The organism is Xanthomonas sp. F10 (assembly GCF_014206815.1).
Taxonomy (GTDB): domain Bacteria; phylum Pseudomonadota; class Gammaproteobacteria; order Xanthomonadales; family Xanthomonadaceae; genus Xanthomonas_A; species Xanthomonas_A indica.
On the sequence record NZ_JACHNP010000001.1, the window covers coordinates 505,225 to 562,895 of the forward strand.

The following is a 57,671-nucleotide window of genomic DNA, read 5'->3' on the forward strand; positions in this document are numbered from 1 at the left end:
GCCGTTGCGCTCGCGTTGCGCCACCGGTCTCACTTGAACGCTTTGGACGATCGCGACATTGAAATGGTCATCTGCGCTGGCTAGCGTCACGCCTCCCCCAACCCCTGGAACCATCATGAAGACCCCTCGTTTGCTCGGCACCTTGCTCGCCGCGGCCGCCACGCTGTTCTCGGCCGGTGGCGCCTCGGCGCAGAACGTCACCGTCAATCCGTCCGAAGTCCACCAGACCATCCAGGGCTTCGGCGGCATGAACGGCGCCGGCTGGATCGCCGACCTCACCCCGGCCCAGGTCGATCTGGCGTTCGGCAGCGACACGGGGCAGATCGGCCTGTCGATCATGCGCATGCGCATCGATCCGTCCAGCTCCGGCTGGAGCCAGCAGGTGCCCTCGGCGGTGCGGGCACGCGCGCACGGCGCAGTGCTGCTGGCCACGCCGTGGTCGGCACCGGCCTACATGAAGTCCAACAACAGCCTCAACAACGGCGGCAAGCTGTTGTCGCAGTACTACGATGCCTACGCCAAGCACCTGCTGGACTTCACCGCCTACATGGACAGCAAGGGCGCGCCGATCTACGCTCTGTCGCTGCAGAACGAGCCGGACTGGCACCCAGACTACGAGTCGGGCGACTGGAACGGCACCGACTTCCTCAACTTCATCAGCGCACAGGGCGCGAAGTTCGGCAAGTTCAAGCTGCTCGCCGCCGAGTCGCTGGGCTTCAACCCGGCATTGACCGACCCGGTGCTCAACAGCAGCGCCGCCCAATACCTGGCGATCATCGGCGGGCACCTGTATGGCGTGCAGCCCAAGGACTACCCGCTGGCGCGCAGCAAGGGCAAGCAACTGTGGATGACCGAGCACTACACCGACAACACCGACGGTAACGCCTGGCCGTCGGCGCTCGGCGTGGCCAGCGAACTGCACAACAGCATGCTCGCCAACTACAGCGGCTACATCTGGTGGTACATCCGCCGCAGCTACGGGCTGATCGCCGAGAACGGCACGGTGAGCAAGCGCGGCTATGTGATGTCGCAGTACGCGCGCTTCGTGCGTCCCGGTTCGGTGCGCATCGGCGCCACTGCCGCGCCGTACAACGATGTCGCCGTCAGCGCCTACAAGACCCCCAACGGCAAGCTGGCCCTGGTCGTGGTCAACACCGGCACCCAGCATCGGCAGATCACCGTGCGCGTTCCCGCCGGCAGCGCCTCCGCGTTCACCAAGTACAGTACCTCGTCCACCCTCAACGTCGGCTACGGCGGCAAGTACAGCGTGGCCTCGGGCCAGACCGTGGTCTATGTCGACCCGCAGAGCGTGGCGACGCTGGTCGGCGAGTGACCGGCGCGATGGCTTGAGTGGGTTCGATCGACCCGCGGCAGCTGAGCGCTGCCGCGGGTTGGGTGCTACCTGCTGCCTAGTTGCGTCGTCGCGGCGCCACGCCTTGCGCGTCGGTACCGCGATACGCGTTAGCAATCACCCCAGCTTGGCCAGGAAACCCAGCAGCGCCTGATTGAATTCCTCGGCATGGCTGGTGTTGCAGCCGTGCGGCGCATCCTTCAGCAGCACCACGTCGCTGCCGGCGATGACGCGGTGGGTACGCTGGCCCGAACCCTCGTACGGCACGGTCGCGTCGGAGTCGCCGTGCAACACCAGGGTCGGCACGTCGACCTTCTTGAGATCCTCGCGGAAATCGGTGGTACCGAACGCCTGCATGCAGCCGAGCGCCGCGGTCTGGTCGCTCTGCAGGCACAGCGCGATCGCTTCCTGGCGCTGCGCCTCGCTGACCTTCAGCGTGCCGTGCGCGCTGAAGAAGCCGCGGGTGAAGTCGTCGAAGAAGGTCTCGCGCGAGGCCTTCAGCCCCTGCTCCATCTCCTGCGCCTGCTCCTTGCTCAGCGGCCCTTCCGGGTTGTCCTCGGTCTTGAGCATGTACGGCGGCACCGCGGAAGCGAACACCACGCCGGCCAGCTTGTCGGTGCCGTGGCGCGCCACGTAGCGCGCCACTTCGCCACCGCCCATCGAGAACCCGACCAGCACCGCGTCGCGCAGTTGCTTGTCTTCGATGATGCCCGCCAGGTCGTCGGCCAGGGTGTCGTATTCGTAGCCATCGGCCGGCTTCTCGGAGCGTCCGAAGCCGCGGCGGTCGTAGGCGATGACCCGGTAGCCGCCCTGCTGCAGCGGTCCGACCTGGTCCTTCCAGGCCTCGGCCGACAGTGGCCAGCCGTGGATCAGGATCACCGGACGACCGGCACCGCCGGTATCTTCGACATGCAGACGGACGCGCGCGTTGGTTGCAGCCATGGGCAAGACCTCGTGGTGGGGAGTCGCGGCAGCTTCTCCCGCCCCACGTCCTGCCCGCGTGAGCGCCGTGTGTCGGGTCGTTTAACGCGATGCGAAAGCGCTCAACCGATCCGCGGCAGGGCGCGCGTCACCTGCGCCAGCGCGTCCCGCGCAATGCTGTGGAAGGCCGCGGACACGTGCACGTCCTCGATGACACGCTCCCAGAACTGCACCGCCATGCCCGCCGCTGCACGCCAGTCGTCGCGCTGGTCTGGGGTCGGCAACGGCACCACATAGGCGCGCTCCACCACCTCGCCGCTCGCCGCAGGCCGGAACGCCATCGGCAACATGTCGTAGATCGGTGCCAAGGCCAGCGGCAAGGCATCGTCCAGCATCAGGCCAGCGTTGCCCAGATGCATGTCGTTGTTGCCGATCAAGGCGCCGAACCAACCGCACACGCGCAGGCGCTGCGCATCTGCGTCGCTCAGCCAGCCGTCGCGCTGCAGTTGCGGTGCGAACGACCACCAGTCGATCCGCCCATGGCCGAAGTAGGCCGCATCCACCGCGGCCAGCGAGACGAAGCCGCGCCGTCCCAGCACAGGCGTGCGGTCGAACCGCGTGGACTGCAGGAACACGCGACCGTCGCTCTCGAGCAGTTCGCTCTCGGCGGCGGCGATGCCGTGCGCACGCAGGATGTCGCTGGCCAGGTGCTCACACCGCAGCAGGTCGCTCCAACGCTGCGCGGCCGGCGTGCCGGCACGCTCGCTGAACTTGACGATCACCGGCGTGTAGCCGCCTTCCGTGTGCAGTATTGCGGTGAACTTCGGTTGTTCGCCTCCTGCCGACGAGCCCACCGCCTCGCCACGCAAGACGGCGTCGGCGCGCTGCGGATAATGCTGGGATCGCTGCGCCTTCTCCAGCGCATCAGCCGGCTGCAGGGCGGCCTGTTGCGCACGCTGCAAAGCGAACTCGCCCAGGACCAGATCGCCGGGCTGATCGTCGCCATGCCGCAGCAACGACAGGACGACATCGTCAGGGCGCCAGCGCTGCAGATCCTGCGGCGCGCCGATGTCTTCAGCGACGCGCCGTGCGAAGGCACGGCCGAGGAAGCCTTGCGGACGCTGATCGTCCAGGAACCACGGCAGCCCCGGGAACACGCCATCGGCGAATTCACCATGCACCAGGACCGGTCGCGCGTTCTGCGGAACGAACAGAAATCCATCGCCGTGCATGGCGTGGAGATCGCCAAGCGTCTCGGCGCGCCCGTCAGGACGCAGACGGAACAGCGGCCAGTGCCGACCCGCCCGGCCCAGCGCACGGCTGAGCGCATAGCGCGTGGCGCGCGCCTTGCCGATCCGCAGCACCTGATCGCCGGCGGCGGTCAGCAGACGCGAGACCGTCGGCTGGCTGACGCCGAGCGCCGCTGCAATACGAGGCGCCGTCGCCGCTCCCTCATGGCGCAGAAGGGCAATCAGATCGCGTAGCCGGGCCTCGCTCATTCCCGGATTGAATAGATTTATGAATAGATAGTCAAGAGAACTAGACTTGTAAGCAGCTGTATTAATTGACCATTACCTCGACACAGGTCTGCTGGCGACTGCTTTTTTGAATAGATACCTGAAGCGATGGATGGTCGGCCTTCCGAACCTAAGACGAGCGCCCTGCAGGCGCTCGCCTGGCCGATCCGGCAGAAGTGCAAGCGACAAGGCTACGTCCAGTTGTCGTTGCCGAAGTCGCCGTCGTCCTGGAAGTCCTGGCCCATGTCCTGCTGCGGCGTGTCGTCGTAATAGTTGTTGTTGGTGATGTTCTCGACCACCGTCTCCTGCGGCGCGCCGCCGCCGAACAGGCCACCGCCGTGGTGGCCGCCCAGCAGGCTTTCCACGCCCTCGAACAGGAACATGCCGCCGGCCACGCCGGCCGCGGTGGTGGCCGCGCTGCTGAGGAAGCTGGGGCCACGCGCGGCGGCCGGGGCCGGCGTCGGCTCCGCGGCCGCGGCACTGCCACCGAACCAGCGCTCGCGCCAGCCGGGCGCGCCGGCACCCGCGACGCCTGCGGCGGCGGGCGCCGGGGGCAACGGCGGCGGCGCCGCATTGAAGCCCTGGCCCAAGAAGCTGGTCGCCGGCGGCGGCGGCGGCGTGGCCATCTGCTGCAACTGCGCGATCTGCGCCTTGGCGGCCTCCAGCGCGTGCTCCAGCAGCAAAGTGCGCTGGACCAGCAGATACATGGCATCGGGTTGATCGGCCAGGCGCGCGTGGATCAGCGCGTCGGCCTGCGGATCTTTGGCCACCCCGCCGGCGCTGCGCAGGCGCGCCAGGAAGTCTTCGAGAAGCTGCTGTTCTTGCGGAGTCATACCCGTACCTGGATGCGATGACCGGCCCAGTGCCGGCACGGCACGGTATGGGCATCGCCCGGCGCAGGCCAAGGGTGCGTCCGAGCTCCGGTGTATCGGCATTCATCAATCACGCGCGCCAGGAGAACCGGACCGGCGGCCGCGATGGCGAACTCCGACATTCTTCCGACAACGCGTGCCAGGTACGCCCCAATCCAAGCGCAGACGCCCTGATTATTCCGCGTCGATGTCCGAACTGGAGGAGGAGGTCGCATGCGGCAGCCGCGCCGCCCACATGTTGTCGATCAGGTTCGGATACGGACGGCCGTTCTCATCAGCGCGCTGTCGTGCGGCCGCCTTCTGCGAAGGCGACAACGGCTGGCTGCGCTGACCGCGCGGATTCGGCTTCTTCCACGGGGGCGTCTTGGACGGGGGCATGGGCGTCATAGTGAGCGGAGAGGCGTCATCGTGATCCCGCCATGGGTGCGTGGATGGTGAAGGCCTACCGGGACTTGCCGGCAGCTGCACGCTCTGTGCTACTCCGACTCCACCCCAGCCAACGCAAACACCCAACGCGGCACCACCGGTTCGCCGGCATAGAAGTCTTTCGGCTTGTCCTCGGCCATCGCCCAGCGGTGCAGCCAGCTGATGCCGCCGGGGCCGGTGTAGCCCTCGGCGTGGGTGTAGGCGGGATCGCGCAATGCCTCGTCCAGGCCGATGAAGGCATAGCCGCGGCGGCGCGTGGCCGCGACCAGGTCTGGGAAGGCGGCGGCGTTGAGCGCATTGGCATGCATCAGCCACACTTGCGGGATGCGGCGGCCGAACAGGGCCTGGGATTCGCGCTCGAAATAATCCAGCTTGTTGAGCATGTACGGCACGTAGCCCTTGCGCAGCCGCAACAGCATCGCGTCGCGCGCCGGGCTTGGCGGCTCGTCCAGCACATGCGCGTAGGCGAACGCCCACACCCACTCGCCACTGTCCACGGTGACTGGCGCAATACGGTATCCGTGCGCGGCCAGGAAGGCGTTGACCGCCTCGCGGTTCGCGACGCTACGCCCGGTTGCCAGATACGGATGACGGAACCACTTCAGCGACTGACCACGTTCGGCCAGCAACGGTTGCAAGGTGCGCTCGCCACGCACGATCGCATCCTCGTATGCCGGCACGCCGACCTGGTGCAGGTTGACGTGACCATAGGTGTGGTTGCCCAGCGCATAGCCAGCGTCCAGCCAGTCGCGCAGCATCGCCACCCGTTGCGGCTGCATTTGGCCGTCCTGCTCCAGCTTGTCCTCGTTGACGAAGCCGACGATGGGCACCTGCGCCTGCCGCAGCGAGGCCATCAACTGCGCATGCAGCGCCGGCAACTGCGCTGGCGGCGTCTGCTCGAGGCGCTGCCACGGCAGGTCGTCGATGGTCACCGCGATGCGACGCGTGTCGTCCTGGGCCTGGGCGAGTGCGGCGACGCACAGCAGGGCTGGCAGCAGCAGGAGGCGAAGCAGTCTCATCGGGCGCTCCTGGTCGTGGAAGCGGCAGTCTATCCGGATGGCACCATGGTCGACGTGGCCCTGTGCGCAAGTCGCCAGCGACGCGAACGCACGAGCAGCACCACACCGGCCACAAGGCACACCGGTCACGCCATTGAATACCACCGAATCGCTGTTCATTTTCGAGCCAGCCACTGTGCCGGCATCCGCGTAACCTTGCCCGCCTCACACGCTCGTTTCGTGCCAGGCGCCTTCGATGTCTCCTGCTTCGCCTTCGCATACGCCGCTGTCGCCGGCGCCTTCGCTAGCGCCCGCGCTGGACGCCGCGCACATGCCGCGACGGTTCGTGCCGATGGATCGGCGAGTGCTGCGCGTTTGCGCGTTGGCGCTGCTGGTGGGCACGCTGGTGGCAGTGGCCGCCCATGTGCTGATCGCATTGATCGCGCTCGCCACCAACCTCGCCTACTACGGACGCTGGAGTATCGAAACCGTCAGTCCCGCCGGTCACCACCTCGGCGCGTGGGCCATCGGGCTGCCGGTGGTCGGTGGCCTGATCGTTGGCGCGATGGCGCGTTGGGGCTCGCGCGCGATTCGCGGCCATGGCATTCCGGAAGCGATGGAGCAGGTGCTGCGCAACGAAAGCCGCATCCCGCCGCGGATGATCTGGCTGAAGCCAGTGTCCTCGGCGGTGGCCATCGGCACCGGCGGGCCGTTCGGCGCCGAAGGGCCGATCATCGCCACCGGTGGCGCGCTGGGCTCGATGTTCGGGCAGTTGCTGCGCGTCACTGCCGACGAACGCAAGGTCTTGCTCGCCGCAGGTGCCGCCGCCGGCACCGCGGCGGTGTTCGCCACGCCGATCTCCGCCGTGCTGCTGGCGATCGAACTGCTGCTGTTCGAGTGGCGCGCGCGCTCGCTGATTCCGGTGGCGCTGGCCGCGGCGATCGGCGCCGGCGCGCATCTGGCCCTGGAAGGCAGCGCACCGATGTTCGCAGTGCCCGCGCTGGCCGCAGCGGATGCGCTGGCGTTGGTGGCGTATGTGATGCTCGGCCTGCTCTGCGGCCTCGCCGGTGTCGGCATCACCAAGCTCACCTATGCCATCGAGGACGGTTTCGAGCGCTTGCCCATCCACTGGATGTGGTGGCCGGCGCTCGGTGGCATTGCGGTCGGGCTGATCGGCTGGTGGATGCCGCTCACCCTGGGCGTCGGCTACGCCAATATCGCCGGTGCCATCGCCGGCCACCTGGCGGTCTCGACCCTGCTGGCGCTGTGCGTGGCCAAGCTGCTGTCGTGGTCGATCGCGCTGGGCAGCGGCACCTCCGGCGGTACGCTGGCCCCGCTGTTCACCATCGGCAGCGCGCTGGGCGGTGTGCTCGGCGCGGTGCTGGCGACGCAGGCGCCCTGGCTGCACGTCGACCCGCACATGGCCGCACTGGTGTGCATGGCCGCGGTGTTTGCCGGCGCCTCGCGCGCTTTCCTGACCTCGGTGCTGTTCGCCTTCGAGACCACCCAGCAGCCGCATGCGCTGCTGCCGTTGCTCGGCGCCTGCGCCGCGGCGTATCTGGTGTCGGGCCTGAGCATGCGCCATACCATCATGACCGAGAAGATCGCGCGCCGCGGCGTGCGCGTGCCCAGCGACTACGCTGCCGATTTCCTCGACCAGATCGCCGCCGGCGACGCCTGCAGCCGCAATGTGGTGGCGCTACGCGGTGAAGACTCCCTGGGCGAGGTGCGCGCACGTATCGCCTCTGGCGACGCCGCCTTCAGGCATCAGGGCTTCCCGGTGCTGGATGCCGAGGGGTGCCCGATCGGCATGCTCACCCGCCGCGACCTGCTCGATCCGCAGCAGCACGACGAGCTGCATCTGGCCGCCTTGCTCCGCCGCCCGCTGCTTGCCGTGCGCGAGGATCATTCCTTACGTGAGGCTGCCGACCACATGGTGGAAGCCGAGGTCGGCCGACTCGTCGTGCTCGGCCGCAACGCACCGCATGGCATGGTCGGCATCCTCACCCGCGGTGATTTGTTGGCCGCACATGCGCAGCGGCTGCGCCAGGCGCGGGAATCGCCACAGCCACACCTACCATTGCGTGGTACGCCGTTCGTACAGGACGCCTGAACGCACCGCGCACAGGCCCACCTAATACTTGAGCGCCTCCGCCGTCGGCGCCAATGGTGCGAAGCGCGCGCCGCTGAAGTCGTGCAGCAACTGGAAGGCCTGCGCGCCCCGCTGCGCCACTTCGCGGAAGTCGCTCTTGCGAAGGCGATACAGCCCGCCCTCACGCGCGAACACCAGGTCGCCGCCATCCCAGTCGGCCCAGTTGCTGCCCGGCAGATCGACCAGCACGGTGCCGTCGCGGTCCAGCACCCGGTGATCCAGGCCGTACCACGCATGATTGTCCTGGCCGACCGCATGCAGCAGCGACTGCAGGCGGCGGCCATTGGCGCCGAGCTTCTCGCGCACGCGCGGGCGGCTGAAGCGGAACAGCGCGTCGCCGCGCAGCCCGCCACGTTCGCCCTCACCAGCATCGCGTAGCTGCCAGCCATCGCGCTCGCGCAACACGCCGTCGATCGGCTCGTCCTCGCCGCTCCCCGAATCCGCACCGAACGGGCGCACCTGCAGATCGTGCGGCAACTGGAAGCCGGTTGGCATCGGGAAAGGATCGTGTCCGTCGCGCGGCTGATGGTTCAACAACAAGGTTCGCTCGTCCTCGAACATCCCGCCACCGCCCCAGCTGTCGCCCTTCGGCCACAGCGCCAGCGCGGTGAAGAACGGCGGCCGCGACAGCGCGGTCCAGGTGCCGAAAGGGCCGCGTTGCGTGGAGGCGAAATACACCAGCAGCCGCCCCGACGGCGACAGATCGCAGCGCCGCTCGTAGATGCGGCCCTTGAACCACTGCCCGTGCACGAAGCTGTCCTCGCGCAGATCCCAGTGGATCAGTTGCACCTGCTTGCTCGGCCCGCGGCGGAAGATCACCCCGGTGCGGGCATCGCGCGCCAGCAGGGCGAACAGGCGGGTCGCCGGCGGGCGCTGCGACATCGAGGATTGTGCGGGTTCCATCTGCGGATCCCCTCGCAGGACAGGGCTGTCACAGTGGCAGACCCGCGGCATCGCGACAACCGCCGCCGGCGCGCCGCATTCGCGACGCGCATGCCACCACCGATGTCCGCAAACGGCGGGCCACCCGGGCCCGCCTCTACCGCGTCGCGCTACTTGGCGATCACCGACGTTCCCGACGGCACCATGTAGCAGGCCTGCGCCTTGGCACAGGCCTCGGCATTGATCTCGGCGATCTGGCTGGCCAGGTACTGCTCCGGGGTCAGGCCCATGCGGTTGCGGTAGGCGTTGTCCGCATCGGCCTTGGCCACCTGCTCCTGTTCACGCTGACGCTCGGCGGTGGTGGCTTCCACCAGGGTCTTGACCCGCTGCTGCTGCGCCGCGGTCAGGTTCATTTGCTGCAACACATCAGGATTGGGACGGGCGCGGCCGAGGGTGATGTTCTGGATCTGGATCGGCAGGCCCTGCTCCTTGACCAGGGCACGCACGTTCTCGGTGACCGAATCGTCGATCTTCCGCGCCGTGTCCGGGTCGCTCATCATCCGCGTCATGTCATAGCGCTTGACCTGGTCGCGCACGATCGCCGCGTACTGGCTGGCGACGTTGTTCTTGAACCAGTCCTGGCCGAAGCCGGACAGCAGCCGCGCCGGCGCGGTGATCCGGTATTGGATCTGCGTGGAGAAGTCCAACAGGATGTTGTCGCTGGACGAGAAGTCGTCGAAGGCCACCTGCACCGTCTGCGGCGTGGTGTCCACGTACACCGCCGACGTCGTCATCCACGTGTAGGTGCGGCCGGGATCGCGCACGTCGTCCAGACGGATGCCGCCCTTGCCGAACAGCAGCGGCTTGTCCACCAGCACCGCCTGCTGCCCCGGATCGGGCGAAACCACGGTACAGCCGCACAGCAAGGCCGCCACGGCGGCGGCCAGCATGGAATGTTTCATCGATGTCCCCCTGAAGGACGGCGCCGCGCGCCGTCGTGTGCGGGGGATGCTAGCGCATCGTCGGGGTGCAAGGCATCTGCTTGTCTGCTGGCGCCAGCCAGGCACCGCTCCTCTCGCGCCGCGTCCTGCGCCCAAGGCTGACGCCGGCGTGCTGAAGCCCAGAAGACGTCAGGCTCAGTGCTTCGAACTGGCAGGCGCCATCGCGCGGCACTGTGCGAGCAGCGCCTCACCGGCGGGGCTTTCCCTCGTCATAGGAAGATCGCCGAAGGCCTGGAGCACCTCAGTGCGCACACGCTCGGCGCTCTCGGATGAATCGACAAGATGCGGGTCGTCCGACGCCACGCCGAAGCCCGGCAGCGCCGAAGGCTCCAGATGTCCCAATGCCACCAGTTGCCCGCACAGCCCGTAGTGGTAGGCGGCGTATTCGTTCCCAGCCAGCGACACGTCGCCAGCAGCGAACATGCCCACGTGGAAGCCCTCATGTGCCACCAGATCGGCGACGTTGGCTAGCGTCGCCTCTTCGCTCTGCAGCACCGGGACGATGAGGACCAGCTTTGGCCCTCTGCCCACCCTGTAGAAGGTGGCTTGGTAGTTCACCAGGCTGGGCACTACCAGCAATGTGATGGCGATGTTCTGCACGTGCGACTGGGCGCTGACCAACGCGAGTGCCTCGGAGGCGACGCGGCAGATCCGCTCAGGCGCGCGCTCCAGTCCCTTGGCAAAGGCCACCTTGATGCGGCGATCGCTGCAGACGATGCGCTTCTGGAGGTGGATCGATTTCGCGGCGCCCTGCGTCGCCACCTGAGAGCGCGTCAGGAACAACCCCATACCCGTGGCGACGCTGTGCTTGTTCATGCCCTCGACGGAGACGCGTGGTGCGTCTGACGCCAGCACTTGCGTGCAGATGAGTGCCATCCAGAGGCATTGGAAGGCCAGCAGACGCATCCAACTGCACCGGCGCAACTTGCGCTGCAACCTCATGGCCGTGTCATCGCGTACCAAAGTCCGGCCCCTGAGTTTCCTGGTCAAGCGGCAACTGATGCCCAGCGCGCTGTCGCCTCGATGATCCAGCGGAAAGGATGAGCATAGGCAACCCGTCGATTCAGGCAGGATATCTACATAAGGTTCGAGTAATCGCCGATGTGATTGCAGATCTCAACGGGTGGCTCGGCCAACTCCACCAATCGGCGCTTGCGTGCCGCTATGTCGTTCTTCGGCGACACGATGCGATACAGCAGATACAGGCGGCCCTGCACCTGCCAAAGACCAAACGTGGAGAGCTCGGAGAACCAGTACGCCTTGCCGTCCAGCCGATGTACAGTGAAGTTGCATTCGGCGTAGCTGCCCGACCCACAACTGGCATCGAGCGACCGCAAGCCGCCCGTTCCTCGCAGGTCGAAATGATAGGTAAGCCCCACATCACTCTCTATGACCGTTGGCGCGATCTGCTGCGCAGACAACGATCCACGACGATCCCAATCGGCGGCTTGCTTACAGATTGCGTCTCCAGAGCCTGCTGCCGCGGCTTCGCTGGTAGAGACGTTGGCGCATCCGACCACGGAAAATGCGATCAATCCCAGCCAACAGCGTAGTTTCGCCATCACTCCCTCCGCGCCTCCCCGGCGCCCATCAAATGGCAGGTCTGGTTGACCTACCACCAAAACGTAGCCGAGCGCGTGGCGCACCGTCCATCTCCATCAGATTGACTGGCCTACCAAGGGCCGATTTTTTCACTCAAGGGCCGTCTGGCAAAAGCGCGCCATCGCCAGCCCCTCGGGTGCGTCTTTGGTCACCACCCCATCCCGCATGAATGGCATGAGATCTTTGGTCACAGAAATTCCCGCAGCGTTGGACGCGTTGACGCTTCCAGAAACGCCTTCGGCGTGTTTTGGAAGCGCAATGGATGGCAGATCCTTGCTCCTCACCCATCCCAATGCCTGCAGTTGCGCGCATGCGCCCATCGTGTAAGCCAGGCGTTCTTCCTCTTGCATCTCGGTCGTCGTGCGGCTGAGGCCGCGCAGCAAGTGGAATGTTTCGTGTGCCGTGGTGGAGACGATATTCGCGGCGGCCATGTCGCTTTCCTTGTCTAGCGCGAATGCATAGCGCGCGCTGGCGCCGGCCGCCGTCGCCAGCGAAGACGTGCGAGCAATGAGCTGCCGGCCGGGACTGATCAGATCAACCGTCAGCTCCAGCCCCACGTCAGGCAACGTCGACGCGTCGACGGCGTACCGCAGCGCCGCCAGCACTGCAGCGCAGGCGGGCGTAGCGTAGGTCTCCGCACCCTTTTGTTGTTGCAAGGCGACGTGCAGCTTTCCGCTGCGACACTCCTCGATGACAGTGAACTTCTCGGCCGCGCGTGAGGTGCCAGGTAGCACGCTCACCGTTCTAACCAAGAAGACCGGCCCAATCTTGGTCACAGCCGTGGCGTGTGCGCCCTCGTTGGCGAGCAAGCTAGCGGGTGGCACCCGGATGGAGGCACAGGCGGCCAGTAGGATAAGGCCCATCGCCAGAGCAATCTCACGGCCTCGCTGACAGCGGATGTGCCGCGGCATGGTACTGGCCGTCAGATTTGATGCGGCTTGGATTGAGCCTGAGAAAGCTGGTCCACGCCCTGCGCCTGGCTTAAGCGTTGCGCCTCGTTCAACGACTGCAGCTGCGCCAGCGTCTCTTCCACCGGCTTGCGCAACGCATCCTCCGTCCGCATGTGCGCACGCAGGTGTGCGGGGTCGTTCAGCGCTCCCTGGACAACGAACAGGTTCTCGCCTGCCCGCACATTGCGCGAGTCCTGGCTGAGTACCACATGGTCGATATGGGAGAGGCCGCTTTCTTTTGCAAGGTATGCGGCACTTGCCGCCAGCTTGGCACTGTTGCCGTCGTAATCCCGCCCCAAGCCTTGCTCCAGCTTCACCACCGCGGACTCCGCCTGCTGCAGCAATGGGTCGCGTGGTAACTCAGGCCCTGCACCGGCGAGCCTCACGGACACGCGCTGCTCGCCTTGCGTCCCATTCTCGGTGATGGCCTTCTGCAGGATGGTCTGCTTCGGCATCGGATTGTGATGCTCTTTGTTGAGTTCGCTTCCCGGCTTGGGCGCGGGGATGCTTTGAACGTCGTCCTTGTTGCTCAGTGGCTTGAGGTCGCCTTCGAACTTTTCATCGATGGCGCCATGGCGGTCTCGACGGTGCAGCCCGGCGTAGTTGAGCGCGCCCCAGGTGAAGTCGATGCAACTGTTCGTCGTACCGCTGTACTTCATATCGAAGCCGTGCTTTTGCGGTGCGTCGCCAAAGGCGCGCAGCCGGTCGTACTGCTCCCGGCTGATTTCCATGGTGCGGCTGTAGTAGGGATCCTTGTAATCCCGCAGATCCCTGTCGTACACCTTCCCCTGACCGCTGGAGCTTCCATGTTCGACAGGCGCAAAGCCGTAGCTATCGACCTGCTTTCCATCGGAAAGCGTGTAATACATGTGCCCCGCCGCAGACGTTCCGCCGGATAACGTCAACGGTGTGCCGGGGGCAGCCAGATAGACAGTGACCGTGTACCGTGGTGTGGGCTCGCTCATGGTGCTACGCCTCCCTATTGCGCCTTGGCGGTGAAGGCAACCAGCAGTTCCGGGTGTGTCTCTTCCAAGGCACGAACATTGCCCCCGAAGCGGACGGATACCCGGTAGCGACCAGGCGGTGTATCGCGAACAAAGGCCAGATCCATTTCACGATAAGCAGCACCTGGCGCGATCAATCCAGCGGCGCGCATCGTCGGTTCATCTGCATTCGCCTTAAGGAGACCTGGCACATACCCGTCGCGGTCCAATGCCACCGTCTGGTACTCGGTGCGCCCAACCAGTTCGCTCCGCTGCAATACCACGGGCTCCTCGCCTGCCGCCGTCAACCGAGAGAGATGGACCTGCGCGGTGACGCCGGCGTCGCGTAAGCGGTCCACTTTGGACAGCGCAACCTCGGCATTCTGGGCCGTTACCCTCACCCCAATGAAGATAGGCGGTTCCGGATCATCGGCCTGGGCGGGAACATCGAAATCCAGCGTGATGGCATCAGCCAACACGTGCGAGCTCAGTGGCCTGACCAACGGCACGGTCGTTCTCATTGCAGATTCCTCCTTGGCATGCGGCGCACGGTCCGGCGCTGGGGGCTGAGCCGAATCAGCCTGGCATCCCGTCAATTGCAGCGTCGCGGCAATAAAGAGGATGCCGATCAGGTGCTTCGCTGTCACCATGACACGCTCGCTTCGATTCTCTTGCACTAGAGAGTAGTCCGGCCGGCCAATCGGCGCGAGTATGCCGTCGCCCACGTGGACGCTCGCTGCAGCCCTGTTCGGCCCAACAGCGTCGGGCCGGCCTTGTCTTACAAAGCGCCCGCGCCAACGTAGCCAGCATCAATGTAGCCACCCGCCTCCCGCAGGCGGCGCCTCGGATTCCAGCGCATAGACTGCCCGCGCCTCGCGCACGCGGTTCGACGGTGGTCCGGGCAACGGCTGGTGTGCGATCTGTAGCAGCAGTTCACGCACGTCGTTGGCTGCGGCACAGAGCGTGCTGCCCACTTCCGGCAGCGTCTGGCCGGCACGCTCGGCTGCATCGCCGGCCGCCACTATCCGGGCATTGGCAGAGACGGCCTCGGCCAGCTGAGTGAGCCTGTCGATTTGCTGCTGCGTCACGCGGAACGTGCCGCTGCCGGCGTCCGTTGCTCCCTGGACAGTGGCATCGGGCCAAGCGCCGCGCGTCGTATCGGTCCACTGGGCGGGATAGGACAGCGCGTCCAGCACCAGGTCCAACTGGTCAGCCAACAGTTCCAGACAGAGCGCCAGTTCGCCCATGCGCACCCTGGGTTCGGCGGCGCGCTCCTCGGCCTGTGTGCGCGGCTGCGCCAGCCGGACCAGGAAGCGCACGTGATCGCGCAGCTTCGCCAGCCGGAACTGGCTGTCCTCCGGCAGGAAATAGCCGGGCATGTCGTCGTCGTCCAAACGGTCGTGCGCCATCGGTGCCTCCTCGTTCCATGAAGGGGTCCGTCCGCCACGCATGGCGGACGGGAAGTCGGGAGGTTCGAAACCGCACACAGCCGGCGGGCGTATTTCCCCGAAGGGTGTTGTATTAGCCGCCCTCCCGACGCAGGCATTGCGTCGGCTTGCGCCCGAGCATCGGGCACAAAAAACCCACCGGTTTGTCGGAGGTGGGTACCGCTGTGTGGGGAGTTTCGACGCTCCTTAGTTCGAGACATTGCTACTGTTCACAGTGTATGTCAACAGGCGCGAAGCAAAAAATTTCTTACTCCAGATCAGGCCCAGTAGCGGCGATTGTATTGCTCCTTATGTCTACCAACTACGGACGCGGCGCAGCTAATATCAGCGTGGATTTGAACAGCCCATTAGCATTCAGGGGGATGCCTTGGAGACTAATCCTCGTAAAGAAAAGCTATCTATCTACCTGCTAAGAGATGGCATCAATTCGATTGAAGCTTGCCTCAAGGAGGAGATGATAAGTAGTAGTTACGTCTTTCCGCTTGTGGATGGCGATGCCACTCTACTTTTGAAACGCGCCCCGCCAGAGAGACCTCCCATCTGGACTAGAATGTTCACTGAGCATCCCAACGCACCGGATGTGGATTTCGGATCCAGTAAGAGCGTCGGGGCAGTTTTACATATAGCTGTAGACCATAGAAAATTTTTAATTTCATTTGGGACCGGATTTCACCTTATAAGAGGTGAAGCATTAGAGAGAGACTTTGGTCTTCGCGTCACGTTAAATTCGGTTGATCCAGATAAACTTAGAAGCCTCGACAAAGCTAGCTACGACGACAATCCGCTTAGCTCGCGAACACAGAGCACACTTCAAGCGGATATTTTTGACCTGCAAGTCAATTCCGAACTAGATTTAGTCTATGCAATAACCGGCGCCTGCAAGTTCCCGCTTCTTGGAACTCATGTCACTGGCCGAGATGCGCTAACCTTGATGGTTGAAACAAAGCTGAGCGGAATAAAGCCTATCCTAGCAAAAGCGCTTGAGCTATTTGGGCAGAAGCTACCTCCGACTTATGCTTGGATCGACAACGTTGCCAGAATCAGGGATGCCGAGACTATTGAGTTACTGGACATGCTTCTCGATGATTTGATAAAGAGCGGCAGCACAGAAATATGGCTAGGAGAGCCGGAAATTATTGACTGGGAGTCAAACTCTGGTTATTCGTTTGATATGCATCCCAACACCCCCAGGCACCAGGTCCTGACAATCTGTGATCTCAACAGTCATATCCTATCAAAGGGGCTGCTCTTTAATTTAGATTCAATTAAATTAATCCACATACACATCAACGATCAAAACTATAATTCCATCAAAGAATGGCAAGCTTACAGATGCATATACGCCGAAGTTACAGATGGCGACAATAAATATGTGCTTCGAAATGGATCTTGGTTAAAGATAGAATCCAGCTTTATTAATCAGATTGATCGGCAGCTAGCCAATATCGAAGTAGAAACATGTGCACTTCCACCGTATTCATTCGCCAATGAAGGCGAATACAATAAAACCGTTTGTGCCCTCAACAAAAACCTACATTTGATGGACAAGGACAACATTAGAACTGGCGGACCTTATGACAAAATTGAGTTCTGCGATCTAATAGAGGGACAGAGCAAATTTATTCACGTGAAGTATTACAGATCATCCGCCACACTAAGCCACCTTTTTGCACAAGGCGCTGTAGCTGCTGAAACATTTTTAAAAGACGAAGAATTTCGCAAGAGACTAAATTCCAAGCTCCCGACCAATCTAGCGCTTAGTGACACTAGACTAAGACCCGATGCAGGAAAATACAAAATCACTTACGCCATAGCGACCAATAAATCCATACCATCGGAACTTCCTTTTTTTTCAAAAATCTCACTCAAGAATGCAGCTTCGCAATTAGGCGCCCTCGGATACAACGTGTCATTGACTGCAATTCCAGTCGATCCAGCACTTTTGATTACGAAAAAATTTAAGCCAAGGCCGATAAGAAATAGATAGATGCAAAGGAAACAGAGTCAGGTTTTTCATATTCACTTACAGCAGAAGTGAACCTGACCCCGTTATTAGAGTTAGGCTACAGGCGATAAAAATGTACCTTCCTATTTCTCCCTTGGCTGCTATGGCCCCACATTATGAACAAGATCTTTAGCATTTTTAGCGAAAGTAACCTTGACCATCTTATAAAACTAATTGAACGCTGGGCACTAGGAACAGGCATCATCGCAGCGGGAGGCGCCCTTGCTTATCTGCCTGTAATCGGAAAAGCAAAATTTCTGGGCACATGGCTTGTCACGCCAGTATTAGTCGTCGGACTAACCCTCTTCATTATTTCCACAGTGCAGTTTTTGCGGCCACTAGTACAAAATTCTCGTGGATTTTGGAGATGGATTGGCGCATGTATTATCGTGGCAGTTCTTGGATGTAGTGCATACGTTGCAGCCATTACCGCGGCAGAATGGGCCGACAATCAGCAACGGATATCACTTTGCAGTACCGATAAGTACAGGGCCGAACCTGTTTGTAACGCAGTCAAGGCACGGAAGTAAGAGCTAAATCAATAAACAGCAATCCAAGGCATAGCGCTATTTGCGAGCTCACTCTTGCCATGACCAAGAACGTGGTCAATACGACCATCAAGTAAGTCAACCTGACCCCGTCACTTTGTAGGAATTATCATCAACCTCATTGGCTCTGCAGTAGTCGCCGTTTTGCAGATCAAACGTGAGCTACCGGGCGTTAGACAACCCTACGCCACACATACGGAGCAGATGGAGCAGGAGTTCTTTCAGTACCAAGACATCGTCACCGCACTACGCGTATTTCCGCTTGAACAGCGCCGCCAACGCGAGACCTTCATCCGTGACCGCCGGACGAACATGCATGAACGCCTGGGCCTGTTCACCGGCGGAATGGAGAAGCTCGGCATCATGCCGGCGCTGCTCGCCCTCTATCTGCAGTTCAAGGACTGGCATTAGGGTGACTGGAGCGTCCTGAGCAAGATCACGATCATGCAGAGCGTTCTCGCGTTCTTGCTGCTGTTCGCTTACGCGCTTTCCTGGCACCTGATCCGATTGCGCGTTCGCGTGCAGACATACGAGCAACAGCTTGCTGAAGCGAACCGGCAAGACAATACCGTAAGTGGTTGAGCATGCCTCATCGCGTAAAAAACCACTCCATGAACTCCTCGGCGACATCGGGCGTGAGTTCGAGGACGGCCTCCGCGACCGCGTGCTGCCCCTTAGCCGCGGCGACGGCGGCTAGAGCGCAGGCAAGAAAGTCCGGGTCCCAGGCGCGAGAGGACGCAGCCGCGACCAAGGAGGGAAGTTGAGCCAGGGCATGCAGGTAAGCGGCCCGAAGATCCTCGGGGATCTCGGTCTGGCTTTTCGCGCGACAGATCTCGACCCAGGCGGGGAACTGGAAGTACCCGTGGTCCGCCTTGTCGGGTGACCGTGCCAGTGCATGGACGACATGCGGGACGGCCGCGAAGGACGCCGAATAGACGTCGCCCTGATGTGCAAGGGCGCTCCACAACGTGAACCACGGCTCCGATCCAGCCGTGGATGAGGGCACCGTTTGTAGCTGCCTCAACAACGCGGGTATGTCGCCGGCTGCACCATATGCGTGTTGCAGTTCGGACCAGCGCGGACTTTCAAGACTAAGCACGGTGCTTACTCAGGAAACTGATTGAGCTTTGAAGCTGACATAACGGTAGAGGACAGTGCACACTGATGCCTGTTCCTGGAGGAAAGTGCAATCTGACCTCTGCTCCTGCTTTCACAACGTCAATCCATGTCTATAATCGAGCCAGATTCTGACTTGGTTGGCTCGTTAACCTTTTGCTCCAGAAGCCTAACACGTCGCTTCTTCCCAAAACGATCAGCTATGCCCGCCATTAGCAGACCGATGACTCCACATAGGGTAAATACGGGCACACTCCAAAGATATCTATGCAGATCTTTTCCAGCAAGGAGCAAACAAAAAAGATGAACAAAGATAGAAACTACGCTACTAGCAACAAGAGCGCCCGGTACAGATTTTTTTAGGTCCAACTTCTTAAATGGCTCTCCAATCACATCTGATGCAAGAAAAGACGCCGTTAGTACCAATAAAACTGGCGCCCCTAGAGCACCAACGATAAAAATTATTTTCGTCAGCGCCAAGTTGACGAACAGCTCTGGACGAATAATGACAAGCGCTGCTGCGGGCCCAGAAAGAATCCCGCAGGCCACCGCTAGATAGGCAATCCCCCTTAGCCCCTCAAATCTTCTCAAAAGAGCGATATTGATTTCCAACTGCGTTCCCCTCAGATACGTTTGGCACTCAAGCTCACGGCCGGCTATGAAAATCTTCTTTATTCAGGGGATCATAAATCATCAAAGTGCGCCCTGACCCCTATTTCACTATAATCTAGCTACTCATCCAATCTAGGTCAGCGGAGACACTCGGCACTGACGCCTCATCCTTATTGGCTCGCTCTGGGTAATGACTCAGCGGAGCGGTCCAGCGCTTGTCGCACATTGTTTGATGAAGTCCTGGCGACGAACTACTCGCCTTCATCCGCGTTCACCCCCAGCACCAGCGGGTTCCAAGGCCGCGATGCGTTTCGCGGTGTGGTCGAGGGCCAAGACCCGCCCTTTCGCTGGTGTGAGGCAAGCCCATCGGCTATGCAAACACAGCACGGCCCGCCGTTAGATGTTGCAGGGCGTCCAGGTATCCTCCGGCTATAGAAAGCTAACCCCGACCATTCTTTTCCAGCTTCTGAATTAGAGGAGAAGCGCTCCCTGCCTATCCAGACTAGTCAGTCCGTGGATCCTAGACATGCCCTCACGGAACTCGGAAACTCCCCCATAACTCGGATGTCGCACTTGGTCAACATCAACACCCAGCTTGGAGGCGTAGATTGCCGCGTCCTGCCCGATGGCGACAATTCGCTCAATTCTTAGAAGCCTAATCAACTGAAGATTTATCTCGCTCGCAACCGAAAACTCATGCGCAGTGAATTTTCTATTTGAAAGTTCATCCCCATCCAAATACGGATGAAATGGAAACACATTCCAAAGCATCGGCGGTGCGCTTATCTGACGCAAAACCGACCATATCTCTGTAGCAGTACGCTCAACCACCACTGGTCCCACCGTTGATCGCTGCGGCTGCTCAAATCCATACAACGTGCCCAGTTCTGACAAGTGTGCTTCATCAGTCAGCGCGACGCCTGTCCGTCGCCCTCCACGGTAGCCGAGATCCCGGCCCATCCACATGACCCGGGAATCAATTCCCCTGACCGCATTTAGATAGCTGAGAAGGAGTGCTCTTCGAATAAGGGGACTCTCAACAGACTTATCATGCCTTGCGCACACGTCTTTGTAGGGATTGAACACTCTTGGCAGGCTTACGCCCGCGAGTCGTTCTACGAACTTCTTTGTGCTCGGTAAGCTCATCTACTTCTTGAAGCCCTTTGTACGTGATGTTCCGCGCGTTGAGATCGGCAACTACATAACCGCCTCGCTCTCGCTTCAGAATTCTAAAGATCTCGAACCCCTTAAGGATAGCATTTGCCCACTCCCAGGGCTGGCACGCCGCGACCTCATACCCCTTAACAAGCGACTGGACCTGCTTCAGAACAGAGTAAGGGAATTTCTCCAAGCGCACTCCTTCGAATAGATGCTCGCGGCCGATGTTGAACATCCAGGTCGAAATTGCCTCCTCGATTATTATCGCGCGCGCGCCGTCCTCATTTTCATCAAGAGTTGGGGATGACTTTCTCTTCCGCTTAAGAAGGGCGCGGAGCACTGGCGACCAACCCAGGCAAGCGGCGTAAGCCAAGTGAAACACGTCATGAAACCGGTAATCGTCCGCTTCGTGGCTGTTGTCGGTCAAGCGATCTCCGACATTAACGCCATTTACCGAAATGAACGCGTACGGGACTGAGCCGACCTTTCGCTCTTCAAACCGCACCCAAAGTGTGCGTGGGAGCTGTTCGGTCTCATCTGATTTTGAGTCGAAGAGCTGCGATGGCAAAGGACATGCGCCCGGCCACCGTCCACGAACCTTATCGACATTCTCTATCGCGATTTGCTCTAAGTCTAGGCTCAAGGAATGCGTCAAGAGCGCAAGGTCCGCTAGCAATCCTGCCAACGCGGGGAGTGCTGCACCGGGCAATGAGACCAACGCACCAGCGCGCCCGGCAACACGCTGAAGAGCTTCGTTCTCTCCCATTTGAACCGAGCTCTTGCTAGCATTAACGAAGCCCGTCAGGCGACGGAAGCTTACATCGACATTCCTCCCCCCCAGCGGCCTCACATGTAGCACGACCGCAACTTCATTGATCGCTGCGTTTAGCAAAGCCGACATCTTAATTTGCTGATGCCTAGCTATTGCAAACAGATACCAGAGGCAATCACCGATCTCCTCAGACGCGACACTTGCCTCTGCATCCGTCAGCGCATCTCTTTTTACCTTTTTGATCCCCGAGCACAGCTCGCCAACCTCACCTATTAGGCCGAGCTTATGCTTGAAGAGCTCATCTGGTGTCCCTTGGAACTGATTTGAACTCATGGCAGAGCTCAGATATTGGTCAAACCCGAAGGCGCTCTTAAGCCGAGTCATGTTCAGAAGGCTCCCTTCCATTGGGCTGGCTGACCGTGAACCCCGATCGCATGACTAGACATGAGCCAGGCAAGGAATGAATCCCTGAGTGATTCCGGGATATTAACGATGTGCCCCCGTCCTGGGCGACACAAGTCATGCCTTCCCTGCCGCCTCACCGATATTGGGACAGCCACTTTGCGATCGCCGAAATAATAGAACTCATGCGCAATCAAAACCCTATCTGCGCTTACGTCACGCCTCAGGTTCTCGAAATTAGTTTTACCACTGGGAAAGCTATGATGAGAGTCAGCCTGAATCCACGCACCCGCGTCCTTATGGTAGATATTATCGCCATAAGCACGCTTTAGACTTCCATTAAGCACCGGCCGCTTCACTTCAAAACGCGGATCATTCCAGTACTCATCGAAACTCAGAGCTTCAGCGACCTTCATTGCGTAGATCAGGTCACCTTGCCTGCCAGTTGAGACGGCGCCAACCCCAATTACCCAGTCCCCTATTGACGCTTTTCCACGAATCTTCGGCTTACAGGTAGCCAGAGTACATAATCCAGAGAATGGATTTGGCGCGAAGCCGAAGTCCCGAACTACCACATAGCTATATAAGCGACTCATTGGCATTTAATCCTTTTAATATCCCTATCCTCCATCTCAGATCCATCTGGGCACTCCCAACTATCTTTCCCCTCGATGGCTGAAATGATCCTCCCCGAATTCCACCCCACAACTGAATCGGCATACTTCACGAGGGATTCTGGAAGATCGCAACCGCCCTCCCCATGCACCCATATTCCTACAATCCGCTTCCCCAGCGCGTTTGCGCGATCCACCTCCCAGTTCACCCAATCGCTGGACCGGGTGCCAGGCGTAATTAGCACAACAACTACCCCAGCCCACTCGATTTGAGGCGATATCACCTGGTACTTTATGTAATCTTCACTTTGGGCGTTGTTTGGAGTCTGCGAGGTTATTGACGAATCCTTGCACTGAAACCCCGACCGACCAAGCAGGTCATAGAGCTTCTGGATATGCGCCTCATCCTCTTGTATATGGCTAACGAAAACATTCCTTGATTTCATACACCCCCCTCTTTGGTTAGATGTCCTTTCTTGCCTCCCACTGAGTGTGCTCCCTAGAGAAAGCATTCTCAGCATCTCCGACAAACAGGGAGAATTCCCGCTCGCCCTTTACTTGCGCCAGCTGCTCCTCTACGACTCCAATCTCATGCGCGGTCAGAGCGTACGAAGCAGCCAGTTCAGAGTATCTCTTTGATTGCAAGTAGGCCAGCGCGCCGGACGCGATTGCGACCAATACATCTGTTGGCCAGTACTTAAAATCTGGAAATTTAATTTTCAAGAGCGCTGATGCAACAGCGAAAGTATTCGCCACCACAACTATGGTGAAACAGGCCCTACTTCGCGAGGAGTTCTCCTTCGCCTTCGACGCGTACCACGTCCTTTGATTAGAGATCCTGTGCAGCCGATAAGTCGCGATGCGTTTTTCCAAGTCATCGCTCCTGAGAGAGCGCATGCACTCAGTAATCTGGCGCGCCTCCAAGTCACTCTGGAAGCGACCTGCAAGCTCTCGATTCTGACGAAGAGTAGCCGCTAGGCGAGATTGAAGCGAACGCTCGGAGTCTTCGTCTGCGTCGTCAAATGGCTCCGCGCGCGATATGAATCTCCAGGTAAGGGTTTTAGTTGACTCTGCCAAAGCACGGGCGGCGTACCAAACGCGCTCAGCCCTAATGGTATATAGCGCCACTGAGAACGCCAGGGCGGCAAGAAGCGTCAATGCCTGAAGAAGCGCGATGAGCCAATGATCGACCGAACCGAATGAGAGCGCGGCTCCGAGAACCAAAAAGACAAGGTTGCATCGAAGCAGAAGAAAGAACAGACGCTGCTGACGCGCTGCGAGATCGTCTGCAGATCGGTACAAAGCCGGGAAGTCTTCAGTACGCATCCATGCTCCCTCACCAATGTAAAAGGGACGGCGATTGCCGTCCCTTTGTTCAATCAAACCCCAACCGGATTAGCCTTCTCAGGATCGATCTTGTACTGCTTGATCGCCCGGGCCACATCCTTGCCTGTCATCTTCCCCTCCTTCGCCAGCGCCGCAATGGCGGCATGCGCGATGTAGTAGCGATCGACCTCGAAGAACCGGCGCAGGTTCGCACGCGTATCCGAGCGGCCGAAGCCATCGGTGCCCAGCACGGTGTAGTGCATCGGCACGAAGGCGCGGATCTGGTCGGCGAAGGCGCGCACGTAGTCGGTGGCGGCGATGGCCGGGCCCTGGCGGCCTTCCAGCAGCTGGGTGACGAACGGCTTGCGCTGTTCGCCTTCCGGGTGCAGGCGGTTCCAGCGCTCGGCGTCGAAGCCGTCGCGGCGCAGTTCGTTGAAGCTGGGGCAGGACCAGATGTCGGCGGTGACGCCGAAGTCCTTGTCCAGCAGCTCCGCTGCGGCGATGGCTTCGCGCAGGATGGTGCCCGAGCCCAGCAGTTGCACGCGCAGTTCGCCCTTCTTGGGCTTGCCGGCGTCCTTGAGCAGGTACATGCCCTTGATGATGCCGTCTTCCGTGCCCGCCGGCATTTCCGGGTGGGCGTAGTTCTCGTTCATCAGGGTGATGTAGTAGTACTCGTCCACCTGCTCCTGCATCATCCGCTGGATGCCGTACTGCATGACCACGGTGACTTCGTAGCCGAAGGTGGGGTCGTAGCTGCGCACGTTCGGGATGGAGCCGGCGATGACCTGGCTGAAGCCGTCTTCGTGCTGCAGGCCTTCACCATTCAACGTGGTGCGGCCGGCGGTGCCGCCGAGCAGGAAGCCGCGGGTGCGCATGTCCGCCGCCTGCCAGGCGATGTCGCCCACGCGCTGGAAGCCGAACATGGAGTAGTAGATGTAGAACGGCAGCATCGGCACGTTGCTGACCGAGTAGCTGGTGCCGGCGGCCATCCACGAGGAGATCGCACCCGGCTCGCTGATGCCTTGCTGCAGCACCTGGCCGGACTGGTCTTCGCGGTAGAACATCAACTGGTCGGCGTCCACCGGCTTGTACTTCTGGCCGAACGGGGCGTAGATGCCGATCTGCCGGAACATGCCTTCCATGCCGAAGGTGCGCGCTTCGTCGGCCACGATCGGCACGATGCGCGGGCCCAGTTCCTTGTCGCGCAGGGCGATGTTGAGGCTCTGCACGAAGGCCATGGTGGTGGAGTAGGTGCGCTCGCCGCTGTCCTTGAGCAGGCGCTCGAACTTGTCCAGGCCCGGGGCCGGGATGGACAGGTCGGCCTTGCGGCGGCGCTGCGGCAGGTAGCCGCCGAGGGAGGCGCGGCGCTCCTGCAGGTACTGCACTTCCGGCGAGTCCGGGCCGGGGTGGTAGAACGGCACCTGCTCGGCATCGGCCAGCTGCTTGTCGCTGAGCGGGATGTTGAAGCGGTCGCGGAACGCGCGCACGGCGTCGTCGTCCAGCTTCTTGGTCTGGTGGGTGGGGTTCAGCGCCTCGCCGGCCGAGCCCATGCCGTAGCCCTTGACGGTCTTGGCCAGGATGACGGTGGGCATGCCGGTGGTGTTCACCGCCTGGTGGTAGGCGGCGTAGACCTTGTGCGGATCGTGGCCGCCGCGGTTCAGGCGCCAGATGTCGTCGTCGGACAGGCCGGCGACCATGGCCGCGGTCTCCGGGTACTTGCCGAAGAAGTTGGCGCGGGTATAGGCGCCGCCGAAGGCCTTGCAGTTCTGGTACTCGCCGTCGACGGTTTCCATCATCAGCTTCTTGAGGACGCCGTTGGTGTCCTTGGCCAGCAGGGCATCCCAGTAGCCGCCCCACAGCAGCTTGATGACGTTCCAGCCGCCGCCGCGGAACACGCCTTCCAGCTCCTGGATGATCTTGCCGTTGCCGCGCACCGGGCCGTCCAGGCGCTGCAGGTTGCAGTTGACCACGAAGATGAGGTTGTCCAGGCCTTCGCGGCCGGCCAGGGCGATAGCGCCCAGGGTCTCGGGCTCGTCGCTCTCGCCGTCGCCGATGAAGCACCACACCTTGCGGTCGGACTTCTCGATCAGGCCGCGGTGCTCGAGGTACTTCATGAACTGCGCCTGGTAGATGGCGCTGAGCGGGCCCAGGCCCATCGACACGGTGGGGGTCTGCCAGAAGTCCGGCATCAGCCACGGGTGCGGGTAGGAGGAGATGCCCTGCCCGTCCACTTCCATGCGGAAGTTGTTGAGCTGGTCTTCGCTGATGCGGCCTTCCAGGAAGGCGCGGGCGTAGATGCCGGGGGAGCTGTGGCCCTGGATGTACAGCAGGTCGCCGGGGTGCTTGTCCGAGGGCGCGCGCCAGAAGTGGTTGAAGCCCACGTCGTACAGGGTGGCGCTGGAGGCGAAGGAAGCGATGTGGCCGCCCAGGTCGCCCGGCTTGCGGTTGGCGCGGACCACGGTGGCCATGGCGTTCCAGCGGATGATCGAGCGGATCTTCCACTCGATGGCCGCGTCGCCCGGGCTCTTGGCCTCGTTGGCGGGGGCGATGGTGTTGACGTACTCGGTGGTCGGCGAGAACGGCAGGTAGGCGCCGGAACGACGGGTCAGCTCGACCATGTCCTCCAGCAGCTGATGCGCGCGCTCGGGGCCTGCGACATCGATGACGGCCTTGAGCGATTCGATCCACTCCTGGGTCTCAGTGGGGTTCGGATCGTTCTGCAGCACCTCGTTCAACCAGTTCATAACGCTCCCGTAGGTCGCACGCACGCGCGCGATGGCATGTGTTTTCTCGAAGCCTGCAAGTGTAGCGCAACCGCCTCGCAGGACCTCGTACGCCAGCGTATGGAACGGACTGTCACATTTGCCCGGGACACCCCGCGGGACAGCCGCCGCGGCCGCTGTGCCGGGCGGCCGCGGCTGCGCTTATGATCGGGCTCCAGGCCCCCGTGGAGCGCCGCCATCGCCCTTGCCTCGTCAGCGCAGGACGCCTCCGCGGTCGCCTGGCGGCACAGCCTGCGCACGCGGCTGCTGCTGTGGGGCAGCCTGCTGCAAGTGGCGCTGCTGCTGGGCCTGGCCCTGCTGTTCTACCTGGGCGCGCGCGAGGTGATGGTGCGCAACGCCCGCGAGGAGGTGGCCGGGCTGACCCAGCAGACCGCGCGCAGCCTGGATGCCACGCTGGGCTCGGTGCAGGTGAGCGGGCGCACCCTGGCCGCCACCGCGGCGGGCTTGGGCCGGCAACCGTTCAACCTGCGCACCCTGCTGCAGGCCACCCTGCAGGGCGACCCAGACATCGCCGGCGCCTTGCTGGTGATCGAGCCCGGCGCGCTGAAGGACGATGGCCGCGGCTTCGCCTGGCACCTGCGGCGCACCGCCGGCGGCGTGCAGGAGCAATCGGCGGAGGCGATGGGCTTCGACCTGCACAGCATGCCGTGGTACCGGCGCACCCTGGCCGCGCCGGCGCCTTGGTGGTCCGAGCCATACAGCGACGCCAGCAGTGGCGGCACCTACCTGACCACCTACAACCTGCCGCTACGCCTGCCCGGCGACGGCCCGCAGGCGCCGGCGATCGGCATGGTCAGCGTGGACGTGCCGCTGCAGCGCCTGCAGGCCATCGTTGATGAACTGCCGGCCAACAGCGGGCTGCAGCCGATGCTGCTGTCGCCGGATGGGCTGTTCGTGCTGCACCCGGACCCGGCGCTGCGCTTCCGCCGCACCCTGGAGGCCCACGTGGCGCGGGCGCGGCCGGACCTGTCGCCGCTGGCGCAGGCGGCCGACACGCACACGCCTGTGCGTTTCGAGCACATCGCGCCGGACGGCACCCGCTACCTCACCCAGAGCGCGGCGGTGGGCGACACCGGCTGGACCTTCGCGCTGAGCGTGTCGGAGGACTACATCCTGGCCGGGTTGAACCGCATCGTGCTGTGGGGCGCGCTGGCCGGCGCCGCCGCGCTGGCGCTGTGGCTGTGGCTGCTGCACCGCTACACCGTGCGGCTGGTGCGGCCGATCGAGGACCTGACCGACTCGGCGCTGCACTTCAGCCAGGGCGCGTTCGACTACCCGCTGCGCCACGTCGAGCGCGCGGACGAAGTGGGGGTGATGGCGCGCGCCTTCGACAGCGCGCGCGGTTCGATCAAGCGCCAGCTGGACGAAATCGCCACGCTGGCGCAGGCGCGGCAGCGCATGCAGAGCGAGCTGTCGATCGCGCGCGACATCCAGCAGGCGATGCTGCCGGTCGGGCGCACCTTCGACAGCGCCCACAAGCACCTGGAGACGCATGCGCTGCTGGAACCGGCGGAGATGGTCGGCGGCGACTTCTACCAGTTCTTCGAGACCGAGCCGGGGCTGCTGTGGTTCGTGGTCGGCGACGTGTCCGACAAGGGCGTGCCGGCGGCGCTGTTCATGGCGCGGGCGATGACCGTGCTGGAGATCGCCGCGCGCCGGCACACGCGCCCGGACGCGATCCTGATCGCGGCCTCGCAGCGGCTGGTGGAAGGCAACGAGCCGTGCATGTTCGCCACCGTGCTGTGCGGGCTGATCGACGTGCACAGCGGCGACTACTGGCTGTCCAGCGCCGGCCACGAGCCGCCGTTGCTGCTCGGCGCCGATGGCCACGCGGCGCTGCTGCCGCTGGAGTCGGGACCGCCGCTGGGGCTGGAGCCGCAGTCGCGCTACCCGGTGGTGCATGGGCGCCTGGCCGCCGGCGCCACCTTGCTCAGCTACACCGACGGCATCACCGAGGCGATGGACGCGCAGGAGCAGGCCTACGGCGAGGCGCGCCTGCTGGCGGCGCTGCAGCCCGGCGCCGATGCGCAGGCGCAATGCGCCGCCGTGCTGGCCGACGTGCAGGCGTTCACCGCGCCGGCACCGCAGTCCGACGACATTACCCTGCTGGCGATCCGGCTGCGCCAGGATCCGGCACGGGAGACGACACGATGATGCTGCGATGGCAGATGGAACCGGCACTGGACGCACTGGCGCAACTGAGCGACAGCGTAGAAGCGGCGCTGCTGCGCCACGGCGTGAGCGGCGAGCAGGTCAGCCGCACCCGGCTGATCGTCGAGGAACTGGCCTGCAACACCCTGGAGCACGGCCACCTGCGCCGCACACCGGCGCCGGTGGACGTGATCGTGCACCTGCAGCCCGATGCGCTGGTGCTGGAGTTCCACGACAGCGGCCCGGCCTTCGACCCGCGCACTGCGCCGGTGCCGGACCTGGACGCGGACATCGCCGAGCGCCCGATCGGCGGCCTCGGCCTGCACCTGGTGCAGCAACTGGCCGATCGCCTCGAATACCGCCACGACGGCGGCCGCAACGTCGTGCGCATCGTCCTGCTGCAGCCCGCCGATCCATCCCTTCAGGAGTCGCCCGCATGACCACGTTGAGCCTGCAGATCGATCCGGCGCAGGACAAGCGCCAACGCCTCACCCTGAGCGGGCGCCTGGACACGCATACCTACCAGGCCCTCGACGAGGCGCTGGCGCCGCTGCTGGCCACCCCGATCACCACTCTGGTGCTGGACCTGTCGCACCTGGACTACATCAGCAGCGCCGGCATCCGCTCGATCTTCAAGGCGCGCAAGGTGCTGGCCGCGCGCGACGGCCGGGTGCTGGTGGTCAACCCGCAACCGCAGATCCGCAAGGTGTTCGACGTGGTCAAGGCGGTGCCGTTGAACGAGATCTTTACCTCGGTCAAGGAACTGGACGACTACCTGGACGAGATGCAGCGGCGGGTGCTGGAGCAGGAGCGCGGTGGGTGAGGTCAGGCCGCGTCTGTGCGGTACGCCCGCAACCGCTGCCTTGTTGCTCCTCGTAGGAGCGGCTTCAGCCGCGACAGGCGTCACCGGTAACGCCCGTCGCGGCTGAAGCCGCTCCTACAGGGATGCGCTGGGCATCCTTGTGGGAGGGACTTCAGTCCCGACGACGGAGCGTGTCCGTCGACTTTCGGCTTCGCTTGTCCCGGCTGCATGACAGGTGACTCCCCACAAGGGCCACCGCTGGCCGGGGCAACCTGGGCAGCTCCCCCCGCAGAGATCCCACGCACACCGAACGCACGCACACGACGCAAACGCGCCCTGCCATCTTGGCTGAACCGATCCCACAGCGCTCCAATGGCCCGCCCTCCCAGGCGCTTGCCGACCATCCAACTTCGATATATCGTTTCCGCATCAGATTCGACATATCGAAATGCCACGACCCCACACCCCCGGCCCGCACCCCGCGCACCGCCTGTTCGAAGACGACCGGCCCGGCCGCAGCCGTGGCGCACGCGGCCCCCGCCCGCTCGGCCACGGCGACCTGCGGCTGTTGCTGCTAGCGATGATCGAGACCCAGCCGCGCCACGGCTACGAGCTGATCCGCGCGGTCGCCGAACTGTTCCATGGCCTGTACACGCCCAGCGCCGGCACGGTCTACCCGACCCTGGCGCAGTTGGAGGCGCAGGGCCTGGTGCAGGCCGATGCCGACGCCACGCGCAAGCGCTATGCGATCACCGAGGCCGGCCAGGCCTTCGTGCGGGCCGAGCGCACGCAGGTGGACGCGGCGCTGCAGCGCACCCAGCACAGCGCGCGTGCGCTGGTGCGCGCCAACGTGCCGGCGCCGGTGCGCGAGGCGATGCGCCGCATCAAGCATGGCCTGTTGGCGCGGCACGGGCGCTGGGACCCGGACGAGATCGAGCGCGTCGCCGCGTTGTTGCATGCCGCTGCCGACGGCATGGATGGCACGCCACCCTGATTCCCCTTCCAGCCAGCACGCGGACATCAGCGCTTTCGGCGTCCGCGTCGCCCGCCAACCCTCTCCCCCACTTTTCGAGGATTCCCATGGCGACTCACGAACACCGCCTGCTGCGCCACCCGCTGCGCCTGCGCCATCTCCAGGTGCTGCGCACGCAACCGCTGACCCCGCACATGCGCCGCATCGTCGTCGGCGGCCCCGAGCTGGATGGCTTCGTCAGCGCCGGGCCGGACGACCACGTCAAGCTGTTCTTCCCCAATCCCGAAGGCGCGTTCGTGCTGCCGACGATGACCGAGCACGGCCCGGTGTATCCGGCCGACGCGCTGCCCTCGCCCGCCCGCGACTACACCCCACGCCACTACGATGCCGACGCGCAGGAACTGACCCTGGACTTCGTGCTGCACGGCGACGGTCCGGCCTGCCGCTGGGCGGCGCAGGCCGACCCCGGCGATGCGCTGGTGGTCGGCGGACCGCGCGGCTCGTTCGTGGCCGCCGACGATTTCGACGCCTACGTGCTGATCGGCGACGAGACCGCACTGCCGGCGATCGGCCGTTGGCTGGAGACCCTGCCGGCCGACGCGGAGGTGGACGCACTGATCGAGATCCCCGGCTACGCCGACCGGCAGACGCTGGACTGCGACGCCGAGCTGCGCGTCACCTGGCTGGAGCGCAATGGCGTGGATCCACGCGGCAGCCAGTTGCTGGAAGGCGCGCTGCGCGACTTCGACCCGCCCGATGGCGATGCGTTCTACTGGATCGCCTGCGAATCGGCCCGCGCGCGGATGATGCGCAAGTTCGTCGAAGGCCACTTGGGCGTGCCAAAGGAGTGGATTCGCGCGACGGGGTATTGGAAGGCGGGCGGGGACCAGGACGAGTAGCACGCCGACATGCCGCCAGCCGGCGAAGTGCAATTGCAGGTGGGGCGGGCAGCACTCATCCGTGCTGTAGACACGCCAAGAAATTGCGAACTAAATCACAATATTTCAGCGACCTGCATTTTACAAAGCCGCCTACCCATCGACGGATCTCGAGAGGCGGCTTGCACATGGACAAGGCATTTCACGCGATCGATCCCCGCGGCATCACGCTGAACCCGGACGGATCGATCAACTTCGCCAACCATCGACTGCGCGCCGCGGCGATCGCTTCAGCGACGGCAGGGGCGATTCGCCCCATGAGCGAAAATGCCGGAACGTGCACCAACTCCGGCACCTGCTCCTCCACGAATTACACCTGCAACAACACAGGTGACTGTTCCAAAGCGTCCAATGTGGGCTCTTGTCGAGCCGGTGGACAGCCCTCGCCGAACGGTTGAGGCAGACCGATGCTGAGCGAAGCCACCATCGCCGAGGCGCTTTCTCCGCGCATCCTGTCTCTCATCCTTTTGCCGACCGAAAAATGCAATTTCCGCTGCACCTATTGCTACGAAGACTTTGCGATAGGACGCATGCAACCTAGCGTGGTCAGCGGCATCAAGGCATTGATCGCCAATCGCGCGCCCCACCTGGATCGACTCAATATCTCCTGGTTCGGCGGGGAACCCCTCCTGGCGCGCGATGTCGTCCTGGAGATCGGCCAACACGCCAATGCGGTCTGCGCGCAACACGACGTCGCCTTCAGCGCCGGCTTTACCACCAACGGCTATCTGCTGGAGCCCGCCCTGCTCCAACGCTTTACGGAACTCCAGCACCGCGAGTTCCAGATCACGCTGGACGGCGACGCAGAATGGCACGACAAGACGCGAGTCACCGCCAACAAAGGCGCGACGTTCGAGAAAATCTGGTCCAACCTCATTGCCTATCGCTCACTCGCGGGGCGCTTTTCCATCTCGCTGCGGCTGCATCTGCACCAGGACAACATTGAATCCGTGCGGCGCCTCTACGCAAGCCTGCATCGCGAGTTGCTCGACGATCCACGGTTCTCGGTGTACTTCCACAAAGTCTCGAACTTGAGCGCCGGCAGCACGATAGGGGAAAAGGTGCTGCCGCGAGACCGCTACCTGGACGCCATCGCCTATATCACCGCCGCTACCGATCTTCCCTCCAAGGACGCACGCCCGATTTCGGAAGAGCACCTGGATGGGTATATCTGCTATGCGGCAAAACCGAACTCGCTGATGATTCGCGCCAACGGGAAGATCGGCAAATGCACGGTCGCGCTCAACGATGATCGCAACGATCTCGGGCGCCTCCACGCTGACGGCACCATCGACATCGAAAACGACAAGCTGCGTCGTTGGATGAGCGGATTCTCCGATCTCTCCGAGCAAACGCTTGGTTGCCCGCTTTCCACCTTGGCAAGCACCTGAGACGCATCCCGATGCCCATCCGCATAGACCCAGACAAGATATCCCTAGGCAAGAATGCCGAAGTGCTGTTCGACGGCTCGAAAGCGTCCACCGCTGCTGCAGTGGAAGCATTGGCAACGCGGCGCTTCGGCACACGCGCCACCAACGAAGTCTGCAATGGCACCAACCCGGCCTGCACGAATACGAAAGACTGCTCGTTAGGGAGCAACACCAACTGCACCAACAAAGGTTCCTGCATCACCCCCACCCCAGGCCCAGGCCAGGGCTGACGTGCAACCACCAGGTGGATCGCCATGACAACGCATACGAACGATAGCCGCCGCAACTTCCTCTTCGGTACCGCTGCGACTGCAATTGCCGCGATGATTCCCGCCGCCGCGACATCTGCCGCGGCAACCGGTGCCAGCGCTCCACAGACCGCGCCCCCCGTCGGCCGCGCCCTCCCCGAGACGCAGACCTTCGCGGTGCAAGTCCTGGGCGACCTGCGCCAGCCATCGACCGACCTGCAACTGATCCCGGGTCAGCTCTCCGAACCGCTGGCGCTCAAGGGCAACGGCACCTACCGGGTGAAGATCAGCCCCACCGACATCACCACGCGTTTCGGGCCGATCTACCGGCTGACCCTGGCCGATGCGCAGGGAACGCCCCTGGAGGAAATGAACATCGGCAGCGACACCACCGCCACCTTCAGCCGTTATGGCGTGCAGGTCTACGCGCTGTCGATCGAACAGGCGATGTAGGAGCATGTCAGATACGTGCTTTGCCGGGGCTCAGCGCGACCTGCCGTTGTGCTGTCGTAGGGGCGGCTTCAGCCGCGACAGGCACGTAGGCCCCACGCGTCGCGGCTGAAGCCGCTCCTACCGTGCGCGTTTCGTCGCGATTGAAGCTCGCGACACACCGCGCGACCCCGAAAACACAAACGCCCGCCGAATGGCGGGCGTTTGCATTGCAGCGGACGGTAGCGCACGAAGCGCCACCGCCGCACGCGCAGGCCGGCTTACTTGGCCGCGTTCAAGGTCGCTTCGGTGGTGATGCGGATCTTCACCTCGTCGCTGACGTTGGGCACGTAGGCGCCCAGGCCGAAGTCGCTGCGCTTGATCGTGGTGGTGGCGTCGAAGCCCAGCGCCGGCACCTTCTTCATCGGGTGCGGACCGGCACCGTTGAGGGTCACCGCCAGCACCACCGGCTTGGTCGTGCCCTTGATGGTGAGGTCGCCGGCGACGGTCAGCTTGTTGGCGCCGGCCGAGGTCACCTTGGTGCTCTTGAAGGTGGCGGTCGGGAACTTGGCGGCGTCGAAGAAGTCGGCGCTCTTCAGGTGCTCGTCGAACTTGGCGGTGAAGCTGTTGAGGCCGGACAGCGGCAGGGTCACGTTGACGCTGGACTTGCTCACGTCCTGGGCGTTGTAGACCAGGGTGCCGTCGACGTCGCCGAAGTGCGCGGACGGGTTGGAGAAGCCGAAGTGGCTCCACTGCACCAGCACGTCGGTGTGTGCCGGGTCGAGGGTGTAGGTGCCGGACACGCCCTTGGCGGGGGCAGCGGCGGCGGCCGGCGCGGCGAAGGCGCTGGTGGCGGGCTGGGCGACGACGACGGCCAGGGCCATGGCGAGCGGGAGCAGCAGTTTGCGGGTCTTGGTCATGGTGGAACTCCTTGGAGGGGTGATGGGACGAAACTGCGGCAGGCGCGGGCCTGCGGTGGGACAGGGAAGCGAAACGCGCGCGCTCACTCGATGCGCGCGGCCTCGTCGAAACTCAGCCGCGGCAGGCGCGGGAACAGGCCGCTGGGGTCGCCGTAGCCGAGGTTGACCAGGAAGTTGGATTTGATCGCAGTGCCTGCGAAGAACGCGGCATCGACCTTGGCGTTGTCGAAGCCGGACATGGGACCGGCATCCAGGCCCAGCGCACGCGCGGCCAGGATCAGGTAGGCACCCTGCAGCGAGCCGTTGCGGAACGCGCCTTCGCTGCGGCCTTCGCGGGGGCCGTCGAACCAGCTCTTGGCGTCGGTGTGCGGGAACAGATACGGCAGCTTCTCGTGGAAGTCCTCGTCGTGGGCGACGATCACCGTGACCGGTGCGGCCAGGGTCTTGGCCAGGTTGCCCTCGGACAGCGCCGGCTTGAGCTTTTCCTTGGCCTGCGGCGAGGTCACGAAGACGAAGCGCGCCGGGCTGCCGTTGGCCGCGGTCGGGCCCCACTTCACCAGGTCGTACAGCGCGCGCAGGGTGTCTTCGCCGACCGGCTTGTCCAGGAACGCGTTCTGGGTGCGGGCGGTGCGGAACAATTGGTCGAGGGCAGCGTCGTGCAAGGCGTCGGACATGCGGGGAAGTTCCTTGATCGAGGGAAGCGCCAGGATGCCGGTGGGGCCGTCCCGATGCGAGGCGGCCAGTGTAGAGTGGCACGATTGCCGCAACACCCGGCCGCGATGCAACGGATTACTACCAAACGTGAAACGATCGGACGCGACCTGGGCGATTAGCGATGGCCGCGCCGGCAATGCCCGCCAGGCCGAGGCGCTGGCCGCCGCGTTGGCGCTTCCGACAACAACACCGATCCAGCCGCAGTTGCTGCAGCCGCACATGCCCTGGCGCTGGCTGGCGCCGCGCTGGCTGCCTGGCGCGCAGCATGCCTACGGCGCCGCCTTCGCCGATTCGCTGCGGCAGCCGCCACAACTTGCCGTGGGCTGCGGCCGCCAGGCGGCACTGGCGACGCGGCTGCTGCGCGCGCGCGGCAGCCAGGTGGTGCAGATCCTGGACCCGCGATTGGATCCGCGGCACTGGGACATGGTGGTGGTGCCGGAACACGACCGCCTGCGCGGCGCCAACGTGCTGACCCTGCTCGGCAGCCTGCATCCGATCGACGATGCCTGGCTGGCCGCCGGACGCGCGGCATTTCCTGCACTGGGCGCGCTGCCGTCGCCGCGCGTCGGTCTGTTGGTGGGTGGCCCGTCCGGGCTGGCGCCGTGGAGCGACGCGCAGGCGCAGGACGCCTTCGCCGACATCGCCGCGCAGCTGCGCGCGCACGGCGGCAGTATCCTCGCCAGCACCTCGCGGCGGACGCCGCCCGCGGTGGCCGCGGCCTTGCATCGCACGTTCGCCGAGGTGCCGGGCATGGTGTGGTGCGGCGCGGACGATGGCGCCAATCCCTATGCCGGCCTGCTCGGCTGGGCCCAGCGCCTGATCTGTACGCCGGATTCGGTGAATCTGCTGTCGGAAGCCTGCGCCACGCGCGTGCCGGTGCAGGTGCTGATGCCGGAGACGGCGCGTGGCCGCGCCCTGGATTTCCACCGCGCCCTGCAGGCACGCGGCCGGCTGCTCCCGGCGGAGGATGCCGGCGACGCGCACGCCGCCGACATCGCACCGCTGCGCGAAACCGCGCGGGTGGCCGCGCTGATCCGCGACCGCCTGGCACTGGCCTGATCGGCTGCCGCACCGGCGTCGCTGCCACGACTCCGGCACGGCAACCGGGCCCAACGCGTTACATCACGCTGCGTCAGGGGTTGCTCGGCGAGCGCGGCACGCCCGCCGGCGCCGCATCCAGCGCACCGATCAGCAGCCGCACCACCGGCGTCCCCAAGCCGACGGTGTAGTTGTACTTGCCCTTGATCGGCTGGTTGTTGTCGACCACGCCGTTGTAGCCGGGGATGCCGCGATGCAGCGCCTCCGGGCCATTGGCGGCCAGGCGGTACAGGTAGTCGTTGAGATTGCCCTGGCGGCCCTGCTTCTCCACCAGCAGCGCGACCGCGCTGGCGAACTCCGGCGCGGCGACGCTGGTGCCGATCACCGCCTCGATGCCGCCCTTGAAGTAGGTGGCCACCGAGCTATCGCCCTCCCGGCACGGCTGCGTGGCGGTCGTCGGGCAGCCGCCGACCAGCATGCCGATGTCCGGCAGCGTACGCATGGACGTGCGCGTCCCGCCGAGCGCACGCAACTGATAGGCCGGGCGCTGGAACAGGGTGCTGACGCCGCCGCCGGCGCCCCAGTAGCCGCCGGCCAGGTTGGCGCCGAAGCCGTAGTAGTCGGCAGTCTGCAGCGGATCGCCGTAGGCGCTTTCGCTCTTGTAGCCCGACTCCAGGCTGCCCTTCTTGTAGGCGGTGAGCAGGTTGCCGCCGCCGACCGCGGTCACGTGCGGGCTGGCCGCCGGATGCTCCACGCCGGCGACGAAGCGGCCGTCCTTGTGATCGACCGCGTACTGCGTGTCGGCGCAGTCCAGGCCGGCGTTGTCGCCGCTGGAGGCGACGAAGGTGATGCCTTGCGCGTTGCCCTGCTTGAACACCGCATCGTAGGGACGCAGCAGCGAAGTGAAATCCTTGCCGCCGTTGTAGGCCGCGGTGTAGTACAGCTCGCAGACGCCGAACGAGGAGCTGACCACGTCGGCCTGGTTGTCCTGCACGATCTGCCGGTAGCCGGCCAGCACGGAGGCGTCGCTCAGGTCCGGGATCACGTACAGCAGCACGTGCGCGCCGGGCGCGCCGCCAAGCGCCATCTCCACGTCGAGCGCGGCCTCGCCTGCCGCGGCGTCGTTGCCGTCCTGCAGGCCCGGCTTGGCGCCGGCCACGTAATGGCGCGCGTACAGGGCCGGATCGGTGTGATTGGCGGCGTAGCGGCTGAAGTTTTCGTGGTCGAACATCGCCTTGATGTCCGAATCCAGCACGTCGCTGCTGATCAGGATGGCGATGGTGCTGCCGGTGCCGTCGAGCCGGCGCTGCTGCCCGGCCGTACCGGTCGTGGCCTGGTAGGATGGATAGCCGTAGGCCTGCTTGAGGTCGTTGTACCAGTAGGTGGTGCCGCCGGCGCCGTAGCGGTTGGCGGGATTCTTGACGGCCGAGCGCTGCCAGTTGACGTGCATCGCCGGCGCGCCGCGGGTCAGGCCGGTGACCGTCGCCCCGGTGTCGCGCAGCGCGGCCGGCAGCTGCAACGGTGCGGCCGCGGCGAGGCGGGCCTGGCTGCCCTGCTGCACGTCGGCGGTCAGCGGCACCGCGAACAGCCGCTCGACGTTGTCCGCGCTCGCACTGACATGCAAGGTGGCGCCCTGCTCGACGACGTTCATGTGCGCGGCCTGCAACGCGGCGCGCACCTGCGCGATCTGCGCCGGTGTCGGCGCGAAGCGGCTCTGGAATTCGGCCGGCGTCAGCCAGTGGTGATACTTCGGCGAGAGCGGATCCTGGATGTCGGCCAGCAGCGCGTCCAGCCCGGCCTGGTCGCGCACCGGCAGGTGCACGTCGAAAGTGACCGGCGCGGCGCGCAGCGTGGCGGTCATCGCCGCGATGGAGGCGTCGGGCGCGGCGCTGGCGGTGCCGAGCGCGCACAGCAGGGAAGCGGACAACACGGCAGCCAGCAAGGGCCGACGGCGGATGCGATCAAGCATGGGCGTCTCTCCGGGGGTAGAGCGAGTGGACGAGGCCGTGGCGACCTCGCGGTGGGAAATCGGTTGCCCCCCTCCCCTCGGGAGAGGGATTGGGGTGAGGGTGCGGCGCACGAAGTGCACGCGTGATCCGTTGCTGCGAGGCTGCGCTCGTACCCTCATCCGCCCCTTCGGGGCACCTTCTCCCGGGGGGAGAAGGGAAGCGCTAGGCCCCTCTCCTGCCGGGATAGGGGTTGGGGTGAGGGTGCGGGAGTGCGCAACACGTTCGTCGACATGCAACTGCAAGGGCCCGACACAGCACGCAAACGACGCTCCAATCGACGCGAATGCGCTGCGCTTCCTGCTCATGTCTGCACGCATCGGCACGTCGTCGTGGCTTGGGCGAGCGGTGATGATTGAAGAGGAATGCACCACAAAACTTTGACGGCCGACTCCGTTTTCGACTTTGGAAACAGCGGTTTTCGCGCGGTTTTCGACACATCCGCTTACATGTGTTCAGCGCCCGCCATGCGTGGCAAATGACGACACTCTGTATCGCATTGATGTCGATGCACGCGGTGCGGCGCCGCGTCTTCCGCCATGGCACACAATGGCCAGTCCCCCGCCATGACGCGTCCCGCAGCCGCGACGCGAACGTCATGCCCGCAGGACCATTGCATGACAAACGCAACATCGGTGACGCCAACCTGCAACGTCGCTGTCGCATCGTGTGCGCACTTCCTTTACGAATCCCCTTGCGCATGCCTCTCCAGTCCCTGCTGAGCACGGCGATCCTCGCCGCCCTGTTGTCGCCCTTCGCCGCCACTGCCGAGGAGCCCGCCGCCGCCGAGGCCACCGCGTCCGACGTGCAGCAACTCGATGCGGTGTCGGTGATCGGCCAGGGCGAGACCCGCCAGGTGCAGCGCATCACCCCCCAGGACGTGGCGGTGCTGCCGCCGGGCACCAGCATCCAGAAGCTGCTCAACCGCATCCCCGGCGTCAACGTGCAGTCCAACGACGCCTTCGGCGCCAACGAGGAATCGCAGACCATCAGCCTGCGCGGCTTCAACGGCGTGCGCCTGGGCTACACCCTCGACGGCCTGCCGCTGGGCGACAACGCCTACGGCAACTACAACGGCCTGAACATCAGCCGCGCGCTGATCGCCGAGAACTTCGGCGGCGTGGAGCTGGCCTCGGGCATCGGCAGCCTGGGCACCGCCTCCACCAGTAACCTCGGCGGCACGGTGCAGTACTACTCGGACGATCCGTCCACCGAGGTCGGCGTGCGCCTGGCGCAGACCGTCGGTTCGGACAACAACCGCCGCACCTATCTGCGCCTGGACACCGGCGAGCACAACGGCTTCTCCGCCTACCTGTCCGGCATCTACGCCGACGCCGACATGTGGGCCAAGCCGGAATCGCCGACCCACACCGCGCAGTTCAACGGCAAGGGCGTGTACCAGTTCGAGGGCGGCAAGATCACCGCCTTCGTCGACACCTCGCGCACCTCGCAGGCCGACTACGCCTACCTGTCCAAGAACGGCCTGCACCGCGGCCTGGGCTGGGACTGGAACCTGTATGCGCCGGACTGGCAGCGCGCGCTGGCCGCGGCCTACTGCGCGCCGGCCACGCGCGACCCCAGCCGTTGCGGCTACAGCGGCGGCGTGGACAACATCGACGACGCGTACTACCAGAGCCGCGCGCTGCGCAACGACGACCTGTATTACCTGGCCGGCGACTTCCAGCCGTCCGATGCGGTGAGCGTGCACACCCAGGTCTACCACCACGAGAACGAAGGCCAGGGCCACTGGTGGTCGCCGGGCCAGCCGTCCTACCCCGGCACGCCGCAGGCGCTGCCGATCTCGATCCGCAGCACCAACTACACCATCAACCGCACCGGCGGCATCGCCTCGCTGGGTTGGGACATCGGCCCGCACCACCTCGAAGCCGGCGTGTGGTACGAGCGCAACAAGCATCACGTGGAGCGCAACTTCTACTGGATCGACGGCCCGATCGACGACGACCTCTTCCTGAGCAACCCGAACCGCCGGCTGTTCTCGCAGGACTACGTCATCACCACCAAGCAGGCTTACGTGCAGGGCACGTTCAAGCTGCTCGACGATCGCCTGACCCTGGACATCGGCGCCAAGAGCCCGCACACCACGATGACCGCGCGCGAGACCCCGGGGATCGCGGTGGAAGCGCCGGTGGCCAATGGCGAACTCAAGGCCAGCAAGGCGCTGCTGCCGCAGGCCGGCGTGCGCTACCGCCTGGCCGAGGGCCAGGAAGTGTTCGCCTCCTACGCCGAGAACATCGCCGCGTTCCAGGGCGGCGGCGCCGGCGGCCCGCTGCTGGTGACCCAGGCCTCGTTCGACGCCAGCGTCGGCGCGCTGCAGCCGGAGAAGTCCAAGACCTTCGAAGCCGGCTACCGCCTGGTGCGCGACCAGTTCGAGGCCTCGCTGGTCGGCTACGACGTCACCTTCGACAACCGCCTGCTCTCGCTCAATCCGTGCCCGAGCATCCAGCAGGGCACCAGCCCGGCGTGTACGACGCGCTTCTTCAACGTCGGCTCGGTGAGCAGCCGCGGCGGCGAGCTGACCTTCATCTGGAAGCCGAACGCGCACCTGCAGTGGTACAACTCGGCCTCGATCAACCGCTCCACCTACGACGACAACTACGTGCAGAACGGCGTGGTCATCCCCACCGCCGGCAAGTACACCGTGGACACGCCCAAGCGCATGTTCGCCAGCGAACTCAGCTGGACCTGGAACGGCTGGAACGCCAACCTGCGCGGCAAGTACACCGGCCAGCGCTATTACACCTACACCAACGACCAGGGCTTCGGCGGCTACACCTCCTTCGATGCCGGCGCCGGCTACGACTTCGGTGCGGTGTCGTTCCTGCAGGACCTGAAGCTGTCGTTGAACGTCACCAACCTCACCGACAAGCGCTACGCCTCCAACCTCACCGCCTTCAGCAACAGCGATCCGAACGGCCGCTCGCTGGCCTTCCACGCCAGCGCGCCGCGGCAGGCGTTCCTGACCCTGGACGCGCGCTTCTGAGCGCGTCCATCCTGTCCGCCCGCCCCCGAACCGGAACGCATGCGATGATCCGATCCACCTCCTGGTTGTTGGGATGCGCGATGGCCGTGTTGGCGACCACCGCGGCGGCCGCGCCGGCCGCCGCACCGGGCGAAAGCAAGCCGCTGGTGATCGGCCACCGCGGCGCCAGTGCGCTGCGCCCCGAGCACACCCTGGCCTCCTACGCCAAGGCCATCGCCGACGGTGCCGACTTCATCGAGCCGGACCTGGTCTCGACCAAGGATGGCGTACTGGTGGCGCGCCACGAGAACGAGATCGGCGGCACCACCGACGTGGCCGCACACCCGGAGTTCGCCGCGCGCAAGACCGTCAAGCAGATCGACGGGCAGCGCGTGGAAGGCTGGTTCACCGAAGACTTCACCCTGGCCGAGCTGAAGACCCTGCGCGCGCGCGAGCGCCTGCCGCAACTGCGCGGCACCGCCTTCGACGGGCAGTTCCAGGTGCCGACCCTGGACGAGATCATCGACTTCACCGCGGCCGAGTCGGCCACGCGCGGGCGCCCGATCGGGCTGATTCCCGAGATCAAGCACGGCACCTACTTCCGCGGACTCGGCCTGGCGATGGAAGACAAGCTGGTCGCCAGCCTCGATGCGCACGCCTACACGCGCAAGGCGCCGGTGGTGATCCAGTCGTTCGAAGTCGGCAACCTGGAATATCTGCACGGCAAGCTTGGCGCCACCCATCCGAACGTGCGCCTGGTGCAGTTGCTGGGCGATCCCAAGGAGCGCCCGGGCGACCAGTTGCGCGACGGCCCGACCTACGCGCAGATGGGCAGCGCGCAGGGCCTGCGCGCGATCGCCAAGTACGCGCAGCTGGTCAGCCCGAACCTGCGCGCGATCGTGCCGGTGACCGCCGACGGCACCCTGGCCGCGCCCACCTCCTTCGTCGCCGACGCGCATGCGGCCGGCCTGCAGGTGATTCCGTACACGTTCCGGCCCGAGAACTATTTCCTGCCCAAGCAGCTGCAGGACGCGCGCGGCCCGGCCGCGGTGAACGCCGCCAGCAGCATGAAGGAAATGCGCGCGCTGCTCGATGCCGGCATCGATGGTTTCTTTACCGACGACCCGGCGGTGGGCCGTGCCGCGGTGGATGGGACACCGCCGCCGGTGCGATGAGGCCGGGAATGGAGATTGGGGAATGGGGAATCGCAAAAGCGGTTCCCAGCGCGGAGTTCAACCTGTAGGAGCGGCTTCAGCCGCGACGCGTGGAGCTTGGGGACACGCCGTGCAAAGCGGAGGCATCGTCGGGTCGGGACTGAAGTCCCTCCCACAGTGCAGCTTCCGACAGGGCCGCTGCCGCAAGAGTTGGAGCGGCTTCAGCCGCAAGGAAGCCGGGATTGGGGATTAGGGAATCGGGATTCGCAACAGCGGTTCCCATCGCAGGATTCCTCTTCGTAGGAGCGGCTTCAGCCGCGACGCTTTTGCGGGGAACGCCGCGTCGCGGCTGAAGCCGCTCCTACGAAGAGCGTGTCCGCGCTCCGCCATTGGCCATGGCGCGACCGGGCCGCGATAATGCGCGCCCGCCGCCCCTGCCCATAATCGCCGTGCCTTCCGTCGTCGCCCCCTCACCCACCTTTGCCGCGCTGACCCCGCGCGCGCTGCTGCTGTCCGTGCTGGCGATGGGCGCGGTGGTGCTGCTGTCGAACGTGCTGGTGCAGTTCCCGATCAACGACTGGCTGACCTGGGGCGCCTTCAGCTACCCGGTCGCGTTCCTGGTCAGCAACCTGATCAATCGCCGCTTCGGCCCGCGCGCGGCGCGGCGGGTGGCTTGGTGCGGCTTCGCGCTGGCGGTGCTGCTGTCGATCTGGATCGCCACCCCGCGCATCGCCGCGGCCTCGTGCCTGGCCTTCATCGCTGCACAGCTGCTGGACATCACCGTGTTCGACCGGCTGCGCCGCGGGCGCTGGTGGCGCGCGCCGATCGTCGCCACCACCTGCAGCGCGACCCTGGACACCACGATCTTCTGGTCGATCGCCTTCGCCGGCTCGACGCTACCCTGGCTGAGCTGGGCCGCCGGCGACCTGGCGGTGAAGCTGGGCATCGGCGTGTGCCTGCTGGCGCCGTTCCGCGCACTGCTGTGGCGGATGGCGCCGACACGGTAGCTGGTTGCCTCATCGCCACATGCAGCACTCTCCTGCTCCTGCGCGTCGCGGCTGAAGCCGCTCCTACAACAGCAGCGTCGGCACTGTCGGGCACTGCAGTGTGGGAGGGACTTCAGTCCCGACCCGACAATGCATCCGCTTCGCACGGCGTGTCCCCGACCTCTGCGCGTCGCGGCTGAAGCCGCTCCTACAGTGGCAGCGTCGGCAATGCCGGGCACTGCACTGCAGTGTGGGAGGGACTTCAGTCCCGACGCGCGATGTCGAACGCGATCCCGTGCGCGGCGCCGGTCGCAACGCATGCCCCGTGCGGTGCAGGGCGGCGTCTCCACTTCCTGTCGCGATCCCGGCCATGGATCCCCGGACATGCCATGCACTGCACAGCATCGACAGCACGCTCGCGACCCAGTGCTCCCGCCGCGCGTCAGTGCACCGCCTCATCGCCTGCACGCCCTTCCACGAACACCAGGCCCAGCGCGGCCGCGGCGGCACGAATCGCCGCACGCGCCGCGGCGATCTCGGCCGTCGGCGCGGTCAGGCGCGGACGCCGGTCCAGCGTGCAGGCCAGGCCGGCCTCCACCAGCGTGGCATGGGCGGCATGCAGGCCCGCCGCGATGGAGGGCGCCAGCCAGCCGCTGTGCGCCAGCGCATCGAGCAGCGCCGCAGTGTCGCGCGGCACCAGCAGCGCCGGCTGCTGCGCGGCGCCGAGCAGGACGCCGGCCTGCACCAGGAATTCCAGGTCGACCAAGCCGCCGGCGCCCTGCTTGAGGTCGAAGCGCGCGGCATCGCTACGGTCCAGTTCGGCACGCATGCGCGCGCGCATCTTGCGCACTTCCTCACGCAGGGACGCGGCCTCGCGCGGACGCGCCAGGGTCTGCGCACGCACCTGCTCGAACTGCTGCAGCAGCGGCGCGTCGCCGGCCACGCCGCGCGCACGCACCAGGGCCTGGTGCTCCCAGGTCCAGGCGCGCTCGCGCTGGTACTCGCGGTAGCTGGCCAGCGAGGACACCAGCGCGCCCTTGCCGCCGTCCGGGCGCAGACGCACGTCGATGTCGTACAGGCGGCCGCCACCGGTGACCGCGCCAAGCAGGGCGATCACCTTCTGCGCCAGCCGCGCGAACCAGCGCCCGCTCTCCAGCGGCCGCGGCCCGGCCGAGGCCTCCACGCCGGGCGGATGGTCGTACAGGAACACCAGGTCCAGGTCCGACCCGATGCCCAGTTCCATGCCGCCGAGGCTGCCGTAGCCGATGATGGCGAAACTGCCGCCGGGCACCTCGCCATGCGCCGCGACCAGATCGGCACGCGCCAGACGCAGCACGGTCCGCACCACCGCCTCGGCCAGTTGCGCGAGTTGGCGGGCGCTGTCGAGCGCGGGCTGGCGGCGGTCCAGCGTCGCCAGGGCGATACGGAAACTCAGCGCCTGGCGCGCTTCGTTGAGGCCGCGCAAGGCCGCTTCCGGATCGTCGCCAGCGGCGGCGACCGCGGCCTCGCACAGCCGCTGCGTCGCCGCCTGGTCCGGCATCGGGCCGTCGACGCGGCTGTCGAGCAGTTCGTCCAGCAGCAGCGGGTGCGCGGCCAGCCGTTCGGACAGGAACGCGCTGCGCGCGAGCACGTCGACCAGCCGCGCCAACGCGCTGGGCTGTTCGTCGAGCAGGGCCAGATAGCTGGCCCGGCGCAGGATCGCCTGCAGCAGGCCGAGCACGCGGTGCAACGCGGCATCGGCCTGCGCCGAGCGCGCCGCGGCATGCAGGAGCGCCGGCAGCACCCGGTCCAGGCGCGCGCGCGCGGCATCGGACAGGCTGCGCACGCCCAGCGACTGCACGAAGCCGCGCAAGGCCTGGTCGGCGCCCTCGGCGTCGGCGAAGCCGGCGGCGCGCAACACCTGCGCCTGGCCGGCGTCGGGCAGGCCGCGCCAGTAGTCGGCCAGCGCATCGGGCGCCAGCGCGCGCTCGCGTGGCGCCAGCAGTTCGGCGAATTCGGCGGCGACGCGGTCGCGCTGTACCTGCAGCGCCGCGTGCAGTGCGGCCCAGTCGGCATAGCCGAGGCCGAAGGCGATGCGCGCGCGATCCAGCGGATCCTGCGGCAGCGCATGGGTCTGCGCATCGCGCAGCATCTGCAGACGGTTTTCCACCTGGCGCAGGAAGCGGTAGGCCTGCGCCAGCGCCGCGCCGTCCTCGGCGGCAACCTGGCCGGCAGCGACCAGCGCGCGCAGCGCCGGCAACAGGCGGCGCTCGCGCAAGGCGGCTTCGCGGCCACCACGAATCAACTGCAGCGACTGCACCAGGAACTCGATCTCGCGGATGCCGCCGGCGCCACGCTTGATGTCGTCCAGGCGGTCGTGGCGCGCGACTTCGGCGGTGATCGCCGCCTTCATCTCGCGCAGGCCGTCCAGCGCGGTGTAGTCGAGATAGCGCCGGTACACGAACGGGCGCAGCGCCTGCAGCCACGCCTCGCCGGCGGCGATGTCGCCGGCCACCGCGCGCGCCTTGAGCCAGGCGTAGCGTTCCCAGTCGCGGCCTTCGCGCTGGAAGTACTGGTCCATGCCGGCGAACGACAGCGCCACCCGGCCCGCGGTGCCGAACGGGCGCAGGCGCAAATCCACGCGGTGCACGAAGCCATCGGCGGTGGTTTCGTCGAGCAGCCGCGCCAGGCGCTGGCCGAGCCGCGCGAAGTATTCCTCGGCGGCCAGCGCCCGCGCGCCGTCGGACTCGCCGCCCTGCGGATAGGCGTAGACCAGGTCCACGTCGGAGGAGAAATTCAGTTCGCCGCCGCCGAGCTTGCCCAGGCCGAACACCACCAGCCGCTGCACGCTGCCGTCGGCGGCACGCACCACGCCATGGCGCGCAGCGAACTCGACTTCCAGCGCCTGCAGCGCCAGGGCCAGGCAGTCCTCGGCCAACTGCGTGCTGCCGGCCAGGGTCGCATCGACCTCGTCCAGGCCCAGCACGTCGCGCCACACCAGGCGCGCCGAGGCGGCGGCGCGGTAGCGGCGCAACTGCGCCGGCCACGCCGCCGGTTGCGCCGGATCCAGTTGCGGCAGCGGCAGCGGTGGCGGGTCCGGCTGCGCCAGGTGCGCGAGCAAGGCCGGCTGCCGGCACAGCGTGTCGAGCAGGAAATCGCTGGCCAGCAACGCGCGCGCCAGCGCGGCCTCGAAACCAGGGGAAGACGGCCATGGCTGCGCGGCCACGGCCTGGCGCAAACGCGTCAGGCTGCGCTCGAGCGTGGGCTGCAGGGCATCGGGAACGGCGGCGGTAGCGTTGGACATCGGGCGATTCTGGCATCCCGGGCGTTCAGGCACATCCAACAGCGCATGCTTTTCGCGGTTCGTCAGAAGCGCCGTTGCGTTGCAGGAGCGGCTTCAGCCGCGACGGGCATTCCCGGGAACGCCCGTCGCGGCTGAAGCCGCTTCTACGGGGTGCTCCTGCCTTTCGCCATGCAAACGCTCGGCCTCGCTCACCATTGCAACTGCGATCCGGCAAAAGCCACACATCGCCATCTGCGCACACGCAGACCCACGCGCCAGGCGCGTCTGCGGGCAATGTCCGCCGCGTGCGGGCCGCGCGCAGTTGAGACGTCGCAAACACCACGCCGCATGCGCTACGCATCGCTGCACATCGCCGCAATACGCCGCGTTTCACATCACGTTCGCCGGGTTTCGTGGAAGCTGCCGGCCGGCCGAATCGGGCGATGGTGTATCATGTGCCCCTCGACGGAGCCCCCGCGCCATGACGCGCCGCCCGCTCCGTCTCTTCGATCCCGCGGCGTCGTGGTGTTGACGCGGCCATCCGGGATCGTGCCCCCGCAGACCAGTGCGGCGCCTGCGCGCCATTCCGTCTTGCTTTGCCCTGCGATGTGTGGGCCGGGGGTCATGACCTCACCGTTCCAGGACAGGAGAAAACATGTCGGAGTTCCACGCCCATTTCGGATGGTTCAAGCGCCGCCGCCAACTGCGGGCGGAAGAAGTCACCGTCGTCGACAAACCGATGCTCAAGCGGGCGGTCGGCGCGGCGGCGCTGGGCAACGCGATGGAATGGTTCGACTTCGGCGTGTACGGCTACCTCGCCGTGACCCTGGGCCATGTGTTCTTCCCCAGCACCAACCCGACCGCGCAGCTGATCGCCACGTTCGCGACCTTCACCGTGGCCTTCCTGGTGCGCCCGCTGGGCGGGCTGGTGTTCGGCCCGCTGGGCGACCGCTACGGCCGGCAGAAAGTGCTGGCCGCGACCATGATCCTGATGGCGCTGGGTACGTTCTCGATCGGCCTGATTCCCTCCTACGAGCGCATCGGCATCTGGGCACCGATCCTGCTGCTGGTGGCGCGACTGGTACAGGGCTTTTCCACCGGCGGTGAATACGGCGGCGCGGCCACCTTCATCGCCGAGTACTCCACCGACCGCAACCGCGGCTTCATGAGCAGCTGGCTGGAGTTCGGCACGCTGGGCGGCTACATCGCCGGCGCGGCCACGGTGACCGCGCTGCACTTCGCGTTGAGCGATGCGCAGATGCTCGACTGGGGCTGGCGCGTGCCGTTCCTGGTCGCCGGGCCGCTGGGCCTGCTCGGCCTGTACATGCGCATGAAGCTCGAGGAAACCCCGGCGTTCCAGGCCTATGCCGAAGAAGCGGAGAAGCGCGAGCACGACGCACCGGGCCTGGGCGCGCTGTTCCGCGTCCACTGGCCGCAGCTGCTCAAGTGCGTGGGCCTGGTGCTGGTGTTCAACGTCACCGACTACATGCTGCTGACCTACATGCCCAGCTATCTCAGCGTCACCATGGGCTATGCCGAGAGCAAGGGCCTGCTGCTGATCATCATCGTGATGCTGGTGATGATGCCGCTCAACGTGCTCGGGGGATTGTTCAGCGATCGCCTGGGCCGCCGGCCGATGGTGATCGGCGCGTGCATCGCGCTGCTGGTGCTGGCGGTACCGTGCCTGCTGCTGGTCGGCACCGGCAACGACTGGCTGATCTTCCTCGGCCTGATGCTGCTGGGCGTGGCGCTGGTGTGCTTCACCAGCTCGATGCCGTCGACCTTGCCGGCGCTGTTCTACACCCCGGTGCGCTACAGCGCGCTGTCGATCGCCTTCAACGTCTCGGTGTCGCTGTTCGGCGGCACCACGCCCCTGGTCACCGCGTGGCTGGTCGAACGCACCGGCGATCCGCTGGTGCCGGCGTACTACCTGATGGGTGCGGCGGTGGTGGGCATCGCGACCATGGTCTTCGTGCGCGAAACCGCTGGTCTGCCACTGCGTGGCTCGCCGCCGGCGGTGGCCAGCGAAGCCGAGGCGCATGCGCTGCTGCGCAGCGACGAGCCGTTGACCGTGGATCCGACCCGACCGGAACTGCCGCCGTCGCCGGAACCGCCGTCGCAGGCCATGCCGACCTGACGCGAGCGCGAGAGCTGCACGCTGGCCGCCCCCACGGTACGGCCAGCGCCGATACCCCCTGAACATGGCGCCTCGGCGCCACTGCGCCGGATGGTGGGATCGACATCCCATAGTCGCCCTCGCACCGCGTCCCACGCTCTCCCAGGACCGGGAAACAGGCAATAAAAAAGCCCGCTTGCAGCGAACTGCCAGCGGGCTTTGCTCCCTCCCCCACGTCGGGATGCAGGGCGATCTTGGGCGCTTTTTTGAGACATTGCACGCTGCAGTGCAAAACGATACTGGGCAGTACATTCTGCGGCGTTGGGGGAATGGGGAAACGGGAATCGGGAATGGGAAAAGCGGACGGATGTGCGCGTTACGCCTACGCACGAACACCACGCATGGCGCGACGTGTTCGCTGGCGTCAGGGCGATGCCGCCGGCGCCGGTGCCTCCGGCAGCCACGCCGGTTGCCGGTCGTACCATTCGCGCGCGCCAAGCAGATGCCATTGCCGTTGCTCGCCGCGCAAGGCCACGCCCACGCCGAGCACGCCCCAGCGCGCGTACAGATCGCCCTGGGTGCCGGCGTCGCCGACGCGCAGGCGCGCGCGCAACGCCACCCGTTCGTTCTCGGCGGCGACCCGATCCAGCCACAGTGCGTCCTTGCGCCAGCGCAGCTGTCCGCTGGCCTGCAGTTGCCCGGCGTCGGCCAGCTTCAGCAACCACGCCGGCGCATCGCTGTGCTGCGCGAACACCGCCAGTACCGGGCCGGCGTCGCGCATCTGCATCTGCACCTGCGCGTCTGCCTGCACCGGCGCCGCGGCGGCGATGCGGCCCTGCGGAATGCGCAGCGTCGCCCACCAGTCGCCCTGCTTGGGCTGGGTGCCGTAGCGCACGCCCTGCAGGCGTAGGGTGCTGCCGCTCAGGTCGAAGCGCTTGTCTTGCAGTTCGGCGCGGCGCAGCCGCGCGTCCAGGTCGAGATTGCCGGCCAGTTCCAGGCCTGCGGTCTGCAGCCGTGCCTGACGGCCGAGCACGCGCACTGTGCCCTGGCCGACCTGGCCGGACGCATCCAGCTGCAGGTCGCCGCTGAGCCGGCCATCACCGCCGAGCACGCGCACCTGCGCCGCCGGCAGGTAGCGGTTGTAGGCGCGCAGATCCGGCACGCGCGCGTCGGCGAAGCGCAACCGCGCCTGCAACGAATCGCGCAGAGTGGCCAGCGCGCCATCGCCCTGCAAGTCCAGTTGCAGGTTCTCGCCTTCGACAAAGCTGGCCTTGGGATCGTCCAGCGGCGCCAGCGCGAAGCGGCGCATGCGCACGTCCAGTTGCGTGCGTGGCTGTTCGGCAGTGCCGACGATGCGGCCGACCGCCTGCGCCTTGCCGCTCACGCGCACGCGCATGATCTCCGCCACCGCCTGCACGTCGGGCACGTCGAGGCGGCTGCCCGGCTGCAGCGCGCCCTGCCGCAGTTGCAGATCGGCGGCGACGTCGCCGCCGCCGTCGAGCTGGAACCAGGGCTTGCGCACCAGCAGGTCGCTGATCCAGTTCAACGATTCGAAATGCCAGCGCCCCTGCACGCGGCCGGAGGTACGCGGCAGCAGCGCCGCCGGGTCGGCGAACGGTATCTGGCGTCCGGCGATGTGTAGGTCGGCATCGAGCATGCTGCGCGGATCGACCTGGCCAGGCAGGCGCGCGCGGGCGCGGAGGGTGTCGCCCTCTACGCCCAGCAGCAGCGCCAGCACGCCCCGATCGGTGGCGCCGACACCCGCATGCAGCGGCACCCGCCAATTGAGCGTGCTGCCGGGCTGCAGCGCGCCGCGCAGCAGGTGCAGGTCGGCCTGGATGTGACCGAGCCCAGGTTCGGTGCTCAGCTTGGTGGTGTCGCCGGCGGTGTCGATGCGCAGGGCCACGCTGCGCCCGTGCACGCGCAGCGCCAGGTCGGTGATGTCCAGCTTGCGCAACCCCGGCGCCTGCGCGCGATAGTGGCGCGGGAACGAGAAGCGCGCATCCAGCGTGGCCTGGTCGGCGATCTGGCGTTTGCCGTAGCGCACGCTGGCGTCCTCGAACACGATCTGCGAGCGGAACAGTTCCGACGGGCCGCCGCGCAACTGCTTGAGGAAGCCGACGGTGCCGTGGCCCTTGCCCTCGATCGCCAGTTCGCCGAAGCGGGCGCGGCGCAGCGTGCCGCTGTGGATCGCATCGAAGCGCAGGGTCCAGCCCTGGTCGCTGGGGGGCGGCGGCGGGATCATCTCGTCGACGCGGTCCATCTCGCCGACCACGTTCACCGCCTCCATCCACGGCAGGCGTACCTCGCGATGCAGCAGCGGCAGCAGCGCGATGCGCGCGCTGGCGCGGTCGGCACGCACCTGCCAGACGTTGCGCTGCACGTGGCCGCGCATGCGCACGTTCCAGGCGGTGATGAAGCCGGGCAGTACGGTGACGGCCGGCCCGGTGTGCATGCGGAACTTCTCCGGCTTGCGGTTGGTGGCCAGGTCGAACAGCGGCGTGTTGAGGAACACGTTGCCGGCCAGCAGGTACAGCAGGTAGGCGATCAGCAGGCCGCGCAGGAGCAGGCGCCAGCCGCGCGGCAGACGCCGGTAGCGTGCTTGGACAGCCGTCAGGGGGCGGGCGAGGAGCGGCACCGCCGCACTATCGCCGCGGCGTGGCGTGGAAGGCGTGAAAGCCACCGTGGCACGTACCCAGCGTTGTGTGGCAATGCACGCTGGCCGCCAGATCGCCGCCGTTGCGCCGGCTGCATGCGCGCTGCATCCCGCCGTCCTAAAAGGAGAAGGGAGAAGCTAGCGCCTCTCTCTCACCGGGAGAGGGGTTGGGGTGAGGGCCTGGCGCGCGAAGCGCCGTAACCATCGCGCAGACCGTGGCATGCGTGCGTTGCGCGGCGCCCACGTGCATGGCCGCGCGGCAGGCGCAGAAAGTGGGGACGCGCCCCAGCGCGGGCCCCGGCCCGATCCGCGATAATTGCCGTCCCCTTCCCACGCCATGGTCGCCGCATGTCTGCCGAACGCATCCTCCATCCCCGCCTGCGCGAACGCATCGTCAGCGCCGAGGCCGCGGCGGCGTTGATCCAGCCCGGCGAGACGGTGGCGATGAGCGGCTTCACCGGCTCGGGCTATCCCAAGGCGGTGCCGATGGCGCTGGCGCAGCGTATCGAGGCGGCGCACCTGCAGGGCCAGTCCTTCAAGATCCAGCTGATGACCGGCGCCTCCACCGCACCGGAGTTGGACGGCGCGCTGGCCAAGGCCGATGGCATCGCCCTGCGCATGCCGTTCCAGTCCGATCCGGACGCGCGCCAGCGCATCAACGCCGGCAGCCTGGACTACATCGACATCCACCTCAGCCACGTCGCCCAGCACGTGTGGTTCGGCTTCTACGGCGAGATCGACACCGCGGTGGTGGAAGTGGCCGGCATCCGCGAAGACGGCAGCCTGATCCCGTCGACCTCGGTCGGCAACAACAAGACCTGGCTGGACCTGGCGAAGAAGGTGATCGTCGAGGTCAACGACTGGCAGCCGGCCGGCATCGACGGCATGCACGACGTGTATTACGGCACCGCGCTGCCACCACACCGCAAGCCGATCCCGCTGGTGCATGCCGACGACCGCATCGGCGAGCCGTCGCTGCGCTGCGACCCGGACAAGATCGTGGCGGTGGTGCGCACCCACGGCCCCGACCGCAACAGCCCGTTCACCCCGGCTGACGCCACCAGCCAGCGCATCGCCGAACACCTGATCGCGTTCTTCCAGCACGAGGTCAGCAAGGGCCGGCTGCCGCCCAACCTGTTGCCGCTGCAGTCGGGCGTGGGCAACATCCCCAACGCCGTGCTGGCCGGACTGGCCAGCAGCGGCTTCCGCGATCTCAGCGCGTTCACCGAGGTGATCCAGGACGGCATGCTCGACCTGCTGCGCAGCGGCGTGCTCAAGGTCGCCTCGTGCACCGGCTTCGCATTGAGTCCGGAGGCCAACGAGGAATTCAAGCGCAACATCGACTTCTATCGCGAGCGCATCATCCTGCGCACGCAGGAGATCTCCAACCATCCGGAACTGGTGCGGCGGCTGGGCTGCATCGGCATGAACGGCATGATCGAGGCCGACCTGTACGGCAACGTCAACTCCACCCACGTGATGGGCAGCCGCATCATGAACGGCATCGGCGGCTCCGGCGACTTCGCGCGCAACGGCTTCCTGTCGATCTTCCTCAGCCCTAGCACGGCGAAGAACGGCAGCATCTCCTCGATCGTGCCGATGGTCAGCCACGTCGACCACACCGAGCACGACGTGTCCATCATCGTCACCGAGCACGGCCTGGCCGACCTGCGCGGCCTGCCGCCGCGGCAGCGCGCGCAGCAGTTGCTCGCGCACTGCGTGGACCCGAGCTACCGCGCGCAGCTGCAGGACTATTTCGACCGCGCCCTGCACGCCAGCTACGGCAAGCACACCCCGCACTTGCTGCCCGAGGCACTGTCCTGGCACCAGCGCTGGCTGGACACCGGCACGATGCACGCCAGCGGCTGAGCGGCGCGTCGGCGAAAAGTGCTCCTGCGACGGTTGGCGATGGTTCCGGTGGAGGCTCAGTGAGTAACTGCGGGACCGCGCGTCGGGACTGAAGTCCCTCCCACAGTGCAGCCCTCTTTCATCCGATATCTGCGCGGATACCGAGCGCCGTCGTAGGAGCGGCTTCAGCCGCGACAGGCTTTTCCGAGGTCGCGCTTGAAAGCGCTCCTACAACTGTTGGCGGTGGTTCTGTTGGAGGCTCACCGACCAACTGCAGGACCGCGCGTCGGGACTGAAGTCCCTCCCACAGTGCGGCCCTCTTTCATCCGACATCTGCACCGATGTCGGCGCCGTTGTAGGAGCGGCTTCAGCCGCGACAGGCTTTCCCGAGGTCGCGCTTGAAAGCGCTCCTACAACTGTTGGCGGTGGTTCTGTTGGAGGCTCATCGACTAATGGCGGGACCGCGCGTCGGGACTGAAGTCCCTCCCACAGGGCGGTCCTCTTTCATCCGATATCTGCACCGATGTCGGCGCCTTCGTAGGAGCGGCTTCAGCCGCGACAGGCTTTCCCGGGGTCGCGCTTGAAAGCGCTCCTACAGCTGTTGGCGATGGTTCTGTTGGAGGCTCATCGACCAATGGCGGGACCGCGCGTCGGGACTGAAGTCCCTTCCACAGTGCAGCCCTCTTCATCCGATATCTGCGCGGATATCGAGCGCCATTGTAGGAGCGGCTTCAGCCGCGACAGGCTTTTCCGAGGTCGCGCTTGAAAGCGCTCCTACAACTGTTGGCGGTGGTTCTGTTGGAGGCTCATCGACCAACTGCAGGACCACGCGTCGGGACTGAAGTCCCTTCCACAGTGCAGCCCTCTTCATCCGATATCTGCGCGGATATCGAGCGCCGTCGTAGGAGCGGCTTCAGCCGCGACAGGCTTTCCCGGTAACGCCTCTCGCGGCTGAAGCCGCTCCTACGGCATTGCGGGTTCGGCGGCCGGTTCCAGACTGTCGGGCGCTGGCGCGGGTTCTGCCGTGGACAGGAACGCCAGCTTGCGGCCGCGTGGCAACTGTTTGAGCGCGTACTCGGCGCGCGAGGCGGCGGCGCGGTCCGGGTAGGCACGGCTGGCCAGCAGGCGCACCGGCGGGTTGGCGCGGGTGTACTTGGCGCCCGTGCCGCGCAGGTGCGCCTGGAAGCGTGCCTGCAGGTCCGGGGTGATGCCCGCGTAGTAGCTGCCGTTGCGGCATTCGAGCAGGTACAGGAACCAGGGCGAGTCGGTGGCCATGCAGGCATTATCGACACGGTGGCCGGTTTCGCCAGCAGCGGCGTCCGCACATGCGCGCATGCGACTTAGGGCATCACCTGTTGGCCAGACCCCCCGGCGTCGGCCAGCGCTGCGCTGGCGGCATCGGTCAGGTGCCGGCCTTCGGCGGTCAGCTTGACCCCACGCGCTGGCGCTGGAACCGCGTGGCGCCGCGCAGGGCCTGGTGCGTCCGGCAGGCGATCGCCGCTATCCCCAAGCCCATCAATCGCAGCGCGTACCCCAACGCGCCAATTCCGCGCCGTCGCGCTGAACCGGCGACAACCGGCTTTAACGCGCTGCGAACACCTTGCCAGCTTCTGCCACACACCGTCATACCGCCGCCACCGGATGGGCGGATAACGTCATCACCGGCACGCAGCCGTCGACACCGAAGCTCTCTCCCTTCGCATTCGGCGGCGCGTCCGGCCCCTCTTCGGGGCGCCATCGCCCTCCACGCACGCAGCCGGTCAGGCTGCGTGCGCTTCCCCAACCACCGCCCTCAGGCCGCCTGCGCCACGCGCGCCTGCCGGCGCGCGCGCACCGCCTGCGCCAGCCGCTCCAGCACCTGCACCGAGCTGTCCCAGTCGATGCAGCCGTCGGTGATGCTCTGGCCGTAGACCAGCGGCTGGCCGGCGACCAGGTCCTGGCGACCGCCGCGCAGGTGGCTCTCGACCATCGCGCCGACGATGCGGGTCTGCCCGGCCTCGAGCTGGCGGGCGATGTCCTCGATCACCTTGGGTTGGTTGTCCGGGTTCTTGCCGCTGTTGGCGTGGCTGGCGTCGACCATCAGCCGCGCCGGCAGGCCGGCCTTCTCCAGCACCTGCGCCGCCGCGGCCACGCTGTCGGCGTCGTAGTTGGGCTGGGTGCCGCCGCGCAGGATCACGTGGCAGTCGGGATTGCCGGCAGTCGCTGCGACTGCGGTCTGCCCGTCCTTGGTCACCGCCAGGAAATGGTGCGGGTGCGAGGCCGCGCCGACCGCGTCGACCGCGATCTTGACGTCGCCGCTGGTGCCGTTCTTGAAGCCCACCGGGCACGACAGGCCCGAGGCCATCTCGCGGTGCACCTGGCTCTCGGTGGTGCGCGCGCCGATCGCGCCCCAGGCCACCAGGTCGGCGATGTACTGCGGCGAGATGATGTCGAGGAACTCCACGCCGGCCGGCAGGCCGAGGCGGTTGATGTCGCGCAGCAGGCCGCGGGCCAGGCGCAGGCCCTTGTTGATGTCGAAGCTGCCGTCGAGGTTGGGGTCGTTGATCAGGCCCTTCCAGCCCACCGTGGTGCGCGGCTTCTCGAAGTACACCCGCATCACGATCTCCAGCGCGTCGCCGTAGGTCTCGCGCAGCGGGCGCAAGCGCTGCGCGTATTCCATCGCCGCGACCGGGTCGTGGATCGAGCAGGGGCCGATCACCACCGCCAGGCGGTCGTCGCGGCCGTGCAGGATCTCGTGCAGCGCCGCGCGCGCGGCGGTGACGGTCTGCGAGGCTTCTTCGTCGCAGGGCAGCAGCGCCTGCAGTTGGGAGGGCGGGGTCAACGGTTCGATCTTGCGGATGCGCAGATCGTCGGTGTGGGGGGCCATGTGCGTGTCTCGTCGGGGGCTGGGTGGGGGCCAGATCCGGCGGCATGAAAAAAGCCGCCAGGTTCGCTGGCGGCTTTCGGGATTGCGGCTGAAGTTTCCTTCAGGGTGAACGCGATCCTTCCTCCGCCAGCGGCATCGGAAAACCGTAGTACCAAAAGTAAAAGCTGCGGCAGGAAGCGTTCATGGGACGTAGTGATAACACAGGGTTTGCGGCGGCGCCACAGTTGCATCAGCAACTTGTGGAGCCGGGAAAGGGGAACCGGGAATGGGGATTCGGAAAAGCGGTTCAATGCGGCGGCAGGGCCGTGAGGTCGCCGTCATCGCGTAGGGGCGTTTGACGCGTGGGTTCTTGCGTGGCGCTGCGCGCTCCGGACCCTAGCCGCAACCCTCTCCCGGTGGGAGAGGGGCTAAAGCGTGTTGCCGCATGTTGCGTAGCGCCGCGTCGACTTCAGCGCCGACCAAAACCAATCCCGAATCCCCACTCCCCAATCCCGGCCCCTCAGAAATCCAGCACATATTCCGCCGCCACCTCGCGGCCGATCGCGTCGTACAGAGTGGTGTTGTAGAACTGGTAGCCGTAGTAGCGCTCCTTGTTGTCGTAGCCGACGGTGTTGAGCACGTTGTTGATGTACAGGTTGACCTTCATCTTCGGGGCGATGCGGTAGCCGGCGGTGAGGTTCCAGTACAGCGCCGGACCGACGCGGCCGAAATAGCGGCTGGTGCTCTCGCCGAAGTGGCGGTTGCCGCTGTCGGTGACGCGGCAGGCGTCGGAGGGGCTGGGCTGGTAGCCGTCGTCGAAGCGCGTACACGTGCCCCAGTTCACCGCCTGGGTGGAGCCGAAGCGCTTGACGTACACAGTCAGGTCCAGCGGGCCGCCGTTCTCCCAGTGCACGCTGCCGCGCAGCTTGCTGCGGATCTTCTGGTCGCGCAGGTTCTTGTCGTCGTCGGTGCGGTAGGTCTGCTCGTGGTAGCCGATCAGGTTGTTGTAATCCAGGGCGAAACTGAAGTTGCCCCAGCGCGCGGTGTTGAGGCGGTACTTCAGCGAGGCATCGACGCCGGACACATGCATCTGCGCGATGTTGATCGGCCCCTGCTCGATGCCGGTGACGCGGCCGGCGGCATCGCGCGCCACGCGCGAGAGGATGCGCGCGCAGTACTCGGCGCCACCGGGATTGATCCACACGCCGCCGGCGGTGGTCAGGCCGGTGCGGCAGCCGGCTTCGGCGCTGAGCACCTCGTCGCGGTTGAGGTCCTTGATCAGGTCCTGCAGCCGGATCCGGTAGTAATCCGCGGTCAACGACAGGCCTTCGGCGATGTCCCAGACGAAGCCGGCGGTGACCGAGCGGCCGTGCTCCGATTCCAGGTCCGGGGTGCCGCGGCGGTTGACCTGCATCAGGTAGAACACGTCGCTGTTCTCGGCGCTGCAGCCGCCGGTGAGGTAATAGCCCTTCTGGATGCAGCGGTACTGGTCGATCACGGTCTGCTGGGTGGAGCTGGGCTCGCCGAGCACGTAGTGCATGTCCGGGGCACGGAAACTGGTGGCGACGCTGCCGCGCAGCAGCAGCGTGCTCAGCGGCCGCCACTCCAGGCCGGCGCTCCAGGTGGTGTCGCGCTGGGTGCCGATCGCCGCGCCGAGGTCGCTGCCGTAGGCACGGTAGTCGCCATAGCGGTCGTGACGCGCGGCGAGGCTGGCGTTGAGCTTGGACAGCAGCGGC

50 protein-coding genes (1 of these 50 running past the window's edge) are annotated in these 57,671 nt (G+C 65.5%); 21 read left to right on the forward strand and 29 right to left on the reverse strand.

Annotated elements, in window-relative coordinates; translation table 11 throughout:
* The first annotated feature begins 115 nt into the window (after window positions 1-115).
* Window positions 116-1,333, forward strand: coding sequence for a glycoside hydrolase family 30 beta sandwich domain-containing protein (locus tag FHR56_RS02235; protein ID WP_184502396.1), 1,218 nt, complete (start codon window positions 116-118; stop codon window positions 1,331-1,333).
* Window positions 1,334-1,468: 135 nt separating this feature from the next.
* On the opposite strand, the gene FHR56_RS02240 is transcribed toward FHR56_RS02235, so the two are convergent.
* The 5 genes from FHR56_RS02240 to FHR56_RS02260 all read right to left on the reverse strand — a co-directional run bounded on the left by FHR56_RS02240 (window position 1,469) and on the right by FHR56_RS02260 (window position 6,106).
* The gene (locus FHR56_RS02240; RefSeq protein ID WP_160946207.1) at window positions 1,469-2,293 is read right to left on the reverse strand and encodes an alpha/beta hydrolase; all 825 of its coding nucleotides are present in this window, start codon (window positions 2,291-2,293) and stop codon (window positions 1,469-1,471) included.
* 101 nt (window positions 2,294-2,394) lie between these two features.
* The gene (yjjJ, locus tag FHR56_RS02245) at window positions 2,395-3,771 is read right to left on the reverse strand and encodes a type II toxin-antitoxin system HipA family toxin YjjJ (protein WP_160946206.1); all 1,377 of its coding nucleotides are present in this window, start codon (window positions 3,769-3,771) and stop codon (window positions 2,395-2,397) included.
* 209 nt (window positions 3,772-3,980) lie between these two features.
* Window positions 3,981-4,622: a DUF2076 family protein gene (locus FHR56_RS02250; protein WP_160946205.1), complete on the reverse strand. Its 642-nt coding sequence runs from the start codon at window positions 4,620-4,622 to the stop codon at window positions 3,981-3,983.
* Between the two features lie 213 nt (window positions 4,623-4,835).
* Entirely contained in the window at window positions 4,836-5,039 is a 204-nt protein-coding gene (locus tag FHR56_RS02255) for a hypothetical protein (RefSeq protein ID WP_160946204.1), read from the reverse strand.
* 98 nt (window positions 5,040-5,137) lie between these two features.
* The gene (locus tag FHR56_RS02260; protein WP_160946203.1) at window positions 5,138-6,106 is read right to left on the reverse strand and encodes a polysaccharide deacetylase family protein; all 969 of its coding nucleotides are present in this window, start codon (window positions 6,104-6,106) and stop codon (window positions 5,138-5,140) included.
* A gap of 310 nt (window positions 6,107-6,416) precedes the next feature.
* On the opposite strand from FHR56_RS02260, the gene FHR56_RS02265 reads away from it, so the two are divergent.
* On the forward strand, window positions 6,417-8,198 hold the full coding sequence (locus FHR56_RS02265) for a chloride channel protein (protein WP_160946202.1): 1,782 nt from the start codon (window positions 6,417-6,419) through the stop codon (window positions 8,196-8,198).
* A 21-nt stretch (window positions 8,199-8,219) separates the two neighbouring features.
* Here FHR56_RS02265 and FHR56_RS02270 read toward each other — a convergent pair whose 3' ends face one another.
* From FHR56_RS02270 to FHR56_RS02305, 8 genes are all read right to left on the reverse strand, one after another.
* Complete coding sequence (locus tag FHR56_RS02270) at window positions 8,220-9,140, reverse strand: hypothetical protein (protein WP_237473081.1); 921 nt, start codon at window positions 9,138-9,140, stop codon at window positions 8,220-8,222.
* Window positions 9,141-9,289: 149 nt separating this feature from the next.
* Window positions 9,290-10,069 carry an SPFH domain-containing protein gene (locus FHR56_RS02275; protein ID WP_019797028.1) on the reverse strand — a complete coding sequence of 260 codons (780 nt, stop codon included), beginning with the start codon at window positions 10,067-10,069 and terminating at the stop codon, window positions 9,290-9,292.
* 186 nt (window positions 10,070-10,255) lie between these two features.
* Entirely contained in the window at window positions 10,256-11,026 is a 771-nt protein-coding gene (locus FHR56_RS02280; protein WP_237473080.1) for a hypothetical protein, read from the reverse strand.
* Between the two features lie 170 nt (window positions 11,027-11,196).
* Entirely contained in the window at window positions 11,197-11,682 is a 486-nt protein-coding gene (locus FHR56_RS20555; RefSeq protein WP_260400235.1) for a hypothetical protein, read from the reverse strand.
* Window positions 11,683-11,811: 129 nt separating this feature from the next.
* Entirely contained in the window at window positions 11,812-12,462 is a 651-nt protein-coding gene (locus tag FHR56_RS02290) for a hypothetical protein (RefSeq protein ID WP_345776731.1), read from the reverse strand.
* A 182-nt stretch (window positions 12,463-12,644) separates the two neighbouring features.
* On the reverse strand, window positions 12,645-13,637 hold the full coding sequence (locus tag FHR56_RS02295; RefSeq protein WP_237473078.1) for an XVIPCD domain-containing protein: 993 nt from the start codon (window positions 13,635-13,637) through the stop codon (window positions 12,645-12,647).
* Between the two features lie 14 nt (window positions 13,638-13,651).
* The gene (locus tag FHR56_RS02300) at window positions 13,652-14,305 is read right to left on the reverse strand and encodes a hypothetical protein (protein ID WP_237473077.1); all 654 of its coding nucleotides are present in this window, start codon (window positions 14,303-14,305) and stop codon (window positions 13,652-13,654) included.
* 159 nt (window positions 14,306-14,464) lie between these two features.
* A complete protein-coding gene (locus FHR56_RS02305; RefSeq protein WP_160946200.1) occupies window positions 14,465-15,064 on the reverse strand; it encodes a hypothetical protein in 600 nt (199 codons plus the stop codon).
* 406 nt (window positions 15,065-15,470) lie between these two features.
* Here FHR56_RS02305 and FHR56_RS02310 point away from each other — a divergent pair, with 406 nt between their 5' ends.
* The 4 genes from FHR56_RS02310 to FHR56_RS20565 all read left to right on the forward strand — a co-directional run bounded on the left by FHR56_RS02310 (window position 15,471) and on the right by FHR56_RS20565 (window position 18,238).
* The gene (locus FHR56_RS02310) at window positions 15,471-17,090 is read left to right on the forward strand and encodes a TIGR04141 family sporadically distributed protein (RefSeq protein WP_160946199.1); all 1,620 of its coding nucleotides are present in this window, start codon (window positions 15,471-15,473) and stop codon (window positions 17,088-17,090) included.
* A gap of 134 nt (window positions 17,091-17,224) precedes the next feature.
* Complete coding sequence (locus tag FHR56_RS02315; protein WP_160946198.1) at window positions 17,225-17,638, forward strand: hypothetical protein; 414 nt, start codon at window positions 17,225-17,227, stop codon at window positions 17,636-17,638.
* 222 nt (window positions 17,639-17,860) lie between these two features.
* The gene (locus FHR56_RS20560; protein ID WP_237473076.1) at window positions 17,861-18,067 is read left to right on the forward strand and encodes a hypothetical protein; all 207 of its coding nucleotides are present in this window, start codon (window positions 17,861-17,863) and stop codon (window positions 18,065-18,067) included.
* 33 nt (window positions 18,068-18,100) lie between these two features.
* A complete protein-coding gene (locus FHR56_RS20565; protein ID WP_237473075.1) occupies window positions 18,101-18,238 on the forward strand; it encodes a hypothetical protein in 138 nt (45 codons plus the stop codon).
* Between the two features lie 7 nt (window positions 18,239-18,245).
* On the opposite strand, the gene FHR56_RS02325 is transcribed toward FHR56_RS20565, so the two are convergent.
* The 8 genes from FHR56_RS02325 to aceE form a co-directional block, all read right to left on the reverse strand.
* The gene (locus FHR56_RS02325) at window positions 18,246-18,662 is read right to left on the reverse strand and encodes a hypothetical protein (RefSeq protein WP_221441924.1); all 417 of its coding nucleotides are present in this window, start codon (window positions 18,660-18,662) and stop codon (window positions 18,246-18,248) included.
* Between the two features lie 212 nt (window positions 18,663-18,874).
* Window positions 18,875-19,384, reverse strand: a complete 510-nt coding sequence (locus tag FHR56_RS02330) for a hypothetical protein (protein ID WP_160946196.1) — start codon at window positions 19,382-19,384, stop codon at window positions 18,875-18,877.
* A 471-nt stretch (window positions 19,385-19,855) separates the two neighbouring features.
* Window positions 19,856-20,470, reverse strand: a complete 615-nt coding sequence (locus tag FHR56_RS02335) for a uracil-DNA glycosylase (protein WP_221441945.1) — start codon at window positions 20,468-20,470, stop codon at window positions 19,856-19,858.
* The gene (locus FHR56_RS02340) at window positions 20,433-21,698 is read right to left on the reverse strand and encodes a MazG nucleotide pyrophosphohydrolase domain-containing protein (protein ID WP_184502398.1); all 1,266 of its coding nucleotides are present in this window, start codon (window positions 21,696-21,698) and stop codon (window positions 20,433-20,435) included. The genes FHR56_RS02335 and FHR56_RS02340 overlap by 38 nt, the downstream gene beginning before the upstream one ends.
* Window positions 21,699-21,700: 2 nt before the next feature.
* Window positions 21,701-22,318 carry a hypothetical protein gene (locus tag FHR56_RS02345; RefSeq protein WP_311185991.1) on the reverse strand — a complete coding sequence of 206 codons (618 nt, stop codon included), beginning with the start codon at window positions 22,316-22,318 and terminating at the stop codon, window positions 21,701-21,703.
* Complete coding sequence (locus FHR56_RS02350; RefSeq protein WP_160946193.1) at window positions 22,309-22,776, reverse strand: TIR domain-containing protein; 468 nt, start codon at window positions 22,774-22,776, stop codon at window positions 22,309-22,311. Before FHR56_RS02350 ends, FHR56_RS02345 begins: the two co-directional genes overlap by 10 nt.
* A gap of 16 nt (window positions 22,777-22,792) precedes the next feature.
* Entirely contained in the window at window positions 22,793-23,656 is an 864-nt protein-coding gene (locus FHR56_RS02355; protein ID WP_160946192.1) for a DUF4231 domain-containing protein, read from the reverse strand.
* Window positions 23,657-23,709: 53 nt separating this feature from the next.
* Entirely contained in the window at window positions 23,710-26,400 is a 2,691-nt protein-coding gene (gene aceE, locus FHR56_RS02360; RefSeq protein WP_160946191.1) for a pyruvate dehydrogenase (acetyl-transferring), homodimeric type, read from the reverse strand.
* A 216-nt stretch (window positions 26,401-26,616) separates the two neighbouring features.
* Between aceE and FHR56_RS02365 the strand changes: the two genes are divergently transcribed.
* From FHR56_RS02365 to FHR56_RS02405, 9 genes are all read left to right on the forward strand, one after another.
* Window positions 26,617-28,593 (forward strand): SpoIIE family protein phosphatase, encoded by a 1,977-nt coding sequence (locus FHR56_RS02365; protein ID WP_343160744.1) that lies wholly within the window; start codon window positions 26,617-26,619, stop codon window positions 28,591-28,593.
* Entirely contained in the window at window positions 28,590-29,030 is a 441-nt protein-coding gene (locus FHR56_RS02370) for an ATP-binding protein (protein ID WP_160946189.1), read from the forward strand. Before FHR56_RS02365 ends, FHR56_RS02370 begins: the two co-directional genes overlap by 4 nt.
* Entirely contained in the window at window positions 29,027-29,413 is a 387-nt protein-coding gene (locus tag FHR56_RS02375; RefSeq protein ID WP_160946188.1) for an STAS domain-containing protein, read from the forward strand. Before FHR56_RS02370 ends, FHR56_RS02375 begins: the two co-directional genes overlap by 4 nt.
* Window positions 29,414-29,840: 427 nt before the next feature.
* Entirely contained in the window at window positions 29,841-30,386 is a 546-nt protein-coding gene (locus tag FHR56_RS02380; RefSeq protein ID WP_237473074.1) for a PadR family transcriptional regulator, read from the forward strand.
* A gap of 86 nt (window positions 30,387-30,472) precedes the next feature.
* Window positions 30,473-31,264: a siderophore-interacting protein gene (locus FHR56_RS02385; RefSeq protein WP_160946187.1), complete on the forward strand. Its 792-nt coding sequence runs from the start codon at window positions 30,473-30,475 to the stop codon at window positions 31,262-31,264.
* Between the two features lie 167 nt (window positions 31,265-31,431).
* Window positions 31,432-31,701, forward strand: a complete 270-nt coding sequence (locus FHR56_RS02390; RefSeq protein ID WP_160946186.1) for a hypothetical protein — start codon at window positions 31,432-31,434, stop codon at window positions 31,699-31,701.
* Window positions 31,702-31,710: 9 nt separating this feature from the next.
* Complete coding sequence (locus tag FHR56_RS02395) at window positions 31,711-32,694, forward strand: radical SAM protein (protein ID WP_160946185.1); 984 nt, start codon at window positions 31,711-31,713, stop codon at window positions 32,692-32,694.
* 11 nt (window positions 32,695-32,705) lie between these two features.
* Window positions 32,706-32,963, forward strand: a complete 258-nt coding sequence (locus FHR56_RS02400; protein ID WP_160946184.1) for a hypothetical protein — start codon at window positions 32,706-32,708, stop codon at window positions 32,961-32,963.
* Window positions 32,964-32,987: 24 nt separating this feature from the next.
* A complete protein-coding gene (locus tag FHR56_RS02405; RefSeq protein WP_160946183.1) occupies window positions 32,988-33,434 on the forward strand; it encodes a hypothetical protein in 447 nt (148 codons plus the stop codon).
* A 257-nt stretch (window positions 33,435-33,691) separates the two neighbouring features.
* Here the strand turns inward: FHR56_RS02405 and FHR56_RS02410 are convergent, their stop codons facing one another.
* Window positions 33,692-34,330, reverse strand: a complete 639-nt coding sequence (locus tag FHR56_RS02410; protein WP_160946182.1) for a YceI family protein — start codon at window positions 34,328-34,330, stop codon at window positions 33,692-33,694.
* An 83-nt stretch (window positions 34,331-34,413) separates the two neighbouring features.
* The gene (locus FHR56_RS02415; RefSeq protein WP_160946181.1) at window positions 34,414-35,004 is read right to left on the reverse strand and encodes a malonic semialdehyde reductase; all 591 of its coding nucleotides are present in this window, start codon (window positions 35,002-35,004) and stop codon (window positions 34,414-34,416) included.
* Between the two features lie 127 nt (window positions 35,005-35,131).
* On the opposite strand from FHR56_RS02415, the gene FHR56_RS02420 reads away from it, so the two are divergent.
* Entirely contained in the window at window positions 35,132-36,103 is a 972-nt protein-coding gene (locus FHR56_RS02420) for a mitochondrial fission ELM1 family protein (protein WP_160946180.1), read from the forward strand.
* A gap of 73 nt (window positions 36,104-36,176) precedes the next feature.
* Here FHR56_RS02420 and FHR56_RS02425 read toward each other — a convergent pair whose 3' ends face one another.
* Complete coding sequence (locus FHR56_RS02425; protein ID WP_184502399.1) at window positions 36,177-38,051, reverse strand: S53 family peptidase; 1,875 nt, start codon at window positions 38,049-38,051, stop codon at window positions 36,177-36,179.
* Window positions 38,052-38,788: 737 nt separating this feature from the next.
* On the opposite strand from FHR56_RS02425, the gene FHR56_RS02430 reads away from it, so the two are divergent.
* The 3 genes from FHR56_RS02430 (at window position 38,789) to FHR56_RS02440 (ending at window position 43,229) form a co-directional block, all read left to right on the forward strand.
* Entirely contained in the window at window positions 38,789-41,089 is a 2,301-nt protein-coding gene (locus FHR56_RS02430) for a TonB-dependent receptor (protein WP_160946179.1), read from the forward strand.
* Between the two features lie 80 nt (window positions 41,090-41,169).
* On the forward strand, window positions 41,170-42,243 hold the full coding sequence (locus tag FHR56_RS02435) for a glycerophosphodiester phosphodiesterase (protein WP_160946326.1): 1,074 nt from the start codon (window positions 41,170-41,172) through the stop codon (window positions 42,241-42,243).
* Window positions 42,244-42,671: 428 nt separating this feature from the next.
* The gene (locus FHR56_RS02440) at window positions 42,672-43,229 is read left to right on the forward strand and encodes a queuosine precursor transporter (protein WP_160946178.1); all 558 of its coding nucleotides are present in this window, start codon (window positions 42,672-42,674) and stop codon (window positions 43,227-43,229) included.
* A 421-nt stretch (window positions 43,230-43,650) separates the two neighbouring features.
* Here the strand turns inward: FHR56_RS02440 and glnE are convergent, their stop codons facing one another.
* Complete coding sequence (glnE, locus tag FHR56_RS02445; protein WP_160946177.1) at window positions 43,651-46,491, reverse strand: bifunctional [glutamate--ammonia ligase]-adenylyl-L-tyrosine phosphorylase/[glutamate--ammonia-ligase] adenylyltransferase; 2,841 nt, start codon at window positions 46,489-46,491, stop codon at window positions 43,651-43,653.
* Between the two features lie 634 nt (window positions 46,492-47,125).
* Between glnE and proP the strand changes: the two genes are divergently transcribed.
* Window positions 47,126-48,607, forward strand: coding sequence for a glycine betaine/L-proline transporter ProP (proP, locus tag FHR56_RS02450; RefSeq protein WP_160946176.1), 1,482 nt, complete (start codon window positions 47,126-47,128; stop codon window positions 48,605-48,607).
* A gap of 403 nt (window positions 48,608-49,010) precedes the next feature.
* On the opposite strand, the gene FHR56_RS02455 is transcribed toward proP, so the two are convergent.
* The gene (locus FHR56_RS02455; protein WP_184502581.1) at window positions 49,011-51,203 is read right to left on the reverse strand and encodes a hypothetical protein; all 2,193 of its coding nucleotides are present in this window, start codon (window positions 51,201-51,203) and stop codon (window positions 49,011-49,013) included.
* 387 nt (window positions 51,204-51,590) lie between these two features.
* Here FHR56_RS02455 and FHR56_RS02460 point away from each other — a divergent pair, with 387 nt between their 5' ends.
* Window positions 51,591-53,111, forward strand: a complete 1,521-nt coding sequence (locus FHR56_RS02460) for an acetyl-CoA hydrolase/transferase family protein (protein WP_160946174.1) — start codon at window positions 51,591-51,593, stop codon at window positions 53,109-53,111.
* Between the two features lie 942 nt (window positions 53,112-54,053).
* Here FHR56_RS02460 and FHR56_RS02465 read toward each other — a convergent pair.
* The 3 genes from FHR56_RS02465 to FHR56_RS02475 form a co-directional block, all read right to left on the reverse strand.
* Entirely contained in the window at window positions 54,054-54,365 is a 312-nt protein-coding gene (locus FHR56_RS02465; protein ID WP_160946173.1) for a GIY-YIG nuclease family protein, read from the reverse strand.
* A 517-nt stretch (window positions 54,366-54,882) separates the two neighbouring features.
* Window positions 54,883-55,956, reverse strand: coding sequence for a 3-deoxy-7-phosphoheptulonate synthase (locus FHR56_RS02470; RefSeq protein ID WP_017911936.1), 1,074 nt, complete (start codon window positions 55,954-55,956; stop codon window positions 54,883-54,885).
* A 499-nt stretch (window positions 55,957-56,455) separates the two neighbouring features.
* Window positions 56,456-57,671, reverse strand: the end of a protein-coding gene (locus tag FHR56_RS02475) for a TonB-dependent receptor (RefSeq protein ID WP_237473073.1). 1,673 nt of this gene lie beyond the right edge of the window; only the last 1,216 of its 2,889 coding nucleotides appear in the window; its start codon lies beyond the right edge, outside the window — the gene reads right to left on this strand; its stop codon occupies window positions 56,456-56,458.

What these genes read in the sequence shown, in the direction of transcription:
- FHR56_RS02265 (WP_160946202.1), top strand. Translation starts at nt 6,417, where the DNA reads ATGCCGCGACGGTTCGTGCCGATGGATCGGCGAGTGCTGCGCGTTTGC.
- FHR56_RS02340 (WP_184502398.1), bottom strand. Translation starts at nt 21,698, where the DNA reads ATGACTCGGCTTAAGAGCGCCTTCGGGTTTGACCAATATCTGAGCTCT.
- FHR56_RS02375 (WP_160946188.1), top strand. Translation starts at nt 29,027, where the DNA reads ATGACCACGTTGAGCCTGCAGATCGATCCGGCGCAGGACAAGCGCCAA.
- FHR56_RS02295 (WP_237473078.1), bottom strand. Translation starts at nt 13,637, where the DNA reads ATGAGCGAGCCCACACCACGGTACACGGTCACTGTCTATCTGGCTGCC.
- yjjJ (WP_160946206.1), bottom strand. Translation starts at nt 3,771, where the DNA reads ATGAGCGAGGCCCGGCTACGCGATCTGATTGCCCTTCTGCGCCATGAG.
- FHR56_RS20555 (WP_260400235.1), bottom strand. Translation starts at nt 11,682, where the DNA reads ATGGCGAAACTACGCTGTTGGCTGGGATTGATCGCATTTTCCGTGGTC.
- FHR56_RS02305 (WP_160946200.1), bottom strand. Translation starts at nt 15,064, where the DNA reads ATGGCGCACGACCGTTTGGACGACGACGACATGCCCGGCTATTTCCTG.
- FHR56_RS02350 (WP_160946193.1), bottom strand. Translation starts at nt 22,776, where the DNA reads ATGAAATCAAGGAATGTTTTCGTTAGCCATATACAAGAGGATGAGGCG.
- proP (WP_160946176.1), top strand. Translation starts at nt 47,126, where the DNA reads ATGTCGGAGTTCCACGCCCATTTCGGATGGTTCAAGCGCCGCCGCCAA.
- FHR56_RS02240 (WP_160946207.1), bottom strand. Translation starts at nt 2,293, where the DNA reads ATGGCTGCAACCAACGCGCGCGTCCGTCTGCATGTCGAAGATACCGGC.
- FHR56_RS02460 (WP_160946174.1), top strand. Translation starts at nt 51,591, where the DNA reads ATGTCTGCCGAACGCATCCTCCATCCCCGCCTGCGCGAACGCATCGTC.
- FHR56_RS20565 (WP_237473075.1), top strand. Translation starts at nt 18,101, where the DNA reads ATGCAGAGCGTTCTCGCGTTCTTGCTGCTGTTCGCTTACGCGCTTTCC.
- FHR56_RS02250 (WP_160946205.1), bottom strand. Translation starts at nt 4,622, where the DNA reads ATGACTCCGCAAGAACAGCAGCTTCTCGAAGACTTCCTGGCGCGCCTG.
- FHR56_RS02355 (WP_160946192.1), bottom strand. Translation starts at nt 23,656, where the DNA reads ATGCGTACTGAAGACTTCCCGGCTTTGTACCGATCTGCAGACGATCTC.
- FHR56_RS20560 (WP_237473076.1), top strand. Translation starts at nt 17,861, where the DNA reads ATGGAGCAGGAGTTCTTTCAGTACCAAGACATCGTCACCGCACTACGC.
- FHR56_RS02370 (WP_160946189.1), top strand. Translation starts at nt 28,590, where the DNA reads ATGATGCTGCGATGGCAGATGGAACCGGCACTGGACGCACTGGCGCAA.
- FHR56_RS02280 (WP_237473080.1), bottom strand. Translation starts at nt 11,026, where the DNA reads ATGCGTCTGCTGGCCTTCCAATGCCTCTGGATGGCACTCATCTGCACG.
- FHR56_RS02400 (WP_160946184.1), top strand. Translation starts at nt 32,706, where the DNA reads ATGCCCATCCGCATAGACCCAGACAAGATATCCCTAGGCAAGAATGCC.
- FHR56_RS02300 (WP_237473077.1), bottom strand. Translation starts at nt 14,305, where the DNA reads ATGGTGACAGCGAAGCACCTGATCGGCATCCTCTTTATTGCCGCGACG.
- FHR56_RS02430 (WP_160946179.1), top strand. Translation starts at nt 38,789, where the DNA reads ATGCCTCTCCAGTCCCTGCTGAGCACGGCGATCCTCGCCGCCCTGTTG.
- FHR56_RS02435 (WP_160946326.1), top strand. Translation starts at nt 41,170, where the DNA reads ATGGCCGTGTTGGCGACCACCGCGGCGGCCGCGCCGGCCGCCGCACCG.
- FHR56_RS02415 (WP_160946181.1), bottom strand. Translation starts at nt 35,004, where the DNA reads ATGTCCGACGCCTTGCACGACGCTGCCCTCGACCAATTGTTCCGCACC.
- FHR56_RS02315 (WP_160946198.1), top strand. Translation starts at nt 17,225, where the DNA reads ATGAACAAGATCTTTAGCATTTTTAGCGAAAGTAACCTTGACCATCTT.
- FHR56_RS02470 (WP_017911936.1), bottom strand. Translation starts at nt 55,956, where the DNA reads ATGGCCCCCCACACCGACGATCTGCGCATCCGCAAGATCGAACCGTTG.
- FHR56_RS02380 (WP_237473074.1), top strand. Translation starts at nt 29,841, where the DNA reads ATGCCACGACCCCACACCCCCGGCCCGCACCCCGCGCACCGCCTGTTC.
- FHR56_RS02385 (WP_160946187.1), top strand. Translation starts at nt 30,473, where the DNA reads ATGGCGACTCACGAACACCGCCTGCTGCGCCACCCGCTGCGCCTGCGC.
- FHR56_RS02405 (WP_160946183.1), top strand. Translation starts at nt 32,988, where the DNA reads ATGACAACGCATACGAACGATAGCCGCCGCAACTTCCTCTTCGGTACC.
- FHR56_RS02410 (WP_160946182.1), bottom strand. Translation starts at nt 34,330, where the DNA reads ATGACCAAGACCCGCAAACTGCTGCTCCCGCTCGCCATGGCCCTGGCC.
- aceE (WP_160946191.1), bottom strand. Translation starts at nt 26,400, where the DNA reads ATGAACTGGTTGAACGAGGTGCTGCAGAACGATCCGAACCCCACTGAG.
- FHR56_RS02390 (WP_160946186.1), top strand. Translation starts at nt 31,432, where the DNA reads ATGGACAAGGCATTTCACGCGATCGATCCCCGCGGCATCACGCTGAAC.
- FHR56_RS02345 (WP_311185991.1), bottom strand. Translation starts at nt 22,318, where the DNA reads ATGCCAATGAGTCGCTTATATAGCTATGTGGTAGTTCGGGACTTCGGC.
- FHR56_RS02425 (WP_184502399.1), bottom strand. Translation starts at nt 38,051, where the DNA reads ATGCTTGATCGCATCCGCCGTCGGCCCTTGCTGGCTGCCGTGTTGTCC.
- glnE (WP_160946177.1), bottom strand. Translation starts at nt 46,491, where the DNA reads ATGTCCAACGCTACCGCCGCCGTTCCCGATGCCCTGCAGCCCACGCTC.
- FHR56_RS02235 (WP_184502396.1), top strand. Translation starts at nt 116, where the DNA reads ATGAAGACCCCTCGTTTGCTCGGCACCTTGCTCGCCGCGGCCGCCACG.
- FHR56_RS02465 (WP_160946173.1), bottom strand. Translation starts at nt 54,365, where the DNA reads ATGGCCACCGACTCGCCCTGGTTCCTGTACCTGCTCGAATGCCGCAAC.
- FHR56_RS02275 (WP_019797028.1), bottom strand. Translation starts at nt 10,069, where the DNA reads ATGCTGGCCGCCGCCGTGGCGGCCTTGCTGTGCGGCTGTACCGTGGTT.
- FHR56_RS02395 (WP_160946185.1), top strand. Translation starts at nt 31,711, where the DNA reads ATGCTGAGCGAAGCCACCATCGCCGAGGCGCTTTCTCCGCGCATCCTG.
- FHR56_RS02270 (WP_237473081.1), bottom strand. Translation starts at nt 9,140, where the DNA reads ATGGAACCCGCACAATCCTCGATGTCGCAGCGCCCGCCGGCGACCCGC.
- FHR56_RS02260 (WP_160946203.1), bottom strand. Translation starts at nt 6,106, where the DNA reads ATGAGACTGCTTCGCCTCCTGCTGCTGCCAGCCCTGCTGTGCGTCGCC.
- FHR56_RS02255 (WP_160946204.1), bottom strand. Translation starts at nt 5,039, where the DNA reads ATGCCCCCGTCCAAGACGCCCCCGTGGAAGAAGCCGAATCCGCGCGGT.